The sequence below is a fragment of the Veillonella atypica genome, assembly GCF_041431435.1.
In the GTDB taxonomy this organism is placed as follows: Bacteria; Bacillota; Negativicutes; order Veillonellales; family Veillonellaceae; genus Veillonella; species Veillonella atypica.
In genome coordinates, this window is sequence record NZ_JAPVXV010000001.1 from 1 (window position 1) to 57,671 (window position 57,671).

The 57,671-nt window shown below is 37.6% G+C and carries 53 protein-coding genes (1 of these 53 running past the window's edge); 52 read left to right on the plus strand and 1 reads right to left on the minus strand.

All coding sequences use genetic code 11. From position 1 onward, the window contains the following. The first annotated feature begins 138 nt into the window (after window positions 1-138). The 29 genes from O3598_RS00005 to O3598_RS00145 all read left to right on the plus strand — a co-directional run bounded on the left by O3598_RS00005 (window position 139) and on the right by O3598_RS00145 (window position 35,958). A complete protein-coding gene (locus tag O3598_RS00005) occupies window positions 139-993 on the plus strand; it encodes a sirohydrochlorin cobaltochelatase (protein WP_287510157.1) in 855 nt (284 codons plus the stop codon). Between the two features lie 92 nt (window positions 994-1,085). Next, entirely contained in the window at window positions 1,086-1,793 is a 708-nt protein-coding gene (gene cobI, locus O3598_RS00010) for a precorrin-2 C(20)-methyltransferase (protein ID WP_005376046.1), read from the plus strand. A gap of 71 nt (window positions 1,794-1,864) precedes the next feature. Continuing rightward, complete coding sequence (locus tag O3598_RS00015; protein ID WP_287510159.1) at window positions 1,865-3,238, plus strand: cobyrinic acid a,c-diamide synthase CobB; 1,374 nt, start codon at window positions 1,865-1,867, stop codon at window positions 3,236-3,238. Window positions 3,239-3,320: 82 nt separating this feature from the next. After that, window positions 3,321-3,863 (plus strand): cob(I)yrinic acid a,c-diamide adenosyltransferase, encoded by a 543-nt coding sequence (gene cobO / locus O3598_RS00020; protein WP_005376054.1) that lies wholly within the window; start codon window positions 3,321-3,323, stop codon window positions 3,861-3,863. Window positions 3,864-4,347: 484 nt separating this feature from the next. After that, entirely contained in the window at window positions 4,348-4,737 is a 390-nt protein-coding gene (locus tag O3598_RS00025) for a class II SORL domain-containing protein (RefSeq protein WP_005376230.1), read from the plus strand. A gap of 233 nt (window positions 4,738-4,970) precedes the next feature. Continuing rightward, entirely contained in the window at window positions 4,971-6,200 is a 1,230-nt protein-coding gene (locus O3598_RS00030; protein WP_005376003.1) for an aspartate kinase, read from the plus strand. A gap of 8 nt (window positions 6,201-6,208) precedes the next feature. Further along, window positions 6,209-6,526 (plus strand): hypothetical protein, encoded by a 318-nt coding sequence (locus tag O3598_RS00035; protein WP_038124353.1) that lies wholly within the window; start codon window positions 6,209-6,211, stop codon window positions 6,524-6,526. Window positions 6,527-6,749: 223 nt separating this feature from the next. Beyond that, window positions 6,750-9,656, plus strand: a complete 2,907-nt coding sequence (locus tag O3598_RS00040) for an insulinase family protein (RefSeq protein ID WP_371451337.1) — start codon at window positions 6,750-6,752, stop codon at window positions 9,654-9,656. Window positions 9,657-9,756: 100 nt separating this feature from the next. Beyond that, window positions 9,757-10,704, plus strand: coding sequence for a tRNA glutamyl-Q(34) synthetase GluQRS (gene gluQRS, locus O3598_RS00045; RefSeq protein ID WP_371451339.1), 948 nt, complete (start codon window positions 9,757-9,759; stop codon window positions 10,702-10,704). A 53-nt stretch (window positions 10,705-10,757) separates the two neighbouring features. After that, a complete protein-coding gene (locus O3598_RS00050) occupies window positions 10,758-11,132 on the plus strand; it encodes a CoA-binding protein (protein ID WP_205097000.1) in 375 nt (124 codons plus the stop codon). Between the two features lie 9 nt (window positions 11,133-11,141). Continuing rightward, window positions 11,142-11,462 (plus strand): thioredoxin family protein, encoded by a 321-nt coding sequence (locus O3598_RS00055; RefSeq protein WP_005376372.1) that lies wholly within the window; start codon window positions 11,142-11,144, stop codon window positions 11,460-11,462. A gap of 361 nt (window positions 11,463-11,823) precedes the next feature. After that, window positions 11,824-19,011 (plus strand): ESPR-type extended signal peptide-containing protein, encoded by a 7,188-nt coding sequence (locus tag O3598_RS00060; protein WP_371451341.1) that lies wholly within the window; start codon window positions 11,824-11,826, stop codon window positions 19,009-19,011. Between the two features lie 214 nt (window positions 19,012-19,225). Then, window positions 19,226-19,657 (plus strand): division/cell wall cluster transcriptional repressor MraZ, encoded by a 432-nt coding sequence (gene mraZ / locus O3598_RS00065; protein ID WP_005376259.1) that lies wholly within the window; start codon window positions 19,226-19,228, stop codon window positions 19,655-19,657. 9 nt (window positions 19,658-19,666) lie between these two features. Beyond that, window positions 19,667-20,599 (plus strand): 16S rRNA (cytosine(1402)-N(4))-methyltransferase RsmH, encoded by a 933-nt coding sequence (gene rsmH / locus O3598_RS00070; RefSeq protein WP_287523899.1) that lies wholly within the window; start codon window positions 19,667-19,669, stop codon window positions 20,597-20,599. Between the two features lie 20 nt (window positions 20,600-20,619). Next, complete coding sequence (gene ftsL / locus O3598_RS00075) at window positions 20,620-21,024, plus strand: cell division protein FtsL (protein WP_005376277.1); 405 nt, start codon at window positions 20,620-20,622, stop codon at window positions 21,022-21,024. Window positions 21,025-21,082: 58 nt separating this feature from the next. After that, complete coding sequence (locus O3598_RS00080; RefSeq protein ID WP_287523900.1) at window positions 21,083-22,567, plus strand: UDP-N-acetylmuramoyl-L-alanyl-D-glutamate--2,6-diaminopimelate ligase; 1,485 nt, start codon at window positions 21,083-21,085, stop codon at window positions 22,565-22,567. A 1-nt stretch (window position 22,568) separates the two neighbouring features. Beyond that, complete coding sequence (locus O3598_RS00085) at window positions 22,569-23,927, plus strand: UDP-N-acetylmuramoyl-tripeptide--D-alanyl-D-alanine ligase (protein WP_287528291.1); 1,359 nt, start codon at window positions 22,569-22,571, stop codon at window positions 23,925-23,927. 62 nt (window positions 23,928-23,989) lie between these two features. Continuing rightward, a complete protein-coding gene (gene mraY, locus O3598_RS00090; RefSeq protein WP_316604797.1) occupies window positions 23,990-24,976 on the plus strand; it encodes a phospho-N-acetylmuramoyl-pentapeptide-transferase in 987 nt (328 codons plus the stop codon). A 126-nt stretch (window positions 24,977-25,102) separates the two neighbouring features. Next, window positions 25,103-26,467 carry a UDP-N-acetylmuramoyl-L-alanine--D-glutamate ligase gene (gene murD, locus O3598_RS00095; RefSeq protein ID WP_371451345.1) on the plus strand — a complete coding sequence of 455 codons (1,365 nt, stop codon included), beginning with the start codon at window positions 25,103-25,105 and terminating at the stop codon, window positions 26,465-26,467. A gap of 4 nt (window positions 26,468-26,471) precedes the next feature. Then, window positions 26,472-27,581: an undecaprenyldiphospho-muramoylpentapeptide beta-N-acetylglucosaminyltransferase gene (gene murG / locus O3598_RS00100; RefSeq protein ID WP_371451347.1), complete on the plus strand. Its 1,110-nt coding sequence runs from the start codon at window positions 26,472-26,474 to the stop codon at window positions 27,579-27,581. 15 nt (window positions 27,582-27,596) lie between these two features. Continuing rightward, complete coding sequence (murC, locus tag O3598_RS00105; protein WP_205096992.1) at window positions 27,597-28,979, plus strand: UDP-N-acetylmuramate--L-alanine ligase; 1,383 nt, start codon at window positions 27,597-27,599, stop codon at window positions 28,977-28,979. Next, a complete protein-coding gene (locus tag O3598_RS00110; protein ID WP_371451349.1) occupies window positions 28,976-29,908 on the plus strand; it encodes a D-alanine--D-alanine ligase in 933 nt (310 codons plus the stop codon). Before murC ends, O3598_RS00110 begins: the two co-directional genes overlap by 4 nt. A gap of 27 nt (window positions 29,909-29,935) precedes the next feature. Then, on the plus strand, window positions 29,936-30,904 hold the full coding sequence (locus tag O3598_RS00115) for a cell division protein FtsQ/DivIB (protein WP_009661136.1): 969 nt from the start codon (window positions 29,936-29,938) through the stop codon (window positions 30,902-30,904). 29 nt (window positions 30,905-30,933) lie between these two features. Further along, on the plus strand, window positions 30,934-31,614 hold the full coding sequence (locus tag O3598_RS00120) for a DUF881 domain-containing protein (protein ID WP_005379199.1): 681 nt from the start codon (window positions 30,934-30,936) through the stop codon (window positions 31,612-31,614). Beyond that, complete coding sequence (locus O3598_RS00125; RefSeq protein WP_005376145.1) at window positions 31,611-31,955, plus strand: small basic family protein; 345 nt, start codon at window positions 31,611-31,613, stop codon at window positions 31,953-31,955. Before O3598_RS00120 ends, O3598_RS00125 begins: the two co-directional genes overlap by 4 nt. Window positions 31,956-32,101: 146 nt before the next feature. Then, the gene (ftsZ, locus tag O3598_RS00130; RefSeq protein WP_005376299.1) at window positions 32,102-33,145 is read left to right on the plus strand and encodes a cell division protein FtsZ; all 1,044 of its coding nucleotides are present in this window, start codon (window positions 32,102-32,104) and stop codon (window positions 33,143-33,145) included. A gap of 81 nt (window positions 33,146-33,226) precedes the next feature. Next, the gene (locus tag O3598_RS00135) at window positions 33,227-33,799 is read left to right on the plus strand and encodes a putative outer membrane beta-barrel protein (RefSeq protein WP_005376108.1); all 573 of its coding nucleotides are present in this window, start codon (window positions 33,227-33,229) and stop codon (window positions 33,797-33,799) included. 203 nt (window positions 33,800-34,002) lie between these two features. After that, the gene (gene tnpA, locus O3598_RS00140; RefSeq protein ID WP_371451351.1) at window positions 34,003-34,464 is read left to right on the plus strand and encodes an IS200/IS605 family transposase; all 462 of its coding nucleotides are present in this window, start codon (window positions 34,003-34,005) and stop codon (window positions 34,462-34,464) included. Window positions 34,465-34,710: 246 nt separating this feature from the next. Continuing rightward, window positions 34,711-35,958 (plus strand): aminotransferase class I/II-fold pyridoxal phosphate-dependent enzyme, encoded by a 1,248-nt coding sequence (locus O3598_RS00145; RefSeq protein WP_371451353.1) that lies wholly within the window; start codon window positions 34,711-34,713, stop codon window positions 35,956-35,958. A 46-nt stretch (window positions 35,959-36,004) separates the two neighbouring features. Here O3598_RS00145 and O3598_RS00150 read toward each other — a convergent pair whose 3' ends face one another. After that, window positions 36,005-36,274 carry a DUF896 domain-containing protein gene (locus O3598_RS00150; RefSeq protein ID WP_005383607.1) on the minus strand — a complete coding sequence of 90 codons (270 nt, stop codon included), beginning with the start codon at window positions 36,272-36,274 and terminating at the stop codon, window positions 36,005-36,007. A gap of 123 nt (window positions 36,275-36,397) precedes the next feature. Here O3598_RS00150 and nth point away from each other — a divergent pair, with 123 nt between their 5' ends. The 23 genes from nth to O3598_RS00265 all read left to right on the plus strand — a co-directional run. Continuing rightward, on the plus strand, window positions 36,398-37,033 hold the full coding sequence (gene nth, locus O3598_RS00155; RefSeq protein WP_009661077.1) for an endonuclease III: 636 nt from the start codon (window positions 36,398-36,400) through the stop codon (window positions 37,031-37,033). A gap of 1 nt (window position 37,034) precedes the next feature. Further along, window positions 37,035-38,474 carry a hypothetical protein gene (locus O3598_RS00160; protein ID WP_371451355.1) on the plus strand — a complete coding sequence of 480 codons (1,440 nt, stop codon included), beginning with the start codon at window positions 37,035-37,037 and terminating at the stop codon, window positions 38,472-38,474. Window positions 38,475-38,576: 102 nt separating this feature from the next. Continuing rightward, window positions 38,577-38,846, plus strand: coding sequence for a YdbC family protein (locus O3598_RS00165; protein ID WP_005376370.1), 270 nt, complete (start codon window positions 38,577-38,579; stop codon window positions 38,844-38,846). Between the two features lie 73 nt (window positions 38,847-38,919). Then, complete coding sequence (rpmE, locus tag O3598_RS00170; RefSeq protein ID WP_004696185.1) at window positions 38,920-39,117, plus strand: 50S ribosomal protein L31; 198 nt, start codon at window positions 38,920-38,922, stop codon at window positions 39,115-39,117. A 57-nt stretch (window positions 39,118-39,174) separates the two neighbouring features. Then, window positions 39,175-40,086 (plus strand): DUF1385 domain-containing protein, encoded by a 912-nt coding sequence (locus O3598_RS00175; protein WP_005379205.1) that lies wholly within the window; start codon window positions 39,175-39,177, stop codon window positions 40,084-40,086. 14 nt (window positions 40,087-40,100) lie between these two features. Then, the gene (prfA, locus tag O3598_RS00180; RefSeq protein ID WP_005376124.1) at window positions 40,101-41,183 is read left to right on the plus strand and encodes a peptide chain release factor 1; all 1,083 of its coding nucleotides are present in this window, start codon (window positions 40,101-40,103) and stop codon (window positions 41,181-41,183) included. Then, the gene (gene prmC / locus O3598_RS00185; RefSeq protein WP_371451357.1) at window positions 41,176-42,045 is read left to right on the plus strand and encodes a peptide chain release factor N(5)-glutamine methyltransferase; all 870 of its coding nucleotides are present in this window, start codon (window positions 41,176-41,178) and stop codon (window positions 42,043-42,045) included. Before prfA ends, prmC begins: the two co-directional genes overlap by 8 nt. A gap of 4 nt (window positions 42,046-42,049) precedes the next feature. After that, window positions 42,050-43,084, plus strand: a complete 1,035-nt coding sequence (locus O3598_RS00190; RefSeq protein WP_371451358.1) for an L-threonylcarbamoyladenylate synthase — start codon at window positions 42,050-42,052, stop codon at window positions 43,082-43,084. 115 nt (window positions 43,085-43,199) lie between these two features. Further along, entirely contained in the window at window positions 43,200-43,640 is a 441-nt protein-coding gene (locus O3598_RS00195; protein ID WP_038148832.1) for a low molecular weight protein arginine phosphatase, read from the plus strand. 11 nt (window positions 43,641-43,651) lie between these two features. After that, window positions 43,652-44,089, plus strand: coding sequence for a ribose 5-phosphate isomerase B (gene rpiB, locus O3598_RS00200; protein ID WP_005376273.1), 438 nt, complete (start codon window positions 43,652-43,654; stop codon window positions 44,087-44,089). 59 nt (window positions 44,090-44,148) lie between these two features. Continuing rightward, entirely contained in the window at window positions 44,149-45,390 is a 1,242-nt protein-coding gene (glyA, locus tag O3598_RS00205) for a serine hydroxymethyltransferase (protein WP_371451360.1), read from the plus strand. A gap of 185 nt (window positions 45,391-45,575) precedes the next feature. After that, window positions 45,576-46,202: a uracil phosphoribosyltransferase gene (gene upp, locus O3598_RS00210; protein WP_005376354.1), complete on the plus strand. Its 627-nt coding sequence runs from the start codon at window positions 45,576-45,578 to the stop codon at window positions 46,200-46,202. 192 nt (window positions 46,203-46,394) lie between these two features. After that, entirely contained in the window at window positions 46,395-47,420 is a 1,026-nt protein-coding gene (locus O3598_RS00215; protein ID WP_005383581.1) for a sugar-binding transcriptional regulator, read from the plus strand. Between the two features lie 51 nt (window positions 47,421-47,471). Then, a complete protein-coding gene (gap, locus tag O3598_RS00220; RefSeq protein ID WP_060807769.1) occupies window positions 47,472-48,482 on the plus strand; it encodes a type I glyceraldehyde-3-phosphate dehydrogenase in 1,011 nt (336 codons plus the stop codon). A 17-nt stretch (window positions 48,483-48,499) separates the two neighbouring features. Next, the gene (locus tag O3598_RS00225; RefSeq protein WP_009661227.1) at window positions 48,500-49,678 is read left to right on the plus strand and encodes a phosphoglycerate kinase; all 1,179 of its coding nucleotides are present in this window, start codon (window positions 48,500-48,502) and stop codon (window positions 49,676-49,678) included. A 1-nt stretch (window position 49,679) separates the two neighbouring features. Beyond that, window positions 49,680-50,450 (plus strand): triose-phosphate isomerase, encoded by a 771-nt coding sequence (gene tpiA / locus O3598_RS00230; protein WP_316705825.1) that lies wholly within the window; start codon window positions 49,680-49,682, stop codon window positions 50,448-50,450. A gap of 18 nt (window positions 50,451-50,468) precedes the next feature. Further along, window positions 50,469-51,992: a 2,3-bisphosphoglycerate-independent phosphoglycerate mutase gene (gene gpmI / locus O3598_RS00235; protein WP_371451362.1), complete on the plus strand. Its 1,524-nt coding sequence runs from the start codon at window positions 50,469-50,471 to the stop codon at window positions 51,990-51,992. A gap of 27 nt (window positions 51,993-52,019) precedes the next feature. Next, a complete protein-coding gene (eno, locus tag O3598_RS00240; protein ID WP_005379220.1) occupies window positions 52,020-53,306 on the plus strand; it encodes a phosphopyruvate hydratase in 1,287 nt (428 codons plus the stop codon). 221 nt (window positions 53,307-53,527) lie between these two features. Beyond that, a complete protein-coding gene (locus tag O3598_RS00245; RefSeq protein ID WP_038148830.1) occupies window positions 53,528-54,544 on the plus strand; it encodes a GspE/PulE family protein in 1,017 nt (338 codons plus the stop codon). 22 nt (window positions 54,545-54,566) lie between these two features. Continuing rightward, complete coding sequence (locus O3598_RS00250; RefSeq protein WP_005379255.1) at window positions 54,567-55,568, plus strand: type IV pilus twitching motility protein PilT; 1,002 nt, start codon at window positions 54,567-54,569, stop codon at window positions 55,566-55,568. Between the two features lie 9 nt (window positions 55,569-55,577). Next, window positions 55,578-56,750, plus strand: a complete 1,173-nt coding sequence (locus tag O3598_RS00255; protein ID WP_371451364.1) for a type II secretion system F family protein — start codon at window positions 55,578-55,580, stop codon at window positions 56,748-56,750. 16 nt (window positions 56,751-56,766) lie between these two features. Then, window positions 56,767-57,180, plus strand: a complete 414-nt coding sequence (locus tag O3598_RS00260) for a competence type IV pilus major pilin ComGC (RefSeq protein ID WP_005376366.1) — start codon at window positions 56,767-56,769, stop codon at window positions 57,178-57,180. A gap of 74 nt (window positions 57,181-57,254) precedes the next feature. Further along, a protein-coding gene (locus O3598_RS00265; protein WP_329844789.1) for a prepilin peptidase crosses the window boundary here: on the plus strand, window positions 57,255-57,671 show its 5' portion. It continues 87 nt past the right edge of the window; the window shows 417 of its 504 coding nt (coding positions 1-417); the start codon lies at window positions 57,255-57,257; the stop codon falls past the right edge of the window.

Consider the following 57,671-nt stretch of genomic DNA (forward strand, 5'->3'; position numbering starts at 1 on the left):
AGGCGGATGCTTTTTGTTATCCATCTATATGGGTATGAAAGTTAATTATAATATTACCTTTATACGGGGGATGGTATCCAACTATAGCAATGCATGTGGTATGATGAATAGTGAATTATATTTGATAAGGAGACCGTTATGAAACAAGCTATATTAGTAGTGGCCTTTGGCTCAACAGTTGATTCCGCTCGTGAACATCAAATTGATGCTGTTGTAAACCGTATTAAAGAGAAATATACAGATTATGAAGTGCGTTTAGCCTTTTCATCGCGTATCATTGTAAAACGTTTACGAGACCGTGGTATTGAAATTCCTACAGAGCAAGGCGCATTAGATGCTCTCATTGGTGAAGGATATACAGATATTTATGTACAACCATTGCACTTCACTGGTGGTGAAGAATTTGATAAGTTGAAACATAATATTTTAAATCACGAACGGGCACAAGAACTGAATACATTGCGAGTAGGCAGACCATTGGTATACTATATGGGCCAAGAAGAACACCCGAATGATTATCAAATTTTAATCGACACATTTGTTACATCCTTATCCGTCAGCAATGAAGATGGTTTATTATTAGTTGGTCACGGTGGTTTAGGCTCTGGTAATTCTGCATATGGTTATTTGCAATACCAATTGATTCGCAGTGGCCTTAATCATGTTCGTGTAGCCACTTTGGAAAATGCTCCTTATGTAGAGGATGTGGCCGTACCTTGGGAATGGCTTGATGGTAAGAAACCTAATAAGATTTATGTGCACCCATTGCTCCTTGTACTTGGCGATCATGCGCTTAATGATTTATTTGGCGATGAAGAGGATAGTGTAGTCAATGTATTGAAAGAGGCTGGTTATGAAGTAGAAGAAATGCATCATGCCCTCGGTGAATATACAGAAATTCAAGATATCTATTGCCAACATATTCAAGATTGTATCGATGATATATACGGTAAGCGCAGCAGTCATCGACCAGCGATTCCGAATGTGAAATAAGAGTAGACTTTCACAAACATTTTGAATATATTTAATAAATTAGGTATAATAGTAATGTTAATCATATTGAAATATAGAATAGGAGAATCATCATGAAAGGTAAATTATATGGCATAGGTGTTGGTCCTGGGGACTCTGAATTAATGACTGTGAAAGCTGCGCGTATTGTAGGCGAAGCAGACGTTATCATTACACCTAAAACAGAAAAGAAAGATGGTTCTGTAGCCCTTAATATTGCAAAACCATACATTCAAGAACATACTGAAATCGTTCCAGTTGTATTCCCAATGGTGCTCGATGATGCTACACAACAAGAAGGTTGGGAAGAGGCTAAGCGCGTTATCGTATCTTATTTAGAACAAGGTAAAAATGTTGTTTTCTTAACACTTGGCGATCCAATGTTCTATAGTACATATATGTACGTATATCGTTTGATTGAAAATACAGGCTTTGAAATTGAAACAATTCCTGGTATCACTGCATTCTGTGCCATTGGTTCCCATCTTGGCTATCCGATCGTAGAAAAAGAAGAGGTTTTGGCTATCGTTCCAGCCACTGCACCTAAGGAAAAAATTGATGCTGTTATGGCTGTTGCCGATGATGCAGTTATCATGAAGGTGTATAAAAACTTTGATGAAGTGCAAGAAGTATTGTTGAAACACAATATGGCTGACGACGCGGTTATGATTTCTCGCGTTGGCTTGCCTGATGAACAAGTTTTCGTAGGTCTTGATAATATGCCTAAGGACAAGAAATTAAACTATTTGTCCACAATTTTGGCAAAACGTAAAGATCGTTAATTGACTATACTCTGATATCTGAATGCTTTTAGTGAAAGCCGTATAGATAGTATTAATAAGAGGTAATACATATGAATACTGTACCCATTCCACGTGTTGTTATAGCTGGTACCAATTCCGGTGTCGGCAAAACGACTATTGTTGCGGGCCTTCTCGCAGCGTATCGAGCAAGTGGCCATGGGGTGCAATCCTTTAAAGTGGGCCCGGATTATATCGATCCGGGCTTTCATAAAATTGCATCGGGCCGTGAAAGTTATAATTTAGATTCTTGGTTAGTTCCACCGGATACATTGCCAACATTTTTTGCATCCATGTCGGGCGATGCAGATCTGGCCATTATTGAAGGCGTTATGGGGCTCTATGATGGTGGCCGAGAGGGTGTGAGCAGTACGGCTCAAATTGCTAAGCAATTAGGTGCTCCTGTTGTGCTCGTTATCGATTGTAAGGCCATGGGTGAAAGCGCAGCAGCCATTGCCATGGGCTTTAGAGAGTATGATAAGGATGTGGATTTTAAAGGCGTCATTTTAAATCGTTTAGGTTCTGATAATCATGAACGTATGGTCCGCGAAGGTATGGAAAAAATTGGCGTTCCTGTTATTGGTGCTATACGCCGTGATGATCGCATGCATTCTCCTGAACGCCATCTTGGTTTGACACCGGTTACAGAAGTTGATCCTACAGAGGCCATTGCAACGATTCAGCATGCCGTGGAATCTATGGTAGATTTAGAGGCACTCTATAAGGTAGCGGCCAGTGCAGCACCTATGTCGGCACCGATTGATGCAACCATGGGAGTTACCAAACGAACAAAAATTGGCGTTGCCTATGATGAAGCCTTTTCGTTCTACTACCCAGCCAGCTTATCTGCCCTTGAAGCTCAAGGCGCTGAGCTAGTTTACTTTAGCCCTTTAAAAGATAGCGCTATTCCTGATGTAGATGGCCTCGTATTTGGCGGTGGTTTCCCTGAAATGTTCTTGCAGGCTTTATCCGAAAATACGGCCATGAAGGAATCAATCCGTAAAGCTAATCAATGTAGTATGCCTATCTATGCTGAATGTGGTGGCCTTATGTACCTTTGTGAACATATTCACGATTTTGATGGTAATGTGTTTGATACAGTTGGTGTTGTGCCTGCCAATTGTGTAATGCAACAAAAACTGCAAAAGGTAGGATATGTAACGGCAACGGCTAAACGCAATACATTACTTGGCAATACAGGAACAGCTTTGCATGGTCATGAATTCCATTTCTCCACCATGGAACCAACCATTGAAGATTTCCCTTGGGCCTTTCACTTAGAAGGGGGCCGCAAACCGCAGTCCTATGATGGCGGGTATGCCACCGATAATGTGTTGGCATCCTATCTACATCTTAACTTTGCTGGTTCTCTTGAAGGGGCAAAGCATTTTGTAGACATGTGCGAAGCCTTTGGTCATACTAAATAAATCTATTATATTAGTATTAAATCGTCATATTAACAATAGATGCAGCCCTACATCGTGTGACATAAATAATAGGAGTATAGAAATGAGCGAACGTGGTTTAATTCTCGTAAATACAGGTAATGGTAAAGGAAAAACAACAGCCGCTTTAGGTGTTGTTTTACGTGCTGTAGGACAAGGCTTGAAAGTTTTGATTCTACAATTCATCAAAAGCGGTCATGGATACGGTGAACTAGAAGGCCTGAAAAAACTGGGGGATGCGGTTACCATTAAATCCATGGGCAAAGGATTTATCTACTACAACCGAGATAAAGTTACTGTAGAAGAACTAGAAAAACACAAAGCAGCAGCTCAAGAAGCGTGGAAAACACTAGTAGAAGAAGTCAACTCCGACAAATGGGATCTCATCGTTATGGACGAAATCAACAATGCCATTAACTATGAACTCATCGATGTTAACTCCGTTGTAGATATGCTTAAACAAAAACCAGAGCGACTACATGTCATCCTAACAGGCCGCTATGCAAAACCTGAAATCATTGACATCGCTGATACAGTGACCGAAATGAACGTAGTAAAACACGCTTATGAAAAAGGCATAAAAGCGGCAAAAGGAATCGAGTTTTAGTAGGTCGAGGCGAAGCCAATGACCTATAGATGGATGGAGGCGCGTAGCGCCAAACATTCATCAAACTTAAATCGTATCAATTTTATAAATACAAAAGCAGCAAGAGTGTGCGAGGCTTGGCCGACGCACACTCTTTTTGTGATACTTGAAAGTTTTATATGATGTAGCGATAGTAGGCCTCCGGAGGCGACTTTGGCCCTGTCCCTACGGGACAGACCCGGCCGGTGTTTCCCTCTTACCATGGAGTTTTCCGAAAATTTCCTAGAGTGCTGTGAAGTGATGTGGGCTGTGGCGACTTTTGGCCCTTCCGTTAGGAAGACCCGGCCGATGGAGCCACAGCCCACATCACTTCACAAATAAATAGAAAATTTTCGAAAAAGTCCTTGATTAAACTATATCGAAAATGTATAATATAGTCATAGGCACAAGGTGCTAATATTCTTAGACATTAAGTATGTATATAACTATAACCAGGAGGTTAACTATGGCTGTACATGATTACATTAAATCTGGCGATTTCGCTACTGAAAAACACGTTCCTGTTATCGAAGCTGCTGATAAAGTAAAAGCAGGTGAAGCATTCGACGTAAAATTATCTGTTGGTAAAGACATTGCTCATCCAAACACTGTGGAACATCACATTGAATGGATTAAATTGTACTTCGTAGCTGAAGGTACTCAATTGCCTTACGAAGTTGGTGAATTATCCTTCAACGTACATGGTGACGGTGCAACAGCAAACGAAGGTCCTGTACATGCAGTTTCCGCAGGTACATTGGCAGTATCCTTGAATAAATCTGGTAAATTGATTGCTGTATCTTACTGCAACATCCATGGTTTATGGGAATCTGAAAAAGCTATCGTAGTTGAATAATAAATTGTATTTGACTGTAAAAGGCCAGCCTTAGGGCTGGCCTTTTTTGAATGGAGCGTATGACAAGTTACGAACATTAACGATTGATTATAAATATAATGTATGTCCGCTATAAAAAGAAATTTGTTCTTTTATAGTGGAAAAATACCTGTATATCCCTTTACAGTGCGGTTTGTTTTGTGGTAAAGTATATGCATGTTATTTTTTAGTACAATGATAAATGAGGGATAATAGTGGCATTAATCGTCAAAAAGTTTGGTGGCAGTTCTGTTGCAACACCTGAGAAAATATTTAATATCGTTGATCGTGTCCTTCATGAAAAGAAAGAGGACGATCGCATTGTAATAGTTGTATCTGCTATGGGGGATACAACAGATGACTTGGTATCTTTGGCAAAACAAGTAACATCTAAACCATATGGTCGTGAAATGGACCGCTTGTTGTCTACTGGCGAACAAGTAACGATTGCATTGATGGCTATGGCGTTTAATGAACGCGGTCAAAAGGCTATTTCTTTAACTGGTGATCAAGCAGGTATTACAAGTAGTGATAACTTTAATAAGGGTCGTATTTTAGGTGTAGATCCTAATCGTGTATTCGAAGCATTGGATGCAGGCAATATCGTTGTTGTTGCTGGTTTCCAAGGTATTACCGAATACGGTGACATGGTAACATTAGGCCGTGGTGGTTCTGATACAACAGCGGTTGCTTTAGCAGGCGCTATGAAAGCCGATGTATGTGAAATCTTTACAGATGTAGAAGGTGTATACTCTACTGACCCTCGCGTAGCAAAGGAAGCTTTTAAACTAGAAGAAGTTACGTATGGCGAAATGCTTGAAATGGCACGTTTAGGTGCAGGCGTAATGCAACCGCGTGCTGTTGAAATGGGTTTCCGTTATGGTGTACCAATTCATGTTCGTTCTACATTCAGTAATAATACAGGCACAATTATTCGGGAGGATTATACCGTGGAATCTAATAAACACGTAATTACAGGCGTAGCCGATGATACAAATACAGCAAAAGTAGCTCTTGTGGGCGTTGAAAATAAACCTGGTATTGCAGCAAAAGTATTCAAAGCATTAGCAGAAAAAAATGTTGATGTGGATATGATTGTTCAATCTATTCGTTCCGTAGGTGAACCTAAAACTGACCTTATCTTCACAATTGCTCTTGATGATGTGGTACTGGCACGTGAAGTGTTGAAAGAATTACAACAAACTGTTGATATCGAAGCTGTTAATATTGATGAAAATATGGCAAAAGTATCTATCATTGGCGCTGGTATGTTGGGTCAACCTGGCGTAGCCGCTCAAATGTTTGATATCCTTAGTAAAGAAGGCATCAATATTGAAATCATCAGTACTTCTGAAATCAGTATTTCTTGCTTGGTTGCACAAAACCGCGTAAAAGATGCAGTTCGTGTTATTCATAATGGTCTTTTGTTAAACGAACGAGGCTAATATACATGATGGATAGTCTACGCACATTTATGGATGAAATGCTCGATGATCAAGGGCGTAAGGAAGGTTTTATTAGCGATTTATTAGCGAATTTAAAAACACAACCTATCCCCACATTAGAGCAAGCACAGACAGGCTATACAACAGTGAGCAATTTACATGGTATATTTTATAATTATGATGCGTCAGAGGTGACCATATCTTATAAGGTAGTACCAGATATGTATGCTCCCTATACAATGAGTTTTCGCCAATTTGAGGTTGTTCTCGAAGGGCTTTTGACAAGTCGACGCAATCAAAAGTGGCAAATCAAACAAGATAAATAATAAAATCAGGACACTCCTATAAGGGTGTCCTAATTTATTTTGTTATTATATGCAACATTCATATCTCATAAATAAGAATAAGTTATAGATAATCTTTGTAATTTGATAATAATTCTTGAAAATTCGTGTAAATCTTCGTAATGTGGTATAATAGATAGTCAATAATAGATTAAGATTTTACATATATATATACATTATAAATAAATTAGAAAGAAGGGTATCTATGGAACTGAATAAAATATATTCTGGTTTTCGCCTTGATCGCATAGAACGTATTGATGAAATCAATGGTACAGCCTATGAAATGAAACATGAAAAATCTGGTGCTCGTCTTATTTATATTGACTCACCAGACACTAATAAAGTATTTAATATTGCCTTTAGAACGACTCCTCAAGATAGCACAGGTGTCGCTCATATCATGGAGCACTCTGTGCTTTGTGGTTCTCGTAAATTTCCATTAAAAGAACCATTTGTAGAACTTGTAAAAGGTTCTTTGAATACATTCTTAAATGCTATGACCTATCCGGATAAAACGATGTATCCTGTAGCAAGCAAGAATGACAAGGATTTCCACAATTTAATGGATGTATACCTCGATGCTGTTTTCTATCCACGGGCAGCAAAGGATCCAGAAATTATGATGCAAGAAGGTTGGCATTATGAGCTTGATTCTGTTGATGATGAGTTAACGTATAAGGGCGTTGTATTCAACGAGATGAAAGGGGTTTACTCCTCTCCAGATTCCGTACTAGAACGCGAATTGATGCATTCCTTGTTCCCTGATACAACATATGGTGTTGACTCCGGTGGTAATCCAGATAATATTACGGACTTGACTTACGAAAAATTCAAGAAATTCTACGATGTGTACTATCACCCATCCAACAGCTATATTTTCCTATATGGCACAATGGATATTGAAGAACAATTGCGCTTTATCAACGATGAATATTTGAGCCATTTTGATGCTATTGAAATCGATACTGAGGTGACTGAGCAGGCTCCGTTTAAGGAAGGTAAAGTGATTACATATCCTTATAGTGTAGGCTCTGATGAAAGTACGGATAATCGTACGTTACATGCATTCTCCTATGTATTGCCCGATGTAACACCAGAACAAAGCCTTGCTTTTGAGGTATTAACACATGCTTTATTAACATCTCCTGCAGCACCTTTAAAACAAGCATTGGTGAAAGCCGGCATTGGTTCTGATGTATCTGGTTATTACCTAGATAGCATCCGTCAACCAATTTGGGTTGTTCAAGCCAGCGGCTCTAATATGGATAAACAAGGTCAATTACAAGAGATTGTTGAATCTACATTACAACAATTTTGTAAGGATGGCATCGACAAGGAATTATTAGAAGCTTCTCTTAATAGCATTGAGTTTACCCTTCGTGAAAGCGACTTTGGTGGTCGTCCAATCGGTTTAGCTTATATTATCCGCATGATGGACAATTGGTTATACGGTAAGGATCCAATTGAGTTGTTACATTATGAAGAAGCATTAGTTAATATTCGCAAAGGCCTTCAAGGTTCTTACTTTGAGGATTTGATTCGTCATTCCTTATTGGATAATCATCATAAGTCTCTCGTATCCTTGTATCCTGAACAAGGATTGCAAGATAAAAAGGATGCAGATGTTAAGGAACAATTAGCAGCTATCAAAGCTTCTATGTCACAAGATGAGCTAGAAGGTATCGTTGAACAAACAAAACGCCTTAAACTTCGTCAAGAGACACCAGATAGTGAAGAAGCGCTAGCTACTATTCCACTTTTAGAATTGTCTGATTTGAGTCCAGAAGTGGAAGATGTGGAACGTCGTGAAAGTACGATTGGTCATACAAAACTTCATTTTGTTCCTACTTTCACAAAGGGTATCAATTATGTGGCTTACTATTTTAAGCTAGATTGCCTCACTGAGGACGAATTATTCTATGCAGATATCTTAAGTGATATCATCGGCCGCGTAGATACATCCAAACGTTCTTATGAAGATTTGGCAAAATTAATCAATCTAAATCTTGGTGGTTTGAGTGCTGATATTACAGGCATTAGTAAAGCAGGACAACGAGATGAATTCGTACCGCTCATGGTTGTACGTAGTAAGGTATTGCATGCTAAATTACCTGAATTGTGCAACATCGTAAATGAAGTTATTCACGATGCTCAATACACCGATGTAACGCGTTTAACAGAACTTGTACAAGAAGGCAAAGCTATTTGGGATAATGAGGCGTTCCGTAGAGGAAACACCATCGTTAGTCAACGGGTAATGGCTAAGGTATCAAAGGTTGGTAAATTCCGCGATGACGGTAATTTAGGGTATTATCAAAAAATCAGCGAATTAGCTACTAATCCTGCAGCATTACCATTATTGCCAGAAAAATTAGCTGATGTAGCTCGCAAGATTTTCCGTTCTAACAATGTAGAAATCATGTTTGTAGGTGAAGAACATGAATTAGTACCATTTACAGAGTTAATGGAACCATTGCTCAGTACTTGGAATGCAGAGGAATTGCCAAATAATGTGTTAACCATAGAACATACAACGAGCAATGAAGGTATTGTCACAGCTGGTAAGGTTCAATATGTGGCTCAAGGTGGTAATTTCATCGATCATGGATTTACTCATGTTGGTGCTATGAGCGTATTAGAAACAATTTTGCGTTATGAATACTTATGGATTCGCATTCGTGTACAAGGTGGGGCCTATGGCGCATTTGCTAACTTCTACGACGATGGAAATATGATTTTCTGTAGCTATCGAGATCCAAATCTTGTGGAAACACTTAATGTATATAAAGAGTTACCTGAATACTTACGTCAATTTACATTAACAGATCGAGAAATGCGTAAATATATTATCGGCACTATGAGTGGTCTTGATTTACCAATGACACCAGCATTGCGTGGCCCTCGTGCCATGGGGCTATACTTTAGTGGTGCCAATATTGAAGATAAGGTAGCATTTAGAAAACAAGTCATTGCCTGTAAGCCAGAAGATATCGTAGCTCTTGCAGATGTGGTAGAACCTGTGTTAAAGGATAATCATATTTGCTCTATGGGTAACGAACAAAAAATCAAAGATGCTGGTGTCTTTGATAGCATTGTATCCCTTGGCTAATATATAGTTTGTAAACTGAGGTCATCCTCACCATGTGTTAATATAATAATGTATTAATATAATAGTATATTATTAGAGTGCATATAAGGAGATACTATTTATGAAAGGACGATTCGCACCTAGCCCAACGGGGTATATCCACCTAGGGAATGTGTGGATCGCCCTTTTGTCGTATATATCGACCCGTAACCAACATGGTACCTATGTGGTACGCATGGAAGATATCGATATGCAGCGCTCTAAGCGTTCTTTTGGCGAAGCCTTGCTAGATGATTTAGAATGGCTTGGCTTTGAATGGGATGAGGGCCCTCGTGTGGGTGGACCAGAACCATCATACTGGCAAAGTGAACGGTTGCCAATGTATGATGAGGTCTTACAACGATTAGAGAATACAGGTCTAATCTATCCATGTTTTTGTAATCGTACTCGCTTGCAATCCATTGCTTCTGCACCTCATCGAGGTGAAGTCGTTCATCATTATGATGGACATTGTCGTAGTTTAAATAGTGCCACAGTGAAATTGAAGAGATTAGAAAAAAATCCGTCAATGCGTATTAAGGTGACTGATTCTACTATGGATTTCAACGATATATACCAAGGTCTGCAGCATTTTGTATTGCGCCATGGTATTGATGATTTTGTATTGCGCCGTGGAGATGGGATGTATGCCTATAATTTGGCGGTCGTACTAGATGATATAGCAATGGGGGTTACCGAAATCATTCGGGGGCACGATTTACTGGAAACTACGGCTCAACAAATGTATTTATATAGTACGTTACAGGCTGAGCCACCATGCTATGGCCATGCACCACTTCTCATGGATAACGATGGCCATAGGCTTTCAAAACGGCAGAAAAGTATAACTGTAAAAGAATTGAGAGAGACTGGATGGTCAGCAGAGCGTATTTTAGGTGAATTAGCCGTGTTAGCAGGATTTATTCCTAAATGTGATGCACCAAGCATCTCCTTAAAATCATTACTAACATATACTGTGCGAACTGAAGAATTACGTTGTGAACATATCGTTTTAAAAAAATCGATATAATATATTGACAGTTTTCGATATTAATATATAATAGTATATAAGAGGTGGTAAGAATGACTATTAAAGATGCATTAGCTGAAAAAGTTTGGGCTGTAATAGGTGCCACTCATAAAACCGATAAGTTTGGGTATAAGATTTATAAGTGCTTAAAAGAGCATGGATATGAAGTCTATCCGGTTAATCCAAATGTAACGAGTATCGATGGCGATACTTGTTATCCAAGTCTATCTTCGTTGCCAGTTGTTCCTAGCGTTGTTGATTTTGTTGTACCAGAAGCAGCTGGGCTTGCAGCAGTTGATGAATGTAAACAATTGGGCATTAAGATGATTTGGTTACAACCAGGTGCGGATAAACCAGCAGTTTTAGCTAAGGCTAAAGAGGTAGGTTTGGATTACATTCAAGATTGTGTATTAGTTCAATTGCCTTAGGAGGAAATAATGAGCGAATTAAAAGAGTTAAAAACAGCAGAATATCAAGATCTTCTTAATCAAGGTGGCGTAACAGTTATTGATTTCTGGGCTCCATGGTGCGGTTACTGTGTACGTATGATGCCAGTTATTGAAGAAATCGCTGGTGAACTAGAAGGTAAAGCAAACTTTGTAAAAGTAAATGCTGATGAAGAACCAAGCTTGGCACGTGATTTACAAGTAGAAGTATTACCTACATTTGTAATTTTGAAAGATGGCGAAGTAGTAGATCGTAAAATTGGTTTCTTACCAAAAGGTGATTTGCAAGGTGCTATCGAATCTAAATTCTAATTAGATTAATAAACGGTAAAATATATAAGGCCTATTAATGTATACATATACATTGATAGGCCTTTTTTATCTGTGTAAATAAAAATACAAGTAAAAATATTAATTAAATATAAAATGAAGAGGAAAATTTCTATATCGGAAAAATTTGATAAACAAGGCTTTTTCAAGATTGTTGCCATATAAAACGATGAGTAAAATATGAAGCATAAGTTTAACTTATTAAAAAAACGCTTTAATTTTAAAATATCTTGTGCTAGTATTTAATTAGATATTGTGAATATTTAGTGAAGTATATTCCAGTATTTTTCATTTATTTCATCTGTGCGGGGTGAGAGCCGCATAAGTTGGGAGGGAACTTAATATGAATAAGGTATTCAAAGTAGTATGGAGTGCGACTAAGAATGCATATGTAGTAACATCTGAGTTAGCTAAGTCGCATCAAAAAACAGCAACTACAATTGTGGCTGCAATTTTGTTAAGTGCCAGTTTGGGTGGAGGCATTGCTTCTGCATCCACACCTGCAGATTGGTATAGAACTGATCTTATTGGTAGTCAAAAATGGTTAACACCTGGCCAAGGTAGTCAAGCAGTTGAACAACAACCAATTGATTTACATCAACAAGATCAACAACAATGGCAACAACAAGACCAACAACAATGGGGCCAACAATCTCAAAAACAAGGCTCTGGTAAGGTTATTGTTGATTTAACTAATATTAAAAATCAAGTTAACCAAAATACTTACAATATTAGCGTATTGAAAGGTAATGTTAACTGCCTTAATAGTAAATTCTATTGTTTAGCTGATAAGGTATCTAAAAATACATTAGCGATTAATAATCTTAATGTAAAAGTTGATACACTTAATAACAGTGTGAAAAACATTGAAAACAAAGTTACAAATAATGTAACTAAAAATGTTATCAACAAGGTTACTAACAATGTTATTAATCAAGTAAACAATACTGTAAACGCAAAAATTGATGTTAAAATTGAAGAAAATAATAAGAATATTATTAATCAAGTAAATAACAACATCAAAAAAGAAATTCAAAATAATAACACTACTATCATCAATCAAGTAAATCAAAATATTGATCAAACGATTAATAATAAGATTGAAAATAACAATACAACGATTATTAATCAAGTAAATCAAAATATTGATGCTAAGATTGAAAATAACAATACAACAATCATTAATAAAGTAGACCAAAATATTGATGCTAAGATTGAAAAGAATAATACGTCTATCATCAATACAGTAAACAAAACTATTAATGAAAGTATTCAAAACAACAATACTGTTATTAATAACAACATTAAAAACGAAATCAATGCTAACAATGTAGAAATCAACAAGACTATTAAGAATGAAATTAATGCTAATAACACTGTTATTAACAATAATATCAAAAATAGCATTGAAGCGAATAATGTTGAAATTAACAAAACAATTGTTAATAAGATTGACGAAAATAATGTAAAAATCAATCAAAATATTGCTAATGTTAAAAACGAATTACAAGCGAATATTAACAAGGTAGATGTTAAGGTAGATGCTAATAGTAAAGCTATCAATAACTTGACTGTTAACGTTAACAATAACAGCAAGTCTATTGCTGACTTGTCTAAACAAGTTAACGAAAACACTAAAAATATCACTTTCAACAATACTATTGCGATAGAAAACCGTAAACTTATCGGCGATAACAAAAAAGACATCAATGATAATAAAAAAGCTATCGAAGAGTTGAAAGGTAAAGTTGGTACTACTATCAACAACATCAACACAACAATTGATAATAAGATTACTGAAAACAACACTAAAATTATCAATCAAATTAATAAAGATGTAGACGTTAAAATTGATAATAGTAAAACAAATATTATCAATACAGTAAACACAAACATTGATAATAAAATTAACGCTAACAACACAATTATTAACGCTAATATCGACAATAGCATTAAACAAAATAATGTTGAAATTAATAAGACAATTAAAAATGAAATTAATGCTAACAACACAACTATTATCAATAAAGTGAATGCTGATGTTGATGCTAAGATTAATGTTATTAAAACTGACATTAACAATATCAATACTACAATTAACAATGTAAACGCTAAGGTTGATGGCAATACAACAAAAATTGTAGACAATAGTAAACGCATTGCTGCTAATGAAGTAAATATTGCGAATAATACTACAAACATTAATAAAAATGCGACAGCTATTACAAACTTAACGAATACCGTTAATAGCAATCAAGAATATGCGAAAACTCGTATCAATTATGTACTTGAAGCCGTGGGCAACCATGAAGGCCGTTTACAAGCTGTAGAAAATGATGTTAAGAACATTAAGACCGATTTGAGCAATACTACAAATCAAGTTAATATCAATACAAAAGACATTGCTGATTTGAAGGGTAAAGTTGGTCAAAATATTGGTAATGTTCAAGTAGATATCAACAATATTAAAAACGATATTACAAACATCAATAAGAAGATTGATCAAAACGACATCGCTATCAATACAAAAGTAGATAACAAAGTTAATGAAATCAATACTAAGATTGACAACAAAGTAATTGCTATTGATCAAAAAATTGATAACAAAGTAATTGAAATCAATGCAAACATTGATAATAATGTAAATATTATTAACAAGAAAATCGATAATAATGTAAATGTTATCAATACAAAAATTGATAATAATAATATTACTATCAATAAAAAAGTTGATAATAAAGTAAACGAAATCAATACTAAGATTGATAACAAGGTTAACGAAATTAATGCTAAGATTGATAAGAATGATTTGTCTATCAATACGAAGGTAGATAATAAAGTTAATGAAATCAATACTAAGATTGATAATAAAGTAACTGAAATCAACACAAACATTGATAATAAGGTTAATGAAATCAATACGAAGATTGATAACAATGTTATCGACTTGAGCAAGAAAATCGATGCTAATATCGTTGATGTTAACAAGAAAATTGATGCTAATACAACAGCAATCAATAATGTTAATGTCCGTGTCGATGGCGTTAAAGGTGATGTAGATGGTCTTACTAAACGTGTAGATCGTCATGACGAACGTTTAGACTACTTGCAAGGCAATATTGTAGATAACTCTACACGTATTAGTGCTAACGAAGATGATATCAAGAAATTGAAAGGCCAAATTGGTACTACAATCACTAATGTAGAAAATACAATCAATGCTAAGATTGAAGCTAACAATACAGTGATTAGAAATGATATCAATACTGCAATCACTAATAACAACACTGTTATCAATAAGAACATCGAAACAGCAATCAATAATAACAATACAGTAATCAATAATAATATTGAAACTGCTATTACTAACAACAATACTACAATTCTTAATAAAGTTGATAAAAATATCGACGTTAAAATCAATGAAAATAACACAACAATCCTTAATAAGGTTGATAAAAACATCGATGTAAAAATCAATGAAAATAACAAACAAATCAACAACACAATCAATACTAAGATTGGTGAAGTGAACGTTAAGATTGATGGCGTTAAAGGTGATTTAAATGGTCTTAAAGGCGACTTGGATGGCCTTAAAGGTCGCGTAGATCGTCATGATCAACGTTTAGATTACTTAGAAGGCAATATTGTAGATAACTCTACACGCATTAGTGCTGTTGAAGATAATGTAAAGGTTAATACTACTAACATTGCAAACAATACTAAGAATATCAATATCAATGCTAAAGCTATCGATGAATTGAAAGGTCAAGTAGGTCAATCCTCTACTGTTATCAACGATATTAAAAACCAAATCACTAATATTAATGGTAAGGTAGAAAATAACACTACTAATATCACAAACAATACTAAGAATATCGCTGTTAATGCACAAGCTATCGTGGATAATAGCAAACGCATCAACGAAACAAATGTTAAGGTAGAAAATAACACTACTAACATTGCGAACAATACTAAGAATATCGCTGTTAATGCACAAGCTATCGTAGATAATAGCAAACGTATCAACGAAACAAACGTTAAAGTAGATGCTAATACAACAGCTATTAACAACGTAAATGTTAAAGTGGATGGCATTAAAGGTGATATTAATAACATCAATGTAAAAGTTGATGGTATTAAAGGCGATTTAGATGGCTTAACTAAACGCGTAGATCAAAATACAAAAGATATTAATGTAGCTGGTACAATTGCCCTTGAAAACCGTAAGTTTATCGGCGACAACAAGGTTGCTATTGAAAATAATACTAAGAATATCAATATCAACGCTAAAGCTATTGATGAATTGAAAGGCAAAGTAGGTCAATCCTCTACAGTTATCAACGATATTAAAACTCAAATCACTAATATCAATGGTAAGGTAGAAAATAACACTACTAACATCACAAACAATACTAAGAACATCGCTGTAAACGCACAAGCTATTGTAGATAATAGCAAACGCATCAACGAAACGAATGTTAAGGTAGAAAACAATACTACTAACATTGCAAACAATACTAAGAATATCGCTGTTAATGCACAAGCTATCGTAGATAATAGCAAACGCATTGATGCAACAAATGTAAAAGTTGATGCTAATGCAACTAATATTGCAAACAATACAACAGCTATTAACAATATAAATGTAAAAGTTGATGGTGTTAAAGGTGATGTAGCAGGTCTTACTAAACGTGTAGACCGTCATGATCAACGTTTGGATTACTTACAAGATAACATCGCAGATCATTCTACACGTATCAGTGTTGTAGAAGATGGTGTGAAATCCAATACTAAAGCTATTGATGAATTAAAAGGCCATATTGGTACTCAAATCACAAATATCGAAAACACTATTACTAACAAAATTAATGAAAATAATGTAGTTATTAATAAGTCTATCGATAACAAGATTACTGAAAATAACACTACAATTCTTAACAAGGTTGATAAAAATATTGATGTAAAAATCAATGAAAACAACAAACAAATTAACAACACAATTAATACGAAGATTGGTGATGTAAATGTTAAGATTGATGGCGTTAAAGGTGATGTAGCAGGTCTTAAAGCTCGCGTAGATCGTCATGATCAACGTCTTGATTACATTGATGGCAACATTATTCATCATTCTGAACGTATCTCTGCTAATGAAGATGCTATCAAGAAATTGAATGGTAAAATTGGTACAACAATCACAAATGTAGAAAATACAATCAATACTAAGATTGAAGCAAACAACACTGTGATTAGAAACGATATCAACACCGCAATTACTAATAACAACACAGTAATCAACAAGAACATTGAAACTGCTATTAATAATAACAATACAGTAATCAATAAGAATATTGAAACTGCAATTAACAACAACAACACAACTATTATTAACAAAGTTGATAAAAATATCGATGCGAAGATTATTGAAAATAATAAAAATATCGATAGCAAGATCAATAATGTAAATGTAAAAGTTGATGCGAATGCAAAATCTATTGAAAACAATAGTAAATCTATTACAGCTATTCAAAATAATGTAGCTAATATTAATAGTAAAGTTGATGTGAATGCAGCAGATATTAAAGCAATTCGCACTGATGTAACTAATAATACAAACGCTATTGCTAGTGTATCTAAACAAGTAGCTGGTAATACAGCAAACATTGCAGATGTTTCTGCTAAGGTAAATGCTAACTCCACTCGTATTGATGCAAATGCAGCGGCTATTGGTAACTTGAACGGCAAAGTTGATTCTAATGCGAAAGCTATTGAATCCTTGAAAGGTCAAGTAGGTAAAGGTAACACTACAATCGTTAATGTTGAAAAGAAAGTTGAAAACATCACAAACAACATTAAAGCTCAAAATAGTGTCATCAATGCTAATACTGTAAATATTCAAAACAATACTTCCAACATTAACAACATTAAAGCTAATGTAGTAAATGTTGAAAAGAATGTTAACAATATCAAAGCCGATGTAACTATCGTGAAGAATGATATTACTAACATCAATGCGAAGGTTGATGCGAAGATTAATATTGTGAACAACAATGTTGAAAACATCAAGAATGATGTGAAGACCATCAATAATCAAGTTACAAATATTAAGAATGATGTAACAAGCATCAAATCTGATGTAACCAGCATTAAATCTGATGTGACAAATGTGAATGCTAAGGTTGAAAACAATATTAAGATTATCAATGGTATCCAATCAGATGTATCTGGCTTGAAAGATCAAGTTGGCAAAAATACACAAGCAATCAAAGATTTGCAAAATGTAAGTGCTGATGTATCTAAGGTAAAAGAACAAGTTAATGCGAATACAATCAAAGCTAACGCTAACGAAGAACGCATTAAAAATGTTCAAAGCCAAGTAGAAGTTAATACTGATAGAATCAAACACAATACTGAAAATATCAATATTAACAAAGCTGCTATCAAACAAAATGCTGAAGCAATTCAAAATACTAACGTAACAGTTCAAAAAGTAATCAACAAGGTTGATGAACATACTGCAGCAATTAATAGTGTATCTGCTCAAGTTAACAAAAATACTAACAATATTGCCTCTATCAATGCATCCGTTATTGAAAATACAAACAATATTACAAAAGTAAATAACCAAGTAACAGCAAATACTACTAATATTGCTAAAGTATCTAATCAAGTTACTACGAATATCAATAATATCAATGTAAATGCTAAGAATATTAGCGTGAATACAGAAAATATTAAAAACATTGATAGCCGTGTAACCACTAATGCAAATGCTATTGTTGGTATTACTGAATCTGTGAAAGCAAATGCTACTAATATTAACACTGTTAATAATCGTGTAACAGAAGTATCTAACCAAGTTAATACAAATACACAAAGTATTGCTACTGTAACAAATCAAGTTAATGACAATACTAAATTAACTAAGGCAGTAGGTGCGATTGCATTGGAAAACAATGAACGTATCAATGTAATGGGCTTACAAGTTAACAAGAATACTGCAGATATTAGTACATTAGCTGAAGCTGCAAATTACAGCTTGCGTGCAAGTGCATTAACAATGCAAGATCATGAAACTATTGAACAACATACAGCACAAATTCAAGATAACTCTCGTCGCATTAGTAGTGTAGAACGTGAAGTTAAAACAGTAGGTGCATCTGCAGCCGCATTGGCAGCATTGAAACCTATTGAATACCATGAAGGCCAAAAAGCTCAAATCATGGCAGCTGTTGGAACATACAAAGGTAAAACAGCAACTGCATTAGGTGTTGCTCATTATGCAAATCCTGATTTGTTATTCCACGCTGGTGCTGCTTATGATGGTGATAATGGTGTAATGGCAAATGCTGGTGTAACTATTGGTATAGGCTCCGCTCCTACAGCACCTTCCAAACCTGCATCTCCAGCAACTGTAAAAGTTCTAGAAGATAAGGTTGCTAGCTTAGAAGCACAAAATAAAGAAATTAAAGAAGTGCTTGAAAAAGTATTAGCTGCTAATCCTCAAGTAGCTAAAAAGACAACTAAATAAGATACCTCCCAAAAGGTAGGCACTGAATACCTGTCTATCTAAGGTATGTATAACCGCGTAGTACACTCGTGCTACGCGGTTTTCTTTTGATTTGAAGATGAAGGAAAATTCATAATTTCACCAATTTTTATGTTTTATTTATTGTAACGAGTGGGGGATTGTGGTAAAATTTACCATATAGTGGTGAATGAGGATTGTAAGGCGGTGATGTTAGATGTTCATGGGTGAATATAATCACACTATAGATGCAAAAGGACGGTTGATTATACCTGCCAAAATACGTGAACAACTAGGTGATCACTGTGTACTTTCAAAAGGCCTCGATAACTGCATCGCTATATATACTGCCGAAAGTTGGGAGCAACTTTCAAAAACATTACAATCATTACCATCTAATAAAGCAAATGCGCGTGCTATCAAACGATTTTACTTTGGTAGTGCTGCAGAACTTGAATTTGATAAACAAGGCCGAATCTTAGTGCCAAGCGCCCTTCGTGAGCATGCTGAGCTACAAAAGGATGCGGTTATTATTGGTACTGGTGATAAGGTTGAAATTTGGAGCCGCGAACGCTTTGATGCATATGATGCGGAAGTGGCTGACAGCGTAGAGTCCTTGGCTGAAGGATTAGAAGGCATTGTGTTGTAGGAGGCTATCGTGGAATTTAATCATGTCAGTGTGCTGTTGAATGAAACGGTGGATTCTGTTGTTACCAATCCTGATGGTATCTATGTTGACTGTACCTTAGGTGGCGCTGGTCACTCTCATGCCGTAGGTGAACGATTGAGCTCACAAGGCATGATTATCGGTTTAGATCAAGATGAAGATGCCTTAGCGGTAGCGAGACAACGCTTGTCTGATTTAACTTGTCAGGTTATGACGATACCTACAAATTTTTCAGATTTAAAACATGCTTTAGAAGAGCAAGGTATTTATGAAGTTGATGGATTTATATTCGATTTAGGAGTTTCTAGTTATCAATTAGATACACCGGAACGCGGTTTTTCGTATATGAATGATGGACCTCTTGATATGCGTATGGATAAAGAGGCACCTATTACTGCGGAAATCGTCGTGAATGAATATGAATCTGATAAATTATTACAGATTATCCGTGATTACGGTGAAGAACGCTGGGCTAAACGTATTGTTGAATTTATCGTGGCAGCCCGTAATGAAAAGAGAATTACCACTACTGGCGAACTGGTGTCAATTATAAAAAAAGCTATACCAGCAAAAGCAAGACAGGATGGTCCGCATCCTGCAAAACGTACATTTCAAGCGATACGCATTGAAGTGAATCGAGAACTTGCTATTTTGCATGATAGTTTTGTAGATGCTGTGAGTATGTTGAAGCCAAAGGGGAGAATTGGTGTTATTACATTCCATTCCTTAGAGGATCGCATCACAAAACAAACATTTAAAGAGCTAAGTACAGCTTGTATTTGTCCGCCAGAATTACCAGTTTGTGTATGTCATCATAAGGCTGTTCTTAAGGCTAAAAATAAGGCCATTGAGCCTAGTGCAGGGGAAGTAGAAATGAATCCTCGTTCTAGAAGTGCAAAACTTAGAGTAGGGATTAAATTGTAGTATTGGAAGGGGTTATTTTAATGTTAGCGAGAAAGGCTGTTGTGGGCCACGTTAAACGTGATGTGTTGCTAGGTGTACAAGCGAGAAAAGCGAGAGCTAGTGTTGTTTTTGATATTAGTCCATTGATGAGACAAATCATTCAAGGTATAGCAATCCTTGTTGGTTTTTTGATGATCATGATGGCTATGAACGCATATACTACAAAATTAGGTTATGAAGTAGTTAAAACACAACAAACTGTAGTACAATTAGCAAAGGATAATGATACCCTTGATGTAGAGGTGGCATCCTTAAAATCTCCAGTACGCATTCAAAAAATTGCGGAAGAACAATTGGGGATGGTTTTGCCTGATTCCTTTGTGTATAGCACTAAAAGTACGACTTCAGAACGCAATGTACAAACGAAACAGCAAATTATAGATTAGCAGGCAAAAGCAGCTCTTATGGGCTGCTTTAATTTGCGTATATAGAGGAGAATGTAGTATGAAAACCTTAAAAGATATTATAAGTACGTTAGATGTACAACAAGTACAAGGTGATCAAAATGTATCTATTCAAGATATAACAGCTGATTCTAGAGCAGTAAAACCAAATAGCTTGTTCATCGCTCTTGATGGGGCTACAGTTGATGGTCACAATTACATCGATAAAGCGGTTGCTGCTGGTGCTGTTGCCGTTATCGTATCAAAACCGGTTACTGTACCTGATGATGTGTGTGTTATCACCGTTTCTGATACACGTCAAGCTATGATGGCGTGTGTTCCATACTTCTTTGATTATCCAGCTAATCGCATGCGTATGGTCGGTGTTACAGGCACAAATGGTAAGACGACTACGACTCATATGATTCGCCATATTCTTAAGGCTCAAGGTCACAAGGTGGGGGTCATTGGTACTGTCCATATTATGATTGGTGATACGAGTTATCCAATTCATAATACGACACCAGATGTTGTTGATTTACAGCATATTTTACATCAAATGGTTCAAGAAAACGTGGAATACTGTGTAATGGAAGTATCTTCTCATGCATTGGCACTCGGCCGTGTTAGCGGTGTTGAATTTGATACGGCAGTATTTACGAATTTGACGCAAGATCACTTGGATTTCCATAAAACATTTGAAAATTATTTGGCCGCTAAATGTAAATTGTTTGAACAAGTTAGTGCGCCTAATCAAGTAAAAGATAATAAAGGTGCTGTTATTAATATCGATGATTCCTATGGTCATCGTGTTATGGAAAAAACTACAGCTCCAACAATTACATACAGTACATTAGGCAAGGGCACATTGAATGCATCAGATGTTCATATGTCTACTAAGAATAGCCAGTATACTGTGAATTATAAGGGAGAAAGCTACCCTGTATCGATGAATACTACAGGCTTATTTAACGTGTATAATACATTGGCTGCCATTGGAGCTTGTCTACAAGAAGGCATCTCCATGGAAGCGATTGATACGGCGTTAAAAACCTTTAGTTCCGTTCCTGGACGTTTTGAATTAATTGAAGAAGGGCAAGATTTTGCCGTTGTTGTCGATTATGCTCATACACCAGATGGTTTGCAAAATATTTTAGAAACTGCAAAGGCAATTAAAGAAAATCGTATAATTATCGTGTTTGGCTGCGGTGGCGACCGCGATGCTACAAAACGTCCAATTATGGGTCGTATTGCTGCAGAGTACGGTGATAAGATTTATGTAACATCCGATAATCCACGAACTGAAGATCCTGTACAAATTGTTAAGGATGTTGAAGTGGGTGTAAAAGAAGCACTTCGCGACGGTACTTCTTATGAGGTAATTGTGGATCGTAGAGAAGCAATTAATCATGCAATTCATGATGCAAAAGCAGGTGATATCGTTATTATCGCTGGTAAAGGTCATGAAAATTATCAAATATTAAAAAATGAAACAATTCATTTTGATGACCGAGAAGAGGCTCGAAAAGCTCTTAAGGAGATCTAATATGGCAGAATTTACATTACAAGAAATAATTGATGCTACTAGTGGCACATGTAAGGGCGATGTAAGTTTACAATTTAAAGATATATCTACAGATACGCGTACGATTGAGGCGGGATATGTATTTGTAGCCTTGCGAGGCGATACATTTGATGGTCATGATTTTATTAATACGGCCATTGAAAAAGGGGCAACAGCAGCAATCGTTGAAAAGGGACGCAGTGTAGACGGTATTATTTGTGTTGAAGTGGAAAACACGCTAAAGGCATACCAAGACTTGGCGAACTTTCACAGACGACGCTATCAAATTCCTGTAGTAGCCATTACTGGCTCATCAGGTAAGACGACGACAAAAGAAATGGTAGCCGCGGTTCTTAGTACTGAGTTTAATGTATTAAAAACAGAAAAGAATTTTAATAATGAAATTGGTTTACCAAAAACATTGTTGCAACTTTCACCAGAACACGAAGCCTGTGTTGTAGAAATGGGGATGCGTGGATTAGGTCAAATTGAAGAATTAGCCCTTATTGCAGAACCGACAATTGGCATCATTACCAATGTAGGAACTAGTCATATTGAATTGTTGGGCTCTCAAGAAGCCATTGCTGAGGCAAAGGGTGAATTGATTAGATGTTTAGGCCCCGATAGTGTGGCCATTCTAAATGAAGATGATCATTTCGTAAAGGCCATGAGTTCCATTGCAAAAGGAAAAACTGTTACTTACGGTATTCATAGCAATGCTACGGTAATTGGCAGTCATTTACGCTATAAAAAGGATGGCATTAAGTTTACCTGCAAATGTTATGACGAAGTATTTGACGTATTTTTGCCTATGATTGGTGAGCATAATGTGTATGATGCGTTAGCTGCTATTGCTGCAGGTCGTGTGTTAGGCGTTAAATCTAGTAAGATTAAAAAAGGTCTTAGTGATTTTACAGGCACACCTATGCGTCAAGAAATTGTGGCATTTGAAGACATTGTTATTCTCAATGATGCGTATAATGCCAATCCTTCTTCTATGAGTGAGTCCATCAAAGCATTGGGTCAATTAGAAGGTAAACGTAAAATTGCTATGCTCGGTGATATGCTTGAACTAGGTGATTTTACGGAGGAAGGCCATCGACAAGTTGGCAGATTATTGGCCGAAGAAGGATATAGCGTTGTATTTACCTTTGGTGAGGCGGCAAATTTCATTGCTAAAGAAGCGAAATTAGCAGGTTTAGAGGTACATCGTTGTAATAGTCATCTCGAAATGGCCAATGCCTACAATGATATTCGTGAAAAAGGCGATGTTATTTTGGTAAAAGGTTCCAGAGGTCTTCGAATGGAACGTGTTGTAGAGGAATTAAAAGAACGTGAATAGAAGGTTATAACGGCTAGATTCTTCTAGCCGTATTGGCCGTTATTAGAGAATAGGGGAGTAATATGATTTACCACATTCTATTAGCATTTGTAGTGACATTTATAATTACATTAGTATTGGGCAAAATTGGTATTCCTATGCTTAAATCATTGCATGCTCAACAAAGTATACGTGAGGAAGGTCCTGAAAGCCATCAAGCTAAGGCTGGCACACCGACTATGGGTGGTGCATTTATGATGGTAGCTCTTACGATTGGTGTGGCTATTTTTGCACCATGGAATGTGGCTACAGGTATGTTGTTATTCCTTACACTTGGGCATTGTTTACTCGGATTCTTTGATGACTTTGTAAAAGCTGTTAAAAAACGTAATCTTGGTTTAACGGCAAAACAAAAATTATTAGGTCAATTTATTTTAGCGGCTATATTCTGTTACTTTATTACTGAAATTATGGTCATTCCTACAACATTATGGATTCCTGTTGTAGCTGCACATATCCAATTGGGCTTTGCCTATTATATTTTAGCTTTCTTGATCATTGTAGGCGCTACTAATGCGGTTAATCTTACAGATGGTCTCGATGGTTTAGCATCCGGTACATCCGCTGTAGCAGCGATTGCGTTTTCTGTAATCGGCTTGATGATTTACTCCACTGAAAGTTCTGTGGCTGCTGAAAGTGTAGCTTTCTTTGGCGCCATTGTAACTGCCGTATGTTTAGGATTCTTGGTGTTTAATATTAATCCAGCTAAGGTATTTATGGGCGATACAGGCTCCTTGGCTCTTGGCGGCGCCTTTGCAGGCATGGCTATTTTAACTAAAACAGAATTATTACTCGTAGTGATTGGCGGTATTTTCGTAATGGAAGCCTTGTCTGTTATCATTCAAGTCATTTCCTTTAAAACACGAGGCGTGCGCGTATTTAAGATGAGTCCAATTCATCATCATTTTGAGTTATCCGGTTGGTCTGAACAAACTGTAGTTAATCGCTTCTGGTTCGGTGGTGCTGTTCTAGCCATTTTAGGGGTTATACTTGCAACTGTAACAATTTGATATAAGAAACGTATCTTTGCAAATTGATAGTTAAGTACGTGAAAATACTTAACTTGAACGGCATTTAATGGTATTCTTATAAGATGAGATAAAAATTTTTCGTGCTTAGTGATTTAGGTGATATAAATGGATTATGGAGAGAAAAATATTCTTGTTCTTGGTGCTGGTTCCAGTGGAATTGGTGCCGCATGGGTATTGGCACAGTTACATGCAAATGTAGTTTTAAATGATTATAAACCAGTAGATTTTGAACCATCTACGCGTAAACGATTGGAAGAAGCTGGTGTAACTATCATTACAGGGCGACAAGATAATAACTTGCTTGATGGTGTAGATCGTATCATCATTTCTCCGGGCATTGCCTTATCCATTCCAATAGTACAAGAGGCTTTGCATCGTAAGATTGATGTAGTAAGTGAAGTAGAGCTTGCTTATGATGTTTGCAAATCTCCTATTTTAGGTGTTACTGGCACAAATGGTAAAACCACTACAACCACCCTATTAACGCAAGTTATGGAATCTACTGGTCTTCCTGTCAAGGTGGGCGGAAATATTGGTGACTCTCTAAGTGAAGCCGCGTATCATATGCCAGAAGGTGGTTATCTAGTAGCTGAACTCTCTAGTTATCAATTAGAAACGATTAAATCCTTTTGCCCATTAGGCGCTATTGTATTAAATGTAACGCCTGATCATTTAGCACGTCATAAGACGATGGAAAACTATGCAGCTGCGAAGGCTCGTATTTTTATGAATCAAAATCCTGAGAATTTTGTTGTCCTCAATGATGATGATTCTATTGTTCGGGCGATGAAAAAAGATGCACATGGTAAGGTTCTCAGCATTAGCCAACATCATAAGGTTGATAGCGGTGCGTATTTTGAAGGGAATACATGCTATGCCGTATTAGATGGTAAAGCTACTCCGGTTATTGATACAGAACATATCCACATTAAGGGCTCTCACAATATTGAAAATATATTGGCTGTAATTGCCTTAACATATGCTTTAGGTGTAGAGGTAGAGCATATTAAACATACCATTGAACAGTTTCATGGCGTAGAACACAGATTGGAACGGGTTACAACATTCCATGATGTTACATTCTATAATGATTCTAAGGCTACTAATACAGACTCTGTAGTAAAAGCTTTAGATGCCTTTGATAAACCGGTTATTTTATTGGCTGGTGGTCATGATAAGATGACGCCTTTAGAAGACTTTATGGAGATTGTGAAAGCACATACTAAAGAGGTCATTTTTATGGGGGAAGCAGCAGATCGATTTGAATCCGTTGCTGTAAAAATGGGGGTTCAACATATTCATCGTGCACAGTCTATGAAAGAAGCTGTTGCATTGGGTTATCAATTAGCAAAAGCTGGAGATATTGTATTGCTTTCACCAGCATGTTCCAGCTTTGATTGGTATAGTTGCTTTGAAGAGCGGGGCGAAGATTTTAAAAACTGTGTTAGAGAATTAGAGGAAAGGGGCTAAGGGCGTGAAACGAATCATCATTTCTGGCGGTGGTACGGGTGGTCATATTTACCCGGCTATTACGATATATAAGGAAATCATGAAACAGCAACCTGATGCTAAGGTCCTCTATGTGGGAACAGAACATGGTTTAGAAGCTGATTTGGTACCGAAGGAGAACATTGATTTTGTTACATTACCTGTACAAGGTCTGCAACGAAAACTTTCACTAGGTACGTTGGTAACAATGGGGAAAACGGCATTTTCTCTTATAAAGGCCAATTTAATTATTTCAGACTTTAAACCAGATGTTGTTATTGGCACAGGTGGTTATGTATGTGGTCCTATTTTAATGGCTGCAGCATTACGCAATATTCCTACATTAATTCAAGAGCAAAATGTTATTGCTGGTATTACGAATAAAATCTTGAGCCGTTTTGTTGATATAGTCGCCGTTGGTTATAATGAAGCAGCCAAATCGTTTGGTAAGGCGAAACGTGTCGTATATACGGGTAATCCAGTACGCCCTGATGTACTTGTAGATTCTCGTGCAGAAGGCCGCCAATTTTTTGGACTGTCTGATGATATTTTTACAGTCCTCATCGCTGGTGGTTCTCGTGGGGCACGTACAATTAATACGGCCATGATAGATGTACATAAACATTTTCAAGGTAAACCGGGCATTAAGTTGGTACACATTACAGGAAATGGGGAATATAACGCTGTATTAGAGCAACTAGGTATTGACGATGGTACTGGTTTGGGAGAATCATCGTTGATTTTGCCATATTTACATGATATGCCAAAGGCGCTAGCCGCTACGGATTTGGCTGTATTTAGATCTGGTGCTATCGGACTGGCTGAATTGGCAGTACGTGGTATTCCATCTATATTGGTGCCATATCCTTATGCTGCAGAAGATCATCAAACGTATAATGCGCGCATTTTCGTACAAGATGGGGCTGCGCATATGATTGTAGATAAGGTTTTGACGAGCCATGATTTAATTGGTGAAATCGAAATGTTTATGGCAAATCGTGAATTGTTGGCTCAAATGGGGGCTAGTGCGTTGCGTTTAGGAAAACCGAATGCAGCTCATGATATTGCTGAATTAGCGTTATCTATTGCGAAATAGTTAAGGAGAGTAATTATGTTAGAAGGTATCCATAAGATTCATCTCATCGGTATAGGTGGATCTGGTATGCGCGCTATTGCGAATATTTTAATTCAAAAAGGATATGAAGTATCTGGTTCTGATGTTAAAGAATCTGATGTAATTGAACGTTTTAGACAAATGGGGGCTACCGTTCATATCGGTCATAATGCTGATTATGTACAAGGTGTAGATGCTGTAGTTCGTTCAACAGCTATTCGTGAAGATAATCCGGAAATCGTAGCAGCAAAGGAACAAGGTATCACTATTTTACATCGCTCTGACATTGTAAAAGCCGTATTGGATGTTACGAATGGTATTGCCGTAGCCGGTGCTCATGGTAAAACATCAACTACATCTATGATTGGTCAAATTCTCGTAGAAGGACAAATGGAACCAACTGTTATTATCGGTGGCGAAGTTGATTACCTCAAGGGGAGTAGTTGTTTAGGTAAGGGTGAATACTCTGTTGTTGAAGCCGATGAAAGTGATGGTTCATTCTTAAAATTAAGACCTAAGACGATTGTTATTACGAATATCGAAGATGATCATATGGATCATTATAAGACGATGGAAAATCTATTGAATGCATTCTGTCAATTCGTTGAAACATTACCTGTTGATGGTAAAGCAGTTGTTTGCGGCGATAATGATAACATTCGTTATGTTATGAGCAAAGTGGAACGTCAATTTATCACATATGGTTTAGAAGAGTCTAATGATTATGTAGCAAAAAATATCCACTATGAAGATAGTTCTTTAGTTTACGATGTAGTTCGTAAAGGTGAAACATTGGGCAGAGTGTCCTTACGTGTACCAGGTAATCATAATGTGCTAAATTCTTTAGCATCTTTTATTGTGGCCCACGAATGTTGTCACGTTCCGGTGCCATCCATTGTGAAAGCATTAGGTAAATTTATCGGTGCTAAACGTCGTTTTGAAACAAAGGGGCATGTAGCTGGTGTATGGGTAGTCGATGATTATGCTCATCATCCAACAGAAATCAAAGCAACTTTAAAAGCCGCTAAGGAATTAGAAAAACATCGTGTTATCTGTGTGTTCCAACCTCATCGCTATTCTCGTACATCCTTATTGAAAGACGAGTTTGCTACGGCTTTCACCAGTGCAGACGAAATTTATATGACAGATATATACAGCTCTGGAGAAGATCCAATTAGCGGCATTGATGGTCATACAATTCCGAATATTATTAGTGAAGTAACGCATCAACATGTAAATTATGTGGAAGATGTAAATGATTTGCCAGCAGTCCTTGCGAAGGTGGTACGACCAAATGATTTGGTTATTACTATGGGGGCAGGTTCGATTAATCAATATGGTCCAAAGTTATTAGCGTTATTGGAAGAAGGTTTACAATGAAAGATAAACATATCATCGTATTAATGGGTGGTCCATCTGCTGAGGCTGAAGTCTCTCGTAGAACTGGCGCAGCCATCGCAGAGGCTTTGATTAGCAAGGGGTATCACGTTTCCACATTAGAACTAAATCCTCGTACTGTATTACAAGACATTGAAAACCTTAAGGGCGATGTTGTATTTAATGCGATTCATGGACGTTATGGTGAAGATGGTGCCTTGCAAGGTGCATTAGAGATGGCTGAAATTCCATATACTGGATCCGGTATCATGGCACATTCTGTAGGAATGAATAAAAAAGTAAGTAAAGATGTGTTCAAAGGCGCTCACATTCCTACGGCGGAATCTATTTCCTACAATGGCAATCTACAGTCGAAAGAAGATATCATTAAAGATATTGAATCTAAATTTTCCTTGCCGGTTGTATTGAAACCAGCAACACAAGGTTCAAGTATTGGCGTTACCATTGTAAAAGAAGAAGGTCAATTGGCTAAAGCTGTTACAGAGGCGCTTACCTATGACCCAATTCTTGTGGTGGAACAATATTTAAATGGTCGTGAATTTACCGTTTCTGTATTGGATGGTAAGGCATTGGCTATCATTGAAATTAGACCACATTCTGGTGAATATGATTACGCTAGTAAATATACAGCAGGTGCTACTGATTATTTAGTACCGGCTCCAATCAGTGCAGATATGACAAAAGAAATGCAAGCTATTGGCGAACTTGTGTATCGTGAAGTACAAGCGAGTGGGGCTATTCGCGTTGATGTTATGACTGATGATAAAGATAATATGTATGTATTGGAATACAATACGATTCCAGGTATGACGGCTACTTCTTTGGTGCCAAAGGCTGCTAAAGAGGTGGGCATAGATTTTCCTGAATTATGTGAAAAAATCTTATTAACAGCAGGTTATGGGAAGTTTTAAATGCTGTAGTATGTAAGGAGAGTAGTTATGGATGATTTTAAGCAACATCCACCCAACTCAAATCAGATAGATACGGAGCATCATAGACCCGACTTTCTTCATCCTGAGACTGAGCCAATCCACAAGGATGATGGAGATTCAATACATAACAGTGAGCGTGAATTAGCTCGTAAACGTAAACAAGAGAAAGCGGAGGTTAGAAAGAAATTTCTAAAAATAGGTGGTGTTGTAGCCATAGTGTTGCTAGGCTTATTTAATCTACCTATTCCGCTTGGTTCTATTAAAGTTATTGGATCTGATAAGGTTACTGTACAGGATGTAGAGGTTGCTGGTGATATTGGGGAACCAGTCAATGTACTTCGTATCAATAGAGAAAACTTGCGACACCGATTATCAAAGGATCTTCGTATTGAAGACGCTCAAATTGGTTACGAATTGCCGTTAACAATGGTGGTCCGTGTAGTCGAGCGTAAGGCTATTGCTGTGATACCAGCTCAATTTGGATATTTAACCTTGGATAAGAATGGGCAAGTGATTGCATCTGATAGTGTCATTGAAGACACGACGGTGCCTATGATTTCTGGTGTTAAGGGTGGTAATATACTGCTAGGTGATATGGTTACCGATAAGCCGATTGTACAGGCTCTTGATTATCTGCGTGCCTTAGATGATGATACATTTAAGCAAATTGCAGAAATTAATATTGGTGATCCTAATAATATGATGGCGTATACCGTATCAGGTATACAGATTCGACTAGGCGATGGCGAAGATTTGAAAAGCAAAGCCGATTTAACAGCGTCTATGCTAAAAGATTTACCTAAGAGTCAAGGTAATGTTCAATATATAGATGTTAATCCGTCATCTCCTTTCATTAAAACCGATAAGGTAACGGTGCAACCAAAATCTAATAAATCTAAGTCAGACACTAGCCAATCTGAGAAAAAGGATACATCAAAACAAAGTGCTAATGTATCAAAATCAAAACAAGATTAGTTATAAGCACAAAAAGGGTGGATGATGTTGTGAAACATGAACGATGGGCTATTGGTCTTGTCAGCTTTGTATTGGGATTCATGGTGATTACTCAGTACAAGATGACACAAGATAATATTCAAGAGAATATACGGCTACAACGAACTGGTGATTTGGTGGCTCAGTTAAAAGATGCAGAACATGAAAAGGATGCTTTACTAAAGCAAATTGAGCAATTAAAAGCCAGTGGTTCCGGTTCCAGTGCAGATGAAACATTACTTCGCAAAGCCGCATTGACTAATGTCAAAGGACCTGGGGTGACCGTTCTAATAGAGGATAGTGCTAAACCAATTCAAGGGGGCGAAAATCCTAACCTATATGTAATTCATGATGAAGATATTTTACGTATCGTCAATGAATTACGAGCTGGTGGTGCTGAAGCATTGGCAATCAATGATCAACGTTTGATTGGTACATCTGAAATCCGTTGTTCAGGTCCTACGATTACCGTGAATGGTAAGGTGTATGGCGCTCCATTTACAGTTAAGGCCATAGGGGATCCTAAAACATTGAATTCAGCCCTCACTATGCGTGGAGGTATTGTAGACTCTTTAAAACATTGGGGCATTAAGGTGACCATAAAAGAGGAGCCATCCATTGCCATTCCGGCATTTACCGGTTCTTATAGAGAAGAGCATTTACAATCAAATGAGTTAGGAGGTAAAGAATGAATATTTATATCTTTGCTATCATTGGACTCATAGTAGGTGTTGTTGTAGGATGGTTTACACCATTACATATTCCAGCAAGCTATGCTAATTATACTTCTGTAGCTGTGCTAGCTGCATTAGATGCGGTATTTGGTGGCAGTCGTGCCGCATTAGAGAGACTATTTGATTTAAGTAATTTTATCAGTGGATTCTTCTCAAATGTAATACTTGCTGTTGTATTAGTATATATTGGCGATTTAATTGGGATTAATTTATACTACGTTGCCTTGATTGGTTTTGGGTTACGAGTTTTTATTAATTTAGCTGCTATTCGAAAGAATATTATGACTAAACGTTTCTAATTATCAAGATTCGATTATAGTTGTAGTGGAAAGTTTTTAAATTTTAGTGTAAAATAAATGTAATTGTTATAATTAACTCAGTATATAAATAGATGTATTCGTATTTATATTGACAGAAATAGATAACGATAAGAGGAGGAAGTTCGATGTCTGATTTTGCAAATATTAAAGTTATCGGTGTCGGTGGTGGCGGTAATAACGCTGTTAACCGCATGGTTGAAAGTGAACTAAATGGGGTTCAATTCTTATCCGTTAACACTGAAAGCCAAGTACTTGAATTGTCCAAGGCTGATGTAACTATTCAAATCGGTGAAAAAGTTACTAAAGGTCTTGGTGCTGGTGCTAATCCACAAATCGGTGAAGCAGCTGCTCAAGAAAGTCGCGAAGATATCATTAAAGCTCTTGAAGGTGCTGATATGGTATTCGTAACTGCTGGTATGGGTGGTGGTACAGGTACTGGTGCTGCTCCTGTAGTTGCTGAATGCGCTAAAGAAGTAGGCGCATTGACTGTAGGCGTTGTAACAAAACCTTTTGCATTTGAAGGTAAACGTCGTCGTGCTGCAGCAGAAAAAGGCATTGAATTCTTGACTCAAAAAGTTGATACAATTATCGTTATTCCTAATGACAAATTGTTACAAGTTGTAGATAAAAAATGCTCCTTGTCTGATGCATTTGGTAAAGCTGATGATGTTCTTCGCCAAGGTATCAAAGGCATTTCCGATTTGATCCAAATCCCTGGTTTAATCAACCTTGACTTTGCAGACGTTAAGACTATCATGACTGAACAAGGCGAAGCTTTGATGGGTATTGGTTTAGCTACTGGTGAAAACCGCGCTGCAGACGCTGCTAAGATGGCTATCAACAGCCCATTGTTGGAAACTTCCATCGATGGTGCTAAAGGCATCTTGCTTAATATTTCCGGTAGTGCAAACTTGAGCTTGTTCGAAATTAACGAAGCAGCTGAAATTATTTCTGATGCAGCAGATCCTGATGCCAATATCATCTTCGGTTCTGTTATTGATGAAAGCTTGGGCGATAGCGTTCAAGTTACAGTTGTTGCAACTGGTTTTAACTCCAGTACTAAGAATGTTCCAGAATTCGGTAAAACAACAACTGCTGCACGTCCAGCAACAAACACATCTGCTCCTACAAGCAGCATCCCTGATATCCCTGTATTCATGAAACGCTAATATTTAAGATATATACTTATACAATATTAGAATAAAAGTAACTTATTAAGACACATATTTATGTGTGTATAGGAGGTACAAATGAAAAAATTAGTATTATTATCTTTAGCTGCAACAGTGATTACTGGCAGTGCATTCGCTGCATCCGTGCCTGTAACTAAAATCAGTGATAATTCCACAAAAATTCAAGCTGATTATGCGTTCAATCAACGCGTATCTAATAGCGGTGGCACTAACAATGATGGCTTTGGTGTATCTTTAGAACATGATTTAAGCAATAAATCTGCTCTTCAATACTCTTATAACAAAGTAAATGCTAAAAATGGCGATATTAAAGATCACCAATTGGCTTATGTTTACAAAGTACATCCAAATGTAAATATTTACGGTGCTGGTACAGCTATCCGTACACATGACACTGAGTTAGGTGTTCAAGCTGGTGTAATTGGTCACGTGCCTTTGACTGACAAAGTTAACGGCTTTGCTAAAGCTGGTTGGGGCAACGATATTAAACAATCCTATCAAGTAGGTGCTCAATATGAAGTTAAACCTAACATTGATTTGAATGTTTATTATGGTTATGACAAATATAGCGTAAACGATAATGACAAGACTTCCAAAGGCTTACATGCTGGTGTAGGTTATACATTCTAATCGTCATATATGCAATTGAAACCACTCATCTTTGATGGGTGGTTTTTTGTATTATTGTCTTTAGACTGGTTCGCGACGTAGTCGCGAATCATAAAACCACCCGCTATGCGGGTGCGGCAACGAAAGTTATACAAAAAATCACCTTGCTTAAGTATAATGTAGGTGTTCAAGCCGCATTATATACAAAAGAAAGGTGATTTTATATGGCAACAAAGACACAGAGCCTTGCGCACATAAAATGGTTATGCAAATACCACATAGTATTTACACCTAAGTATAGACGTAAAGTTATATATAATCAATACAGAAATAGTTTACGTGAAATACTGAGACGTTTATGTGGATATAAGGGCGTCAAGATTATAGAGGGGGAGCTTATGGCAGATCATGTGCATATGCTAGTGTTAATTCCACCTAAAATATCAGTTTCATCTTTTATGGGATATCTAAAGGGTAAAAGTGCGCTAATGATGTTCGATAAACACGCAAACTTAAAGTATAAATTTGGAAATAGACACTTTTGGTCCGAGGGATATTATGTAAGTACGGTAGGATTAAATGAAGCTACCGTAAAAAAATATATACGTGAGCAAGAGTTACATGACCAAATGAAAGATAAACTTAGTGTAAAAGAATATGAGGACCCTTTTAAGGGTAGCAAGTAATACATATCCCCTTTAAGGGGGCCGTTACGAGTCAATGGCTATGCGGCTTGAACGTAGTGAAAGCCAGCGCCTTTAGACGCTGGCCTAGTACTACGGGCTTATAGCCCGTGAGCAAACCACCCGTTTTACGGGTGGTTCTGATTCACTCATGTATACAATATTTTTCATGAATACTCATTGTATAAATGCTTAACTTTAGGTATGATATTGATGTAATAGTTCTTTTTAGTTAGGATGGTGTATGCGATGACAAGTGTAGCAGCGAAACACGCAAGAGGAAAAAAATTAAAAGATGTAATCTTTGTAACTGCAGGACAGGCGGCGGAAGATACAAAATTAAATGGTCGTGAAAATGTAGTAAATGGTACTTTGGGTGCTATTTATGATGAAGAAGGTAATTTAGTATTCTTAAAAACTGTAAAAGAAGAATATTTAAATTTATCTGACACCGAACATATTGGATATGCCCCTATTGCAGGGATTCTACAATATTTGGAATGTGCTGAAAAAGAATGCTTTGGTGATTCTCGTCCTGACGGCTTTATTCGTAGCATCGCAACCACTGGTGGTACAGGCGGTATTCATCATTTGGTACATAACTATACTGAACCTGGTGATGAAGTATTAACTGCAGATTGGTACTGGGGTGCATACCGCATTATTTGCAGTGATAATGGACGTACACTTGTTACATACTCTTTATTTGATGAACATAATAACTTTAATCATGATGCATTCCAACATCGTGTTAAGGAATTAGCTGCTAAACAAACAAATGTTGTTATCTTATTTAATACACCAGGTAATAATCCTACAGGATATTCTGTAGAGGATAAGGACTGGGATTCTATTCTTAGTTTCTTGAAAGAATTAGTTGCTATTGGTCGCAATAACGTCATCATTGGTATCGATGTGGCTTATTTGGATTATTCTGGTGAAAAAGAAGAAGTCCGCGCATTCTTTAAAAAGATGGGGCACTTACCAAAGGAAATCCTAGTTTGTGTATGTTATAGCTTATCTAAGGGCTTTACAATGTATGGTCAACGTGTTGGCGCTATGATTGGTATTTCTTCTGATGAAGAAATCGCCGATGAATTCTTAGAAGTGAATAAATCGACTAGCCGTGCAACCTGGTCTAATATTTGTCGTCCAGCAATGCGCACTATGGCTAATATCGTTTCTGATCCTGATAAATTTAAGGCTTATGAGGACGAACGTAATTGTTATTATCAATTGATTCGCGATCGTGCAGATATCTTTAAACAAGAGGCAGCACAAGTGGGCTTACCTATGTTGCCATATCGTGGTGGTTTCTTTATAACTATACCAACTGATTCTGGTACCGCTATTTGTGAAGAACTTAAAAAAGAACATATTTATTGCATTGCCTTAGGCAATGGTATTCGTATCGCTGCATGTGGTATTCCTAAATTCCAAATGAAGGGATTAGCTGAAAAAATCTATGATGCAATGAAACGATTAGGCAAATTATAAAGAAATGAATTTAAAAAGGCACTTCAAATTGAAGTGCCTTTTAGTGTTAGTGAATGTCCTTACGTTCTTTAATTTCTTTATCTGCCTCTAACGCTAAGTTTTCAAGCGCTTTTTTAGGTGCTGTTCGTTCACCTGTTTTAGGATCAACAAATTCAACGCGATCTAAGGTGTCTGTGATTTGTCCTTTAATAAAGCCTAAATAGATGTTATATAGCTCTTTCTTTTCGGCTAATTCTTCAGGTGTTAGTTCTTGACCTGATTTTTTCTTAGCTGCTAGTTCATTTATACGTTTTAATGTATCGTTAATATTGGTCATAATTGCCTCCTGTATTCTATATTAGAATAACATAATTTATTATAACATAGAACTTAATGAATACGTATGGTAAGATATAAATTGTACGAGTTCGTACTTTCACAGGTGAGAAAGGAGTTTATCGTGCGTGTTACGAAAGCAATTAAGGCAGAACAATTAGCATTATTAGAAGAACATTATTTTGATGCTAAACCTGCTCTTGAATACACAAATGAATTTGAATTATTAGTTGCTGTTGTGTTATCTGCACAGTGCACAGATGAGAGGGTTAACATTGTTACAAAACGATTGTTCCCTGCATTAAATCATCCGGCTAAGATGCTAGAGGTTGGTGTTACAAAACTAGAAGCTCTTATCAAGGATTGTGGTTTGTATAAATCAAAGGCAAAGAATTTGATTGCCACTTGTCATATATTGGTAGAACAATATCATGGAGAAGTGCCACGTGAATTTGATCAGCTCGTTGAATTACCCGGTGTAGGTCGAAAAACGGCAAACGTTGTGGTATCCGTATTATTCGGAACACCAGCTATTGCGGTGGATACACATGTGTTCCGTGTAGCAAACCGATTGAAATTAGGTATTGCAAAGACGCCAGAAGAAATGGAACAAAAATTGCAAAAGGCTATACCAAAAGAGAAGTGGTCTGCAGCTCATCATTGGCTGATTTATCATGGACGACGTGTTTGTAAAGCTCGTAAGCCTCTATGTGAAACTTGTTTTTTACATCATCTTTGTCCGTCAGCAGGAAAGGTTTAATATGAAAAAGAATAATGAAGAACTAATTGCCCTTTGTGCTCAATATGGCATAGAAGGTATTGATATCGTCAACGAATTAATGCGTTTTAAAGTATTAGATCAATTGCTTTCTAGCAATGCGAATTCTCGTGAATGGGGTGTTACACCAGAGGACTTATATGGATTAGCTGAGAAATCTACGGTGGAATCCTTTGGACCTATTTCATATGATGTAAATACTTTTCGTGCATTGTACGGCCCTTCATTTACGGTAGAACTCTTTGATTTTATTAGTGATACTGGAATTCTAGATGGTCTTGACGTAGGAACTATATGGGAAACGCCTGTTCGTGAAAGTATAGAAAGTCATAGTAAAACAGGAGAGCTCGTCTTATATGCGTATGTAGAAGAATACGCTGGCATGATAGATGAAATTTTACAATCTTATGAGGATAAAAAGGTTGTCCTCTATACAGCATCTTCTGTATGCTATAGCATTATTTCTCGATTGTATCCAATGGCTCAGATTATTAATCAATGGCCTCATCGTAGCTATTTTGACCATATCTTTACAGGTACGGTTGGTATGTTCCAATCCTCTGAAGATATTGTAGAAGAGGTAGCTAATGGTTTGCATAATTTGGTTCCAGAAGGGACTGCTCAATTATTCTTACCAGCAACGATGGCACAAAATCAATTGGGATTGAATAATATGGCATTACAATTCTTTTTGAACCAAAAACGTGTAGAATCTATTCGTGAATGGACTCCACTTGGGGCTTATGAAATCATTTATGGTAAATATGATGTTAAAAAGATGCGTGTAGGCCTTCGTGAACGAGTTGGTGATGACTGGAAAGCTATTAATTATATTCCATTGCCTCATGGCGTCTTTGCTCAATTACCGGTATTTACTGTATTAAACTACGGTTTGTCTTTACGTTCTATTTTATTGCCTGGCGGTCAAACTGATGTAGCTTTAGGTCAGGATGGCATTTATTGTATAGATAGTCGTGTTTCAGAACTAGGACGTGCGGCACTTCGTGAAAATGGAGCGTATTACTTAGCTTTTACCCGCTATAGTGACCATGTAGAGGTGTCTATGGGTACAGAAGCACCTAGTACGGGTGTATATTGGATGTTCCCTGATGTAGAATTGGCATATATGTGGTATACATATTTCTCTAGCACAATTGGGCAAACCTTAATGCAAGAGATTTCTATGCTCGTTCAAACAGAAGAATCCTTCGGCTATATGCTTAGCAGCGTACGTCGCCGTGTACTCGATGTAAATGATGAATCGCTACTAGTTAATGCGGCCAAAAATATTGATGAAGCGTATAAAGAGACTATCAAATCTGCACGAGCATCATGGCAAGAAAATATGAATTCTTTGGGTGCTGACGTAATGCCTCCGACGACATCCATCGATATTGAAGACTACAGTGACTATAAAAAATAATTGTCAATATAGGTAATTTGGTTTACAATATATCGTATCGATTTAGAACTACATAATTTGACACATAGTGTACACTGTAATTAGGTGAGGAGGGAGGTAACAATGGCTGTTATTAATTTCGAAATTTTCAAAGTTATCGGCACATTATCAGAAGATAAAGATGGCTGGAAAAAACAACTTACATGCACAAGCTGGGGGAAATATAATCCTAAATTTGATCTTCGTGCTTGGGATAGCGAATATACAAGTATGAAAAAAGGGATTACTCTTTCCTTGGAAGAATTGATTGCATTACGCGATCTTTTGAATGAAAGTGATTTAGAAACTATCTTAGCGGAAGCAATTGAAGAAAAACAGGCTTCTAAAGAGTAGTTTCTTGATTTGTACGCATTATCGTGCTATAATCTATAAGAATAATATTGATTGCTGGAAAGAGGTGTATAGAATGAAACAAGGTATTCATCCAGACTATAAAGAAGCTACAGTTACTTGCGGTTGTGGTAACACATTCAAAACTGGCTCTGTAAAAGAAGACCTTCGTGTAGACGTTTGCTCCAAATGCCATCCGTTCTTCACTGGTCAACAACGTGCGGCTCAAGCTCGTGGTCGTATCGAACAATTTAACAAACGTTACGGTAAATAATAGTTTATGTAGCGAAACAATTATTGGCAGGGCTTTGGGCTCTGCCTCTATTTGTTTATGAAAGGAAATCCTTTGGCAAAAGAACGTATTAAGAAGTTCGTTGGTGGACAAGCTGTCATTGAAGGCGTCATGATGCGTGGCCCAGGATATACGGCGACAGCTGTACGTGAGCCTTCCGGTTCTATCGTGGTGCAAAAGGAAGCTACCACGTCCATTCAAGAGCGATATCCTATATTAAAGAAACCTTTTTTACGAGGCTGTATAGCCTTATATGAATCTCTTGTTATCGGTATGAAGGCCTTGTCCTTCTCTGCGAAAGCGGCTGGTGATGAAGAGGAAGAAATGTCGAATAGTGAAATTGCCATTACCATGGTATTTTCCACACTATTTGCAATCGCTTTATTTGTGGCCCTTCCTACATTTGTAGTTAAATTTATTCCTGGTATTCAAGATAATCACTTTATTTTGAACCTGGTTGAAGGTGCTATTCGATTGGCTTTGTTTTTGCTCTATATATGGGGTATTGGTCAAACTAAGGATATACAACGTGTATTCCAATACCATGGAGCAGAGCATAAAACCATTCATGCTTATGAAAATGATCTACCTTTGACCGTAGAAAATGTGCGTGCTCAATCTCGTTTACATCCGAGATGCGGGACTAATTTTCTACTCATTGTAATGGTAGTTAGTATATTTGTATTTGCCTTTTTAGGTTGGCCTAATTTGCTAGAGCGCATTGTGTCACGTGTTTTACTGATGCCCGTTGTAGCAGGTATTGCCTATGAATTTATTCGTTTTGCAGGACGTAGTGAAAGCTCCTTTGTAAAATCTCTCGTTAAACCGGGCTTGGCGTTGCAATATATGACGACCCGTGAACCAGAAGCAGATCAAATCGAAGTGGCTATTCGTGCTCTAGAAGAGGTACGTCCTCCAGAAGAAGATGCTTATGAAGATGAAACATATTAAGATTGAGGTTATATATGTTAGTAGATAAATTACAAGTTATTGAAGATAAATTTATGGATCTAGAGCAACGCATCAGTGACCCTGAAGTCATTGCGCGTCAAGATGAATGGCGTAAACTAACACGTCAACATGCCCAATTATCTGAAACTGTAGAAGCTTTTAGAGAATATAAAAAGGTGTTAGCTGGTATTGATGAAGCCATGGAAGTCATTGAAGACAAAACAATGGATGAAGAATTCCGTGAAATGGCTCAAGAAGAATTGAAAGAATTAAAACCTCAAAAAGAGGAATTAGAAGAAAAATTACAAATTCTTTTATTACCAAAAGACCCTAACGATGATAAAAATATTATTATCGAAATTCGCGGTGGCGCTGGTGGCGATGAAGCGGCATTGTTTGCAGGCGACTTATTCCGTATGTATACAAAATATGCTGAAAGCCAAGGGTGGCGTTGTGAAATTATCGATGCTAATGAACCTGAACTAGGCGGTTTTAAAGAGGTTGTATTCTCTGTAGATGGTGAGAATGTATATTCCAAGATGAAATTTGAATCTGGTGTACATCGTGTACAACGGGTTCCAGCTACAGAAACACAAGGCCGTGTACATACATCTACGGTTACTGTGGCAGTACTTCCTGAAATGGAAGATGTTGATATTGAAATCAATGATAAGGATTTGAAAATCGATACATATCGCGCTAGTGGTGCCGGTGGTCAGCATATTAATAAAACAGAATCTGCTGTCCGTATTACCCACTTACCAACAGGTATTGTCGTAGCTTGTCAGGATCAACGTTCTCAGCTACAAAACAGAGAAAAAGCGATGCGCGTATTGCGTGCAAAATTGCAAGATAAAGCCGAACAAGAGGCTACAGCTAGCATGGCCGCAGACCGCAAGAGCCAAGTTGGTACAGGTGATCGTAGTGAACGTATTCGTACCTATAACTATCCACAAGGTCGTGTAACAGATCATCGTATCAATTTAACATTGTATAAATTGGATGCCATTTTAAATGGTGATCTCGATGAAATTATTCAAGCCTTAAATGCCGCTGATCAAGCAGCTAAAATGCAGGAGGCTAATACAAATGTATAAGGAGATTTGGACGATTGGTCGTATTCTCCAGTGGACAGAGCAGTACTTTCAAAGCAAGGGGATGGATACACCTCGTCTTGATGGGGAAGTACTGCTTTCTCACGTTTTAGGGAAGAATCGTATATATCTATATACGAATTATGATCAACCATTAGAGCAAGAAGAACTAGATCGATTTAGGCCGCTTGTCATTGAACGGGCTAAAGGATATTCTGTAGCATCTTTAACAGGAACAAAAGATTTTATGGGATTGACATTTGCTGTAAATGATAAGGTCCTCATTCCTCGTCCTGATACAGAAACATTAGTAGAATATGTATTAAGTACGTATCATCAACAAGACGCTATTCGTATTCTTGATATGTGTACGGGACCTGGTACTATTTTACTAAGCCTCTTACATTATTTGCCTACAGCAACGGGGATGGGCCTTGATATTTCTCGTGATGCACTTGAAATAGCCACAAAGAATCAAGAAGCATTTAAGCTAGAGAATCGTAGCGAATTTCACGAATCAGATATGTTTTCTTATTTAGAACATCATAATGAGTTGTTTGATGTGATTGTATCTAATCCGCCGTATATTCGATTAGAGGATAAGAAAATCCTGTCTCCTGATGTACTTAATGAGCCTCATATTGCATTATTTGGTGGTGAAGATGGACTTGATTTCTATCGTCAGTTAGCTATGGAGTGCGTTACATATTTAAAACCTCATGGACTTGTAGCTTTTGAGGTAGGATATGATCAAGCTGAAGATGTAAAATCTTTACTGGAGGCTGTTGGCTCCTATGTAGATATATCTTTTGCAGTAGATTTAGCGGGCATTAATCGTGTTGTGACGGCTCGCGTAAAGGGGTGAGAATGTGGAGACTAAAATCATTACCGAACTTACAAGAGATAATCTTCAATTAGTTGCACATGCGTTGCGTAATGGTGATGTTGTAGCAATTCCTACGGAAACCGTATATGGTCTTGGTGCTAATGGCCTCGATGCAGATGCAATGGATAAAATTTATGCTGCTAAAGGTCGTCCTTCAGATAATCCATTAATATTACATGTACCCAATGCGGAAAGCATTAAACCGCTTGTGAAAGAAATACCTGAAACAGCAAAGGCCTTGATTGAGGCTTTTTGGCCTGGTCCTTTAACAATTACATTGCCTAAATCAGATCTCGTGCCTGACCGTGCAACTGGTGGTTTAAATCGCGTGGCATTACGTTGTCCAGACCACGCTGTATGCCGTAACATATTAGAATTGGCCGGTGTGCCCATCGCAGCGCCTAGTGCTAATATTTCAGGCCGTCCAAGCCCGACTACGGCACAATCCGTTTATGATGATATGAATGGACGTATTCCTTATATTGTGGATGCTGGAATCTGTACGATCGGTGTGGAATCTACTGTTGTAGAGGTTCGAGATGATGGAGTGACCATCTTACGACCCGGTGGAATTACAAAAGAAATGTTAGAACAAGTTGTGGATAATGTGTCCTATGATCCATTTTTGTCGTCTCAAAATGAAGCGCCAAAGGCTCCTGGTATGAAGTATAAGCATTATGCTCCAGATGCACCTATGCGTGCATTTATAGGTAATCCCAAGGATGTGGCGGAAGCTTTCAATAATGTAATTCATGAACAGGACACTAAGCGTGGTGCATTTTTGGTTAGCCAAGAAACATATGAATTGTTAAAAGATAGTGTACACGGTGAATTTCATGTATATGGACATAGTGGTGATGCGGTTGCCTTAGCTCACGATTTTTATAAGACATTACATCATTTTAATGAATGTGATGTAGACTATATTTTAGCAGAAGGTGTTGTGAATACAGGCCTCGGCGTAGCGGTTATGAATCGCATGGAAAAGGCGTGTGCTGGTCATATTATCTATTTATAAGCAATTATGTAATATTTATTATGTCCATTCATAATAGAAAAATGTCTTTACATATTGGATGTATTTGCTATAATGTATAAATAGCCACAGAAATTGTGGCGGTAAGGATGTCATTATGAATATTTTGTATGTATGTACTGGTAATACCTGTCGTAGCCCAATGGCAGAAGGTATTACGCGGACCTTGGCAACAGAGCTTGGTCTAGATGTGAATGTAGTTTCTGCTGGATTATTTGCTGCTTATGGTGCCAAGCCTACAGAAGAAGCTGTGATTGCGATTCAATCTATCGCCGATATTTCTGGCCATGAATCAAGACCTCTTACAATGGAGCTTGTCAATTCAGCGGATTTGATTATTGGTATGACACAAGATCATAAATCTGTGTTACTTCGTCAATTTCCTTTTGAAGTAGCTAAAATTCAAACCCTTGCTGAATGGGGGCATGGTACAGGAGATGTGGTAGATCCTTTCGGTTCAAATCAAGACGTGTATAATCAATGTGCTGAGCAAATTTATAATTTGGTGAAAGCTGGATTAGTAGCATCAAAAGAATAGGAGATAGAGCTATGAAAATTGCTATTGGTTGTGATCATGGTGGATTACATTTAAAACAAGAAATTAAGGAATTATTGTCTACATTAGGCCATGAAGTGGAAGATTTTGGTACACATAGTACAGAATCTTGTGATTATCCGGATATTGCTGAACCAGTGGCACATGCCGTTGTAGATGGTGCAGCAGATCGAGGCATCTTAATCTGTGGTACAGGCATTGGGATTGGTATTGCAGCCAACAAAATTGCAGGTGTACGTGCAGCGCTTTGTCACGATACATTTTCCGCACATGCGAGTCGCGAACATAATAATGCCAATATTCTTACGATGGGGGAACGCGTTATTGGACCGGGCCTTGCAAAGGATATTGTTACAATTTGGCTTAATACAGAATTTGAAGGCGGACGTCACGCGCGTCGCGTAGAAAAAATTTCTGCTCTTGAAAAATAATACATCTTTATTCAATTAGTTATCACATTATATTTATATATGTTTCAAGGAGGATTCCCATGAGTTTCTTAGCAAAACAAGACCCTAATGTTAAAGCAGTTATCGATCAAGAATTAATGCGTCAACGCGATAAATTAGAAATGATCGCTTCTGAAAATATCGTATCCCAAGCCGTTATGGAAGCTCAAGGTAGTGTATTGACTAACAAATACGCTGAAGGCTACCCTGGCAAACGTTATTATGGTGGTTGCGAACATGTGGACGTAGTAGAAACATTGGCTATTGAACGCGCTAAACGTTTATTTGGTGCAGAACATGCAAATGTACAACCACATTCTGGGTCTCAAGCTAACTTTGCTGTATATTTTGCTATGTTAAAACCTGGTGACACTATTGTTGGTATGAACTTGTCCCATGGTGGTCACTTAACACATGGTTCTCCTGTAAACGTATCTGGCACATATTTCAATGTTGTTCCTTACGGTGTTAATGCAGAAACTCAACAAATCGACTATGATGAATTCCGCAAAATCGTGTTAGAAGCAAAACCTAAATTGATTATTGCTGGGGGCAGTGCTTACAGCCGTCAAATCGACTTCAAGAAAATGGCTGATGTAGCTCATGAAGTAGGCGCGATTTTTATGGTAGATATGGCTCACTTTGCGGGCCTTGTAGCTGCTGGTTTACATCCAAATCCAGTAGAATATGCAGATATCGTTACAACTACAACACATAAAACATTGCGTGGCCCTCGTGGCGGTATGATTTTGTGCAAAGAAGAATATGCAAAAGCTGTTGATAAAGCTGTATTCCCTGGTATCCAAGGTGGTCCTTTGATGCATGTTATCGCTGCAAAAGCTGTTGCATTAGGTGAAGCATTACAACCAGAATTTAAAGTATACGCTGAACAAGTTATTAAAAATGCAAAAGTATTGGCTGCTGAATTGATAGCTAAAGGTTTGACTATCGTTTCTGGTGGTACAGATACACATGTTATGCTTGTAGATGTGCGCAATACAGGTTTGACTGGTAAAGAAGCAGAACATCTTCTTGATGAAATTGGTATCACAGCTAATAAAAATACAATTCCATTCGATCCAGCTAGCCCATTTGTAACTAGTGGTGTTCGTTTAGGTACACCTGCATTGACTACACGTGGTCTTAAAGAAGACGATATGAAAGAAATTGCAGATATTATTGCTACAGTACTTCAAAACCCAGAAGATACAGCAAAACATCAAGATGCTGCAAAACGCGTAGCTGCATTATGTGAAAAATATCCTTTATATCCTAACTTATAATTTATAGGTATCGGTATAGTAAGAACCCAAAAGGGTGAGTAAGAGTTTTTCTTGCTCACCCTTTTTATGTTGTAGTGGTCATATTTATATGGCAGGATTTGTAAATATGTGATAGAGTATGTATGAATAGTAAAAGGCCGAAATAATGATTTCGGATTCGGATTGTTTTTATAGGGGGCATAATCATGAACGTTAATGTTATGACACATCCATTGATTCATCATAAGGTTACATTGATGCGTGATGTACAAACAGGTTCAAAAGATTTCCGTGAATTATTAGATGAAATTACATTGTTGATGGGCTATGAAATTACACGCAATTTGCCATTAGAAGATGTAGAAGTGCAAACACCATTGACTAAGATGACAGGTAAACGCATTGCCGGCAAAAAATTAGGCATTATTCCGATTCTTCGTGCTGGTCTTGGCATGGTAAATGGCATGCTTAGCTTGATTCCAACAGCTAAGGTTGGTCATGTCGGTTTATATCGTGATCCAGAAACATTAAAACCAGTAGAATATTATTGCAAATTACCTAGTGATGTAGGCGAACGCGATTTCATCGTTACAGATCCAATGTTAGCTACTGGTGGTAGTGCATCTGCAGCGATTACGTTATTGAAAGAGAAAGGTGCAAAGAGTATTAAATTGATGTGCCTTGTAGCAGCACCTGAAGGTGTAGAGGTTGTTAATAAAGAACATCCTGATGTACCTATTTATGTAGCCGCTCTTGATGAAACATTGAATGAACATGGCTATATCTTACCTGGTTTAGGTGATGCAGGGGACCGTATTTTCGGTACAAAATAATCACGATATATGATAGACATATATCTATAAATACGATGTAAAAGACGCCCGAAAGGGCGTTTTTTACTTGAATAAAGTTGTAATAAGGTATAAAATAATCATGTAGAAGTATTTTTTTATTCTAGGTGGGACTAATTTTGTTTGTCTGGGACGAATATCGTTATCCTTATCAAAGGGTAAAGGAGGAACCCTATGAATGAGTTGTTAATGGTATGCGAGCGTATAGCACCGGAATTAATGACCGTCTTAAAGGATCGCTACAAATTATTGAGTCATCTAGCCTATGAAGAACCTCTTGGCCGTAGGAGTTTAGCACTAGCTACGGATATATCAGAACGTGCAGTACGATCTCATGTTGATGCATTACGTGGTAACGGATTAGTTGAAATCTCTAAACCTGGTATCTATCTAAGTGCTGAAGGACGAGAACTAGTTCCCAAATTAAGGAGTATTCTTTATGAATATGAGCGTGTTGGCGAATTAGAGCAACGGTTGAAAGCGGCATTACATATTGATGATGTTATTATCACACCAAGTGAAGGATCATTAATGTTAAAACGCTTAGGTTTTACTGCTGCGAAAGTGGTTCAACGTATGGTAACCGATGAGTCTGTTATAGCCGTTAGTGGCGGTAGTACCATGGCGGCAATGGCTGATGAAATGCCTAGTAGTGTGTTGCATCCCGTGGTTGTACCAGCCCGTGGTGGTGTTGGTGAAGTCGTCGAATATCAAGCGAATGTAATCGCCTCTGTATTAGCAGAACGTTGGCATGGCTCGTATAAGATGCTTCATTTACCAGATGGGCTATCTAAAGATTCCCTAGATATGCTTGTAACATTAGAACCACAAATCAAGGAGATTAGCGAATTAATCCATAGAACTGATATATTAGTTTTTGGTATTGGTCAAGCACTCCATATGGCCGATGTACGACATATACCGGAGGATGTGCGCCGTCAACTCGTTGATGGCGATGCCGTAGGTGAAGCATTAGGTCAGTATTGCTCTATGGATGGTTCTATCGTCTATGCGACGAATAACATAGGGCTTTCATTAAGGGATATAGTGAATATACCGCATGTCGTAGCTGTAGCAGGTGGCTTTGATAAAGCTGGTGCTATTATTAGCGTTATGAGGTCTTGTAAAAAGGGAATCCTCATAATAGATGACCAAGCAGCAGAAGGTATGCGCCAATTACTAAATATTCCTGCGTTATAATTTAGTTTATTATTTTTAGTATTATATAGTTCTTTTGAGGAGGACAAAACAATGGCAGTTAAAGTTGGTATTAATGGTTTCGGTCGTATTGGTAAATGTGTAGTACGTGCGGCAATTAATAATCCAGATGTTGAAGTAGTAGCTATTAATGCGACTGGTGATAATGAGGGTACTGCATTATTGTTAAAATACGATTCCGTACATGGCACAATCCCTAATGAAGTAACATTTGACGATGAAAATATTTATGTAGATGGCAAAAAAATCCGCGTATTCCATGACCGTGATGCTTCTAAATTGCCTTGGTCTGAAGAAGGCGTAGAAATCGTTATGGAATGTACTGGTAAATACCGCGATGCAGAAGAAGCAAAGGTTCATTTGAATCAACCTACTGTTAAGAAAGTATTGATTTCTGCACCTGGTAAAAATGAAGACTTAACAATGGTTATGGGCGTTAACCAAGATATGTACGATCCTGCAAAACATCACATTATTTCTAATGCATCTTGTACAACTAACTGCTTGGCTCCATTTGCTAAAGTATTATGTGATGAATTTGGTATCAAACGTGGTATGATGACTACAATTCATTCTTATACAAATGACCAAAAAATTCTTGATGCACGTCATAAAGATCCACGCCGTGCTCGTGCAGCAGCTATGTCTATCATTCCTACAACAACTGGTGCAGCAAAGGCTGTTGCTAAAGTATTGCCTCAATTAAAAGGTAAATTAGATGGTTTTGCATTGCGTGTTCCTACACCAGATGTATCCGCTACAGATCTTGTTTGCGAACTTGAAAAAACTGCTACAAAAGAAGAAATCAACGAAGCATTCCGCAAAGCAGCAGCTGGTGAATTAAAAGGTATTCTTGGTGTATCCGATGTGCCATTGGTATCCTGTGACTTTAGTTCTGATCCTCGTAGTTCCATTGTTGATGCTGATTTGACAATGGTTATGGATGGTAACATGGTGAAAGTTGTTTCTTGGTACGATAATGAATGGGGCTATTCTGAACGCCTTATCGATATGGCAGCTTTCGTAGCTAGTAAAGGTCTATAATGGGAGGAAATTCTAGGATGAAATTAACCATTTTAGATATGAATGTAGATAATAAACGCGTTTTTGTACGTGTAGATTTCAATGTGCCTATGAAGGATGGTGTCATCACTGATGACACTCGCATTCGTGGTGCACTAGATACAATCAAATATTTAATCGACCACAATGCTAAGGTAATTCTTGCATCTCACTTTGGTCGTCCAAAGGGTGAACGTAAACCGGATATGACATTGGCTCCTTGTGCTAAACGTTTATCTGAGCTTATCAACAAACCAGTTGCGTTTGTCGATGATTGTGTTGGTCCTAAGGTTGAGGCAGCTGTTGAAGCATTACAACCTGGCGATGTGTTGATGCTTGAAAACTTGCGTTACCATAACGAAGAAACTAAAAACGATCCTGAGTTTGCTAAACAATTAGCCTCTCTTGCTGATGTAGCTATCAATGATGCATTTGGTGTATCTCATCGTAATGCAGCATCTGTAGTTGGCATTGCTGATTACATCCCTATGGGTGCAGGTTTCTTACTTAAAAAAGAAATTGATGCACTAAGTGCCGCTGTAGTACATCCAAAAACACCTATGGCTGCCATTATCGGTGGTGCTAAGGTAACAGATAAGATTTCTGTTATTTCCAATCTATTACCTAAGGTAGATGTTATGATTATCGGCGGCGGTATGGCGAATGCTTTCATTAAGGCTCAAGGCTGTAACATCGGTAGTTCCTTATATGAAGATGGTCAAGATGCTATCGCTACAGATTTAGTTATGGAGGCACGCGTTGCAGGTGCTAGATTATTGACACCTATCGATGCTGTAGTGGCAGATGCTTTCAGCAATGATGCGAACACAAAAATCGTGGATGTCGATAACATCGAAGATGGCTGGATGATTTTGGATATCGGTCCTAAAACACGTGACTTATATACAGAAGCATTGGCTAATATGAAAACTATCATTTGGAATGGCCCAATGGGCGTATTTGAAATGGATAATTTTGCAGCTGGTACGAATGCAGTAGCTAAAGCCGTTGCAGAATCTGATGCTATGACTATCGTTGGTGGTGGTGATTCTGTAGCTGCTATTGAAAAAAGCGGCTTAGCAGATAAAATTAGCCATATTTCGACTGGTGGCGGTGCATCCCTTGAATTATTGGAAGGTAAGGTTTTGCCAGGTATTGCTGCTTTAACAGAGGCCTAATATGAGAAAACAAATTATTGCAGGAAACTGGAAGATGAACGGAACCATTGCATCTGGTTCTATCTTGATTGAAGCATTTACTAGTTTTCTAGGTGATAAAAACTTGGACTGTGAAGTAGTAGTTTGTCCACCCTTTACTGCGCTTGAGAGAGCTGTGTCCTTAACACGAGATACACAGGTTGGCGTAGGGGCTCAAAATATGGATTATCATGATGCTGGTGCATTTACTGGCGAAGTTTCTCCGTTGATGTTAACGGAACTCGGTGTGTCCTATGTCATTATTGGCCATTCCGAACGCCGTGAGTACTATGGTGAAACAGATGCTATGGTTAATGAAAAGATTAAGAGTGCATTTCATCATAATTTGCAACCTATTGTCTGTGTTGGTGAAAGCCTTGCTCAGAGAGAGGCAAATGAAACGATTTCTTTCATTCACGGACAATTACAATGTGCATTACAAGATATTCCAGCGGATCAAGTGGAACAATTGATTATCGCTTATGAACCAATTTGGGCTATTGGTACGGGCAAGACTGCGACTGCTGATCAAGCAGAGGAAGTATGTAAATCCATACGTGATTATATAGCGGAACTATATACCTCTGCTGTAGCAGAATCAGTTCGAATTCAATATGGTGGTAGTGTAAAGGCTAATAATGCGCGTGAAATTTTAAGTGAGCCTAATATTGATGGAGCCCTCGTTGGAGGCGCTTCGTTAATCGTGGATGAATTTAATGAAATCATCATGGAGGCTCAAGACGTAAGTAAATAACATACTAGAGGTATAAATATGGCAAAATTACAGGCACCCGTAATGCTAGTCATCCTAGATGGCTTTGGTATGGGGGACCAAACAGATACGACGAATGCCGTAGTACAAGCAAAACCAAGTTATTTTAATTATTTGTGGGATACGTATCCTCATACAACATTACAAGCTTCAGGTCTTGCAGTCGGTTTGCCAGAAGGGCAAATGGGTAATTCAGAAGTTGGACATCTCAACCTTGGTTCCGGCCGTATTGTATATCAAGACTTAACGCGTATTACGAAGGATGTAGAGAGTGGCGAGTTTTTTCAAAAGCCTGTAATACAAGAGTTATACAAGCATGCTAAGCATGGTAAATTACAAATTATTGGCCTTGTATCTGATGGCAATGTACATTGTTCTTTAGAGCATATTAAGGCCGTAATTGCTGGTGCTAAACATGAAGGCATTAAAGAGGTATATGTGCATGCGCTTCTCGATGGACGCGATGTGCCACCACAATCAGCATTAACCTATCTTAAGGACTTAGAATCCTTTATGTCCGATATAAACTGTGGGAAAATTGCTACTGTAAGTGGCCGTTACTATGGGATGGATCGCGATAACCGGTGGGACCGTGAGGAATTAGCCTATAATACTATTGTCAATGGTGTTGGTAATAAGGCTAATTCTGCGTGTGACGCAGTTACACAATCCTATAATGATGGTGTTAATGATGAATTTGTAGTGCCTACAGTTATCGAGCCAGAAGGTATGATTTCTGATGGAGATGCCGTTATATTCTGTAACTTTAGACCTGATAGAGCTCGTGAATTGACGAAGGCTTTAATATTACCTGATTTTGAAGGTTTTAAACGAGAACCTATAGCTATCTTTATGGCGACAATGACTAAGTATGAGGATGGATTGCCTGTTCATATTGTCTATGAAAAGGATACGTTGCATCATACATTAGGTGAAGTCCTTGCTAAGGGTGGCTATCGTCAATTACGTATTGCTGAAACAGAGAAGTACGCACATGTAACATATTTCTTTAATGGCGGTAATGAGGTTCCCTTTGAAGGTGAAGACCGTATTCTTGTGCCTTCTCCAGCAGTGGCAACCTACGATTTACAACCTGAAATGAGTGCTCCTGAGGTGACAGCTAAGGTAGTTGATGCCATTCATAGTGGTCAATACGATATGATTATCCTAAATTACGCAAATCCAGATATGGTAGGGCATACAGGAGATTTTAAAGCTGCAGTGAAAGCAATTCAAACTGTGGATGCAGGATTAGAACGTATTGCGAAGGCTATATTAGAGGTTGGAGGTCAGCTTTTAGTTACCGCCGATCATGGTAATGCAGAGCAAATGGTGAATCATGAGACTGGAAAACCTCATACAGCCCATACAACGAATGTTGTGCCATTGATTTTAGTGGAAGCTCAGGATATACATAAACAACTTAAATCAGGTAAATTATGTGATATTGCACCGACAATGTTAGCGTTGGCTCATATTGATAAGCCAAGTAATATGACCGGTGAAAGTTTGTTATTAGATTAATTTAGTATATAAATAAGAGGTAGTATTATGGCAGTAATTGAACAAGTCGTAGCTCGTGAAATTTTGGATTCTCGTGGTAATCCTACAGTAGAAGTAGAAGTATGTTTAGAAGATGGTACAATTGCAACAGCTGCAGTTCCTTCTGGTGCATCTACGGGGATGTTTGAAGCAGTAGAACTTCGCGATGGCGATAAAAAACGCTATGGTGGCAAAGGTGTTTTACAAGCTGTAGACAATGTAAATGCTAAAATTGGCCCAGCTATTATCGGCTATGATGCGACTGAACAAGTGGCGATTGATAATTTAATGCTTAAACTTGATGGCACAGATAACAAAGCTAACTTGGGTGCCAATGCAATTTTAGGTGTATCTATGGCTGTGGCACGTGCTGCTGCTGAATCTTTAGATTTGCCTTTGTTCTTATATCTAGGTGGTTTTAATGCTAAAGAACTTCCTGTTCCAATGATGAACATTCTAAATGGTGGTGCTCATGCTGATAATAATGTAGACCTTCAAGAGTTTATGATTATGCCAGTAGGGGCCAAAACATTTAGCGATGCATTGCGTAGCTGTGCAGAAGTATATCATACATTGAAATCCGTGCTTCACGATAAAGGTCTCAGCACTGCTGTAGGCGATGAAGGCGGTTTTGCACCAAACTTAGCATCTAATGAAGAAGCTTTGGAAGTAATCTGCGAAGCTATTAAACGTGCCGGTTATGAACTTGGTACAGATTTTAAATTAGCTCTCGATGTGGCTTCCAGTGAAATCTATAAAGATGGTAAATATCATCTAGAAGGCGAAGGCAAAGTATTGAGCGCTAGCGAAATGGTTGATTTCTATGAATACTTAGTCGATAAATATCCTATCGTATCTATCGAAGATGGCCTTGCAGAAGAAGATTGGGATGGATGGAAAGTATTAACAGAACGTCTTGGTAAGCGTGTTCAACTTGTAGGTGATGATTTATTCGTTACTAATACAAAACGTCTTGAAAAGGGTATCGACCTTGGTGTAGCTAATTCCATTCTTGTAAAAGTAAATCAAATTGGTACATTAACTGAAGCCTTTGATGCTATGGAAACTGCAAAACGCGCTGGCTACACATGCGTAGTATCTCATCGCTCAGGCGAAACAGAAGATACATTTATTGCAGATATCGCAGTAGCTGTTAATGCGGGCCAAATTAAAACAGGTGCGCCTGCACGTTCTGAACGTGTTGCTAAATATAATCAATTGCTTCGCATTGAAGAAATGTTATACGAAACAGCACAATATAAAGGTGATGCAGTATTCTATAATTTGAAAAAATAGAATAATACATTTTATTTTAGAATCACATACTAGATAAGAGACTCTTTTGAGTAGTGAAAACTCAAGAGAGTCTCTTTTTTTGTTGTTTTTTTGCGTACCTGTACACGCATTGTGGATTATTTAGAAATAAAGAGGAGTTTTTCTTGTTGTACAGAATTACATAGTGCAATGAGCAAAGGTGATGTATAAACACACCGCAAGGTATGAAGGAGGGGGTGACATTGTATGTAGATGTTGCATTGGATTCAATCATTACGTATGCCATTACGATTAGTGCTAGTGATATACATTTTGATCCTATTCCGGATGGTGTACAAGTACGATTGAGAATTGATGGATTATTAACGGATTATATGTTTATCGATGCTACTGATGCGGAAATGATTGTGAACCGCATCAAGGTATTCAGTGGCATGGATATTAGCGAAAAGAGATTGCCTCAAGATGGGCGATGGGAATGGACAGCTAAATCGTATGCTGTCACCATGCGTGTATCTAGTTTGCCTAGTCTATATGGTGAGGCCATTGTGTGTCGTCTAATGGGAAATGAAGGGGTGCACAAAAATTTATTAGAACTGGGTATGTCAGTCGATTTACAGGAGAAGATTACCGCATTACTAAAACGACCCTATGGTCTCATTACTATTTGTGGACCTACGGGAAGTGGTAAAACGGCTACCTTATATGCCATGTTACGCATGTTGAATTTAAAGGAAACAAAACTTATATGTTTAGAGGATCCTGTAGAAGCGGCCATTGATGGAGCCATTCAAATAGGGATTAATGAAAAGATTGGATTTACCTTTTCGAAAGGGTTACGCACTGTATTACGGCAAGATCCTGACTCTATTATGATTGGTGAAATACGAGACCATGAGACGGCACAGCTAGCTGTAAAAGCCGCTTTAACCGGACATCGTGTAATTACCACGGTTCATACGAATACCGCACTAGGTGTTATTGGACGCCTTATTGATATGGGAGTTGAACCATATTTATTACATGCTACGTTAATTGGCTCACTATCGCAGCGTCTTGTAAGACGTATTAATAGCACTACAAATTCTTATCAAGGACGATTAGGTTTGTTTGAATATGTAGAGATACCATCTAGTGATATTGATTGGAATCATGTTGATACATATCTATATGTTTCATTGCAAGATTCGGCGCAGACTGCTATTAATTCGGGCATTACAACAGTAGAGGAGGTACATCGTGCAGGCATCTTATTGTGATTGTGTAGTGACAACCGACTCGATGATAACAATAGAAGATGTAATTTCCCTATCGTTAGAGCATAGTGCTACTGATATACATTTAGAGGTGGGAACACCGATTTATATTCGAGCTGCTAATGGGTTGGAATCTATTTCAAGTATTTGCAGTGTGGATATGATTAAAGATGTATTACAACGATGTGGCGTCACACATGATGAATGGCACTCTGTAGATAATGCTTTCACCAGCAATGGCATTCGAATTCGGGCTCATATTTATAGGGCTAATCATAGAATTTGTGGAACATTGAGATTACTCTGTCATGCTAATTTATCGCTTGATACATCTAAAGATAGTGATGTATTAAAACAAATTTGTGAATATCATGATGGGTTAGTCCTTGTTACAGGCCCTACAGGTAGTGGCAAATCATATACCTTAGCTTGTTGCATAGAATATATAAATAAAACTATGAATAAACACATAATAACGTTAGAAGATCCTGTGGAATATGAGTTCATACCATTGCAGTCAATTATTCATCAGCGCCAACTCGGAATTGATGTGGATTCGATGGCGCATGGGATACGTGATGCCTTACGAGAGGATCCAGATGTCATTATGGTAGGAGAGTTGAGAGACCGAGATACGTTAGAGGCCGCATTACATGCTGCGGAAACAGGTCATCTTGTGCTTGCAACCATGCATACACAACGAGCAGTTATGGCCGTGCAACGCATGATATCTTTATTTCCTGGTGAACAACAAGATGAAGTGCGCAGTCAAGTATCACAAGTATTGCGTGCAGTCATATGTCAACGTTTGTTACGATGGGAAACCTCGTTTATAACAATACGGGATATTCTGTTAAATACGAATGCAGTGGCAAATCTAATTAGAAATCGAAAGGAACCTCAAATTGTTTCAATCCAAGAAACGCAGGCCCCCATGAAGACATTAGAAATGGCAGTGCGTGATGTAAAAACGCAATATGGATCAGTTCACCAATTACATGCTTTATTGGAACAACAATTATCATAGAGGAATTACATGAATGCTTATGAATATACAGCGATAACAACAGACAAGAAAAGAATACAAGGCTTATTATGGGCCGATTCTGAGGATGAGGTTAGCACTAAACTCAAGTTAGAAGGATATGTCATTTGTAGTATAGCTAGATCCTCTAGCAAATCGGTACGTTGGAATCATAAACAAGTGAGTACCACAGCATATCAACTGGGATTACTACTACAATCAGGTATTTCCCTTAGGCGTTCGCTAGAACTTTTAATAGATGGCTCAAAAACGATGTTATATCGCTCTTTATACGAGGGTATACAACGAGGTCAACCTTTATCAGAGGCTCTTCGAGAAAAAGGATTTCCTCCTATAGCATTGGCATTGCTTGAAAGTGGTGAAATGTCAGGGAATGTTGGGGAAGCTTTGCAGTATATAGCTTCTTATTATGAACGAGAACGAAAATACCAACAAAAGATAGTAAGTGCTATTTCATATCCTCTATTCTTACTGGTGCTTATGAATGTATTTTTCTTGGTTACTATATTATTTATTATTCCATCGTTCACCCGCGTATTTGCTACTATGCATATAGAATTACCATGGATGACAAAAGGTTTATTTGTATTAGGAACTTCCCTTCGAGAACATCCATTACTGTATGTTAGTGGGCATGTGGTTTTTATTGGAATACTCATATATGCTTTTAAACAATCTGCAATTCGATATAGATTTGATAGATGGTTATGGCAGTTGGCTCAACATAATACATTTTTAACATCTCTATATTACACGAATATTTTACATATTTGGTCATTATTGCTAGATTCGGGAATTTCAATTATCAATACTATAGATATTACAAAGCATATATGGCGAAATTCGTATGGTGAATCCTGTAGTAATCAAGTTTATGACATGCTTTGTAAAGGACATTCTTTTTGTGAAAGTTTAAAATCATCGTCTGTAGGGAACCCATTTATATGGCAAATGGTCGCTGTTGGAGAAGAAAGTGGTGAATTGGTAGCCATGTTGAATCATTGTAGTCACTATTATGAATCGTTGTTAACACAATATATAGCAAGAATGGAGCGCCTTATGGAACCTATACTCCTCACTATTATGGGCGTTGGCATTGCAGTCCTCGTTATATCCGTCATGTATCCATTATTTACATCAATATCATCTCTAGGTGGTCAATGAAAGGAGACTTTTTAAAATGCTTATGTATTGTAGAGAACTACTAACTCAATTAGAACGATCGTTTTTTAGATATATTAGTTTGCGTCGCATGCAACGAACTAAACAAGGTGGATTTACACTGGTAGAACTTATGGTGGTAGTAGCTGTTATTGCTATTTTGGCAGCTATTGCAATGCCTCAATTTATGTCCGCTGCCGATAAGGCAAAAAATGCTAAACAAGTGGCAGATATGCAAATCATACGTAATGCGACACAACTCTACATGATTGATAAAAGTTTAGATACGCCACCAACAGTAGAAAAATTATATCAAGAAGGTTACTTAACGGAGCATGTTAAAACTACAAAAGGTAAGGAATATGTTATTACCTATGAACAAGTTGCTGGTAATGCCGGTAAGTCTGTAGTCGTTACGGCCCCTGAAACATAAAGGATTTTGCAATGAAAGGGAGAAAGGAATATATCTGTTTAGTTATATGGATATTGTCAATTGTAATCCCATTAATGTATAGGAATTACACACTATTTGAAATTATATGTTATAGCTTCTTTTCACTATTTCTCGTAATAGGTGCTACCATTGATAAGCTATATTTCATATTACCCGATGAAGGTGCTATCGCTCTTACGATTATAGGTATCCTTTATAGCATCGTTGAACAGCATGCAGTTTTCGACACCTGTGTACATGTTTTGATCGTTGCTAGTATCAGTATTGCATTACGCATATTGAGTCGAGGTGGTCTTGGTTGGGGCGATATTAAATGGATGAGTGCTATATCCATATGGCTAACAAACATACAAATTATAGTTATGATTTACGTTTCTTGTTTTGCTAGTATCCTCTATCTCGCCAGCTTATATAGTATTCGTAATACAGGTAGACGGTATATTCCTTTTGGCCCTTTCTTGTGCATTGGT

What these genes read in the sequence shown, in the direction of transcription:
- O3598_RS00005 (WP_287510157.1), top strand. Translation starts at nt 139, where the DNA reads ATGAAACAAGCTATATTAGTAGTGGCCTTTGGCTCAACAGTTGATTCC.
- cobI (WP_005376046.1), top strand. Translation starts at nt 1,086, where the DNA reads ATGAAAGGTAAATTATATGGCATAGGTGTTGGTCCTGGGGACTCTGAA.
- O3598_RS00015 (WP_287510159.1), top strand. Translation starts at nt 1,865, where the DNA reads ATGAATACTGTACCCATTCCACGTGTTGTTATAGCTGGTACCAATTCC.
- cobO (WP_005376054.1), top strand. Translation starts at nt 3,321, where the DNA reads ATGAGCGAACGTGGTTTAATTCTCGTAAATACAGGTAATGGTAAAGGA.
- O3598_RS00025 (WP_005376230.1), top strand. Translation starts at nt 4,348, where the DNA reads ATGGCTGTACATGATTACATTAAATCTGGCGATTTCGCTACTGAAAAA.
- O3598_RS00035 (WP_038124353.1), top strand. Translation starts at nt 6,209, where the DNA reads ATGGATAGTCTACGCACATTTATGGATGAAATGCTCGATGATCAAGGG.
- O3598_RS00040 (WP_371451337.1), top strand. Translation starts at nt 6,750, where the DNA reads ATGGAACTGAATAAAATATATTCTGGTTTTCGCCTTGATCGCATAGAA.
- gluQRS (WP_371451339.1), top strand. Translation starts at nt 9,757, where the DNA reads ATGAAAGGACGATTCGCACCTAGCCCAACGGGGTATATCCACCTAGGG.
- O3598_RS00050 (WP_205097000.1), top strand. Translation starts at nt 10,758, where the DNA reads ATGACTATTAAAGATGCATTAGCTGAAAAAGTTTGGGCTGTAATAGGT.
- O3598_RS00055 (WP_005376372.1), top strand. Translation starts at nt 11,142, where the DNA reads ATGAGCGAATTAAAAGAGTTAAAAACAGCAGAATATCAAGATCTTCTT.
- O3598_RS00060 (WP_371451341.1), top strand. Translation starts at nt 11,824, where the DNA reads ATGAATAAGGTATTCAAAGTAGTATGGAGTGCGACTAAGAATGCATAT.
- mraZ (WP_005376259.1), top strand. Translation starts at nt 19,226, where the DNA reads ATGTTCATGGGTGAATATAATCACACTATAGATGCAAAAGGACGGTTG.
- ftsL (WP_005376277.1), top strand. Translation starts at nt 20,620, where the DNA reads ATGTTAGCGAGAAAGGCTGTTGTGGGCCACGTTAAACGTGATGTGTTG.
- O3598_RS00080 (WP_287523900.1), top strand. Translation starts at nt 21,083, where the DNA reads ATGAAAACCTTAAAAGATATTATAAGTACGTTAGATGTACAACAAGTA.
- O3598_RS00085 (WP_287528291.1), top strand. Translation starts at nt 22,569, where the DNA reads ATGGCAGAATTTACATTACAAGAAATAATTGATGCTACTAGTGGCACA.
- mraY (WP_316604797.1), top strand. Translation starts at nt 23,990, where the DNA reads ATGATTTACCACATTCTATTAGCATTTGTAGTGACATTTATAATTACA.
- murD (WP_371451345.1), top strand. Translation starts at nt 25,103, where the DNA reads ATGGATTATGGAGAGAAAAATATTCTTGTTCTTGGTGCTGGTTCCAGT.
- murC (WP_205096992.1), top strand. Translation starts at nt 27,597, where the DNA reads ATGTTAGAAGGTATCCATAAGATTCATCTCATCGGTATAGGTGGATCT.
- O3598_RS00110 (WP_371451349.1), top strand. Translation starts at nt 28,976, where the DNA reads ATGAAAGATAAACATATCATCGTATTAATGGGTGGTCCATCTGCTGAG.
- O3598_RS00115 (WP_009661136.1), top strand. Translation starts at nt 29,936, where the DNA reads ATGGATGATTTTAAGCAACATCCACCCAACTCAAATCAGATAGATACG.
- O3598_RS00125 (WP_005376145.1), top strand. Translation starts at nt 31,611, where the DNA reads ATGAATATTTATATCTTTGCTATCATTGGACTCATAGTAGGTGTTGTT.
- ftsZ (WP_005376299.1), top strand. Translation starts at nt 32,102, where the DNA reads ATGTCTGATTTTGCAAATATTAAAGTTATCGGTGTCGGTGGTGGCGGT.
- O3598_RS00135 (WP_005376108.1), top strand. Translation starts at nt 33,227, where the DNA reads ATGAAAAAATTAGTATTATTATCTTTAGCTGCAACAGTGATTACTGGC.
- tnpA (WP_371451351.1), top strand. Translation starts at nt 34,003, where the DNA reads ATGGCAACAAAGACACAGAGCCTTGCGCACATAAAATGGTTATGCAAA.
- O3598_RS00145 (WP_371451353.1), top strand. Translation starts at nt 34,711, where the DNA reads ATGACAAGTGTAGCAGCGAAACACGCAAGAGGAAAAAAATTAAAAGAT.
- O3598_RS00150 (WP_005383607.1), bottom strand. Translation starts at nt 36,274, where the DNA reads ATGACCAATATTAACGATACATTAAAACGTATAAATGAACTAGCAGCT.
- O3598_RS00160 (WP_371451355.1), top strand. Translation starts at nt 37,035, where the DNA reads ATGAAAAAGAATAATGAAGAACTAATTGCCCTTTGTGCTCAATATGGC.
- O3598_RS00165 (WP_005376370.1), top strand. Translation starts at nt 38,577, where the DNA reads ATGGCTGTTATTAATTTCGAAATTTTCAAAGTTATCGGCACATTATCA.
- rpmE (WP_004696185.1), top strand. Translation starts at nt 38,920, where the DNA reads ATGAAACAAGGTATTCATCCAGACTATAAAGAAGCTACAGTTACTTGC.
- O3598_RS00175 (WP_005379205.1), top strand. Translation starts at nt 39,175, where the DNA reads ATGAAAGGAAATCCTTTGGCAAAAGAACGTATTAAGAAGTTCGTTGGT.
- prfA (WP_005376124.1), top strand. Translation starts at nt 40,101, where the DNA reads ATGTTAGTAGATAAATTACAAGTTATTGAAGATAAATTTATGGATCTA.
- prmC (WP_371451357.1), top strand. Translation starts at nt 41,176, where the DNA reads ATGTATAAGGAGATTTGGACGATTGGTCGTATTCTCCAGTGGACAGAG.
- O3598_RS00195 (WP_038148832.1), top strand. Translation starts at nt 43,200, where the DNA reads ATGAATATTTTGTATGTATGTACTGGTAATACCTGTCGTAGCCCAATG.
- rpiB (WP_005376273.1), top strand. Translation starts at nt 43,652, where the DNA reads ATGAAAATTGCTATTGGTTGTGATCATGGTGGATTACATTTAAAACAA.
- glyA (WP_371451360.1), top strand. Translation starts at nt 44,149, where the DNA reads ATGAGTTTCTTAGCAAAACAAGACCCTAATGTTAAAGCAGTTATCGAT.
- upp (WP_005376354.1), top strand. Translation starts at nt 45,576, where the DNA reads ATGAACGTTAATGTTATGACACATCCATTGATTCATCATAAGGTTACA.
- O3598_RS00215 (WP_005383581.1), top strand. Translation starts at nt 46,395, where the DNA reads ATGAATGAGTTGTTAATGGTATGCGAGCGTATAGCACCGGAATTAATG.
- gap (WP_060807769.1), top strand. Translation starts at nt 47,472, where the DNA reads ATGGCAGTTAAAGTTGGTATTAATGGTTTCGGTCGTATTGGTAAATGT.
- O3598_RS00225 (WP_009661227.1), top strand. Translation starts at nt 48,500, where the DNA reads ATGAAATTAACCATTTTAGATATGAATGTAGATAATAAACGCGTTTTT.
- tpiA (WP_316705825.1), top strand. Translation starts at nt 49,680, where the DNA reads ATGAGAAAACAAATTATTGCAGGAAACTGGAAGATGAACGGAACCATT.
- gpmI (WP_371451362.1), top strand. Translation starts at nt 50,469, where the DNA reads ATGGCAAAATTACAGGCACCCGTAATGCTAGTCATCCTAGATGGCTTT.
- eno (WP_005379220.1), top strand. Translation starts at nt 52,020, where the DNA reads ATGGCAGTAATTGAACAAGTCGTAGCTCGTGAAATTTTGGATTCTCGT.
- O3598_RS00250 (WP_005379255.1), top strand. Translation starts at nt 54,567, where the DNA reads ATGATAACAATAGAAGATGTAATTTCCCTATCGTTAGAGCATAGTGCT.
- O3598_RS00255 (WP_371451364.1), top strand. Translation starts at nt 55,578, where the DNA reads ATGAATGCTTATGAATATACAGCGATAACAACAGACAAGAAAAGAATA.
- O3598_RS00260 (WP_005376366.1), top strand. Translation starts at nt 56,767, where the DNA reads ATGCTTATGTATTGTAGAGAACTACTAACTCAATTAGAACGATCGTTT.